The 57,671-nt window shown below is 64.6% G+C and carries 46 protein-coding genes (1 of these 46 running past the window's edge); 28 read left to right on the top strand and 18 right to left on the bottom strand.

Annotated elements, in window-relative coordinates; translation table 11 throughout:
- Together mutL and miaA are read left to right on the top strand one after the other, a co-directional pair.
- Positions 1-1,846, top strand: partial view of a DNA mismatch repair endonuclease MutL gene (mutL, locus tag BN2475_RS17755; RefSeq protein WP_094780906.1) — the 3' portion only. 221 nt of this gene lie to the left of the window's left edge; the window shows 1,846 of its 2,067 coding nt (coding positions 222-2,067); its start codon lies beyond the left edge, outside the window; it ends in the stop codon at positions 1,844-1,846.
- A 43-nt stretch (positions 1,847-1,889) separates the two neighbouring features.
- Complete coding sequence (miaA, locus tag BN2475_RS17750; protein WP_094780816.1) at positions 1,890-2,849, top strand: tRNA (adenosine(37)-N6)-dimethylallyltransferase MiaA; 960 nt, start codon at positions 1,890-1,892, stop codon at positions 2,847-2,849.
- A gap of 94 nt (positions 2,850-2,943) precedes the next feature.
- Here miaA and purM read toward each other — a convergent pair whose 3' ends face one another.
- Entirely contained in the window at positions 2,944-3,999 is a 1,056-nt protein-coding gene (gene purM / locus BN2475_RS17745) for a phosphoribosylformylglycinamidine cyclo-ligase (RefSeq protein ID WP_094780815.1), read from the bottom strand.
- A 94-nt stretch (positions 4,000-4,093) separates the two neighbouring features.
- Between purM and BN2475_RS17740 the strand changes: the two genes are divergently transcribed.
- The 7 genes from BN2475_RS17740 to panB all read left to right on the top strand — a co-directional run bounded on the left by BN2475_RS17740 (position 4,094) and on the right by panB (position 10,430).
- Entirely contained in the window at positions 4,094-5,170 is a 1,077-nt protein-coding gene (locus BN2475_RS17740; RefSeq protein WP_094780905.1) for an AI-2E family transporter, read from the top strand.
- Between the two features lie 74 nt (positions 5,171-5,244).
- On the top strand, positions 5,245-6,036 hold the full coding sequence (hda, locus tag BN2475_RS17735) for a DnaA regulatory inactivator Hda (RefSeq protein WP_094780814.1): 792 nt from the start codon (positions 5,245-5,247) through the stop codon (positions 6,034-6,036).
- Complete coding sequence (locus tag BN2475_RS17730; protein WP_094780813.1) at positions 6,029-6,715, top strand: histidinol-phosphatase; 687 nt, start codon at positions 6,029-6,031, stop codon at positions 6,713-6,715. Before hda ends, BN2475_RS17730 begins: the two co-directional genes overlap by 8 nt.
- Positions 6,712-8,304 (top strand): polynucleotide adenylyltransferase PcnB, encoded by a 1,593-nt coding sequence (gene pcnB / locus BN2475_RS17725; protein WP_094780812.1) that lies wholly within the window; start codon positions 6,712-6,714, stop codon positions 8,302-8,304. Before BN2475_RS17730 ends, pcnB begins: the two co-directional genes overlap by 4 nt.
- Positions 8,305-8,353: 49 nt before the next feature.
- A complete protein-coding gene (gene folK / locus BN2475_RS17720; protein WP_094780811.1) occupies positions 8,354-8,902 on the top strand; it encodes a 2-amino-4-hydroxy-6-hydroxymethyldihydropteridine diphosphokinase in 549 nt (182 codons plus the stop codon).
- Positions 8,899-9,579: a deoxynucleoside kinase gene (locus BN2475_RS17715; RefSeq protein ID WP_094780810.1), complete on the top strand. Its 681-nt coding sequence runs from the start codon at positions 8,899-8,901 to the stop codon at positions 9,577-9,579. The genes folK and BN2475_RS17715 overlap by 4 nt, the downstream gene beginning before the upstream one ends.
- Before the next feature lie 35 nt (positions 9,580-9,614).
- Positions 9,615-10,430, top strand: a complete 816-nt coding sequence (panB, locus tag BN2475_RS17710) for a 3-methyl-2-oxobutanoate hydroxymethyltransferase (RefSeq protein ID WP_094780809.1) — start codon at positions 9,615-9,617, stop codon at positions 10,428-10,430.
- A gap of 91 nt (positions 10,431-10,521) precedes the next feature.
- Here panB and BN2475_RS17705 read toward each other — a convergent pair whose 3' ends face one another.
- From BN2475_RS17705 to hrcA, 8 genes are all read right to left on the bottom strand, one after another.
- Positions 10,522-12,477, bottom strand: a complete 1,956-nt coding sequence (locus tag BN2475_RS17705; protein WP_094780904.1) for a chorismate-binding protein — start codon at positions 12,475-12,477, stop codon at positions 10,522-10,524.
- Between the two features lie 25 nt (positions 12,478-12,502).
- Positions 12,503-13,642, bottom strand: a complete 1,140-nt coding sequence (gene dnaJ / locus BN2475_RS17700) for a molecular chaperone DnaJ (RefSeq protein ID WP_094780808.1) — start codon at positions 13,640-13,642, stop codon at positions 12,503-12,505.
- Between the two features lie 267 nt (positions 13,643-13,909).
- On the bottom strand, positions 13,910-15,862 hold the full coding sequence (dnaK, locus tag BN2475_RS17695) for a molecular chaperone DnaK (protein WP_094780807.1): 1,953 nt from the start codon (positions 15,860-15,862) through the stop codon (positions 13,910-13,912).
- Positions 15,863-16,015: 153 nt separating this feature from the next.
- Positions 16,016-16,444 (bottom strand): thioredoxin family protein, encoded by a 429-nt coding sequence (locus BN2475_RS17690; RefSeq protein WP_094780806.1) that lies wholly within the window; start codon positions 16,442-16,444, stop codon positions 16,016-16,018.
- Positions 16,445-16,489: 45 nt separating this feature from the next.
- The gene (grpE, locus tag BN2475_RS17685) at positions 16,490-17,074 is read right to left on the bottom strand and encodes a nucleotide exchange factor GrpE (RefSeq protein ID WP_094780805.1); all 585 of its coding nucleotides are present in this window, start codon (positions 17,072-17,074) and stop codon (positions 16,490-16,492) included.
- A 515-nt stretch (positions 17,075-17,589) separates the two neighbouring features.
- Positions 17,590-17,997 carry an RNA-binding S4 domain-containing protein gene (locus tag BN2475_RS17680; protein ID WP_094780804.1) on the bottom strand — a complete coding sequence of 136 codons (408 nt, stop codon included), beginning with the start codon at positions 17,995-17,997 and terminating at the stop codon, positions 17,590-17,592.
- 7 nt (positions 17,998-18,004) lie between these two features.
- A complete protein-coding gene (gene hemH / locus BN2475_RS17675) occupies positions 18,005-19,075 on the bottom strand; it encodes a ferrochelatase (protein ID WP_094780803.1) in 1,071 nt (356 codons plus the stop codon).
- Positions 19,076-19,286: 211 nt separating this feature from the next.
- Positions 19,287-20,306 (bottom strand): heat-inducible transcriptional repressor HrcA, encoded by a 1,020-nt coding sequence (gene hrcA, locus BN2475_RS17670; protein WP_094780802.1) that lies wholly within the window; start codon positions 20,304-20,306, stop codon positions 19,287-19,289.
- A gap of 426 nt (positions 20,307-20,732) precedes the next feature.
- Between hrcA and BN2475_RS17665 the strand changes: the two genes are divergently transcribed.
- Entirely contained in the window at positions 20,733-21,635 is a 903-nt protein-coding gene (locus BN2475_RS17665) for an NAD kinase (protein WP_094780801.1), read from the top strand.
- A gap of 73 nt (positions 21,636-21,708) precedes the next feature.
- On the top strand, positions 21,709-23,379 hold the full coding sequence (gene recN / locus BN2475_RS17660) for a DNA repair protein RecN (protein ID WP_094780800.1): 1,671 nt from the start codon (positions 21,709-21,711) through the stop codon (positions 23,377-23,379).
- Positions 23,380-23,607: 228 nt separating this feature from the next.
- Here the strand turns inward: recN and glnE are convergent, their stop codons facing one another.
- Positions 23,608-26,457, bottom strand: a complete 2,850-nt coding sequence (gene glnE, locus BN2475_RS17655) for a bifunctional [glutamate--ammonia ligase]-adenylyl-L-tyrosine phosphorylase/[glutamate--ammonia-ligase] adenylyltransferase (RefSeq protein ID WP_094780799.1) — start codon at positions 26,455-26,457, stop codon at positions 23,608-23,610.
- Positions 26,458-26,589: 132 nt separating this feature from the next.
- Between glnE and BN2475_RS17650 the strand changes: the two genes are divergently transcribed.
- From BN2475_RS17650 to BN2475_RS17625, 6 genes are all read left to right on the top strand, one after another.
- A complete protein-coding gene (locus BN2475_RS17650; protein WP_094780798.1) occupies positions 26,590-30,774 on the top strand; it encodes a YhdP family protein in 4,185 nt (1,394 codons plus the stop codon).
- Positions 30,775-30,900: 126 nt separating this feature from the next.
- Positions 30,901-31,764 (top strand): carbon-nitrogen hydrolase family protein, encoded by an 864-nt coding sequence (locus tag BN2475_RS17645; RefSeq protein ID WP_094780797.1) that lies wholly within the window; start codon positions 30,901-30,903, stop codon positions 31,762-31,764.
- An 89-nt stretch (positions 31,765-31,853) separates the two neighbouring features.
- Entirely contained in the window at positions 31,854-33,320 is a 1,467-nt protein-coding gene (tldD, locus tag BN2475_RS17640; RefSeq protein WP_094780796.1) for a metalloprotease TldD, read from the top strand.
- Between the two features lie 416 nt (positions 33,321-33,736).
- Positions 33,737-34,810: a 3-deoxy-7-phosphoheptulonate synthase AroG gene (aroG, locus tag BN2475_RS17635; RefSeq protein ID WP_094780795.1), complete on the top strand. Its 1,074-nt coding sequence runs from the start codon at positions 33,737-33,739 to the stop codon at positions 34,808-34,810.
- A 186-nt stretch (positions 34,811-34,996) separates the two neighbouring features.
- Positions 34,997-35,335, top strand: a complete 339-nt coding sequence (locus tag BN2475_RS17630; protein WP_094780794.1) for a type II toxin-antitoxin system RelE/ParE family toxin — start codon at positions 34,997-34,999, stop codon at positions 35,333-35,335.
- A 3-nt stretch (positions 35,336-35,338) separates the two neighbouring features.
- Entirely contained in the window at positions 35,339-35,671 is a 333-nt protein-coding gene (locus BN2475_RS17625) for a helix-turn-helix domain-containing protein (protein ID WP_094780793.1), read from the top strand.
- Positions 35,672-35,821: 150 nt separating this feature from the next.
- Here BN2475_RS17625 and BN2475_RS17620 read toward each other — a convergent pair whose 3' ends face one another.
- Positions 35,822-36,376 carry a cob(I)yrinic acid a,c-diamide adenosyltransferase gene (locus BN2475_RS17620; RefSeq protein WP_094780903.1) on the bottom strand — a complete coding sequence of 185 codons (555 nt, stop codon included), beginning with the start codon at positions 36,374-36,376 and terminating at the stop codon, positions 35,822-35,824.
- A 214-nt stretch (positions 36,377-36,590) separates the two neighbouring features.
- Between BN2475_RS17620 and BN2475_RS17615 the strand changes: the two genes are divergently transcribed.
- The 6 genes from BN2475_RS17615 (at position 36,591) to proC (ending at position 43,661) form a co-directional block, all read left to right on the top strand.
- Positions 36,591-38,006 carry an FAD-linked oxidase C-terminal domain-containing protein gene (locus BN2475_RS17615; RefSeq protein WP_094780792.1) on the top strand — a complete coding sequence of 472 codons (1,416 nt, stop codon included), beginning with the start codon at positions 36,591-36,593 and terminating at the stop codon, positions 38,004-38,006.
- 93 nt (positions 38,007-38,099) lie between these two features.
- On the top strand, positions 38,100-39,593 hold the full coding sequence (locus BN2475_RS17610; RefSeq protein WP_094780902.1) for an FAD-linked oxidase C-terminal domain-containing protein: 1,494 nt from the start codon (positions 38,100-38,102) through the stop codon (positions 39,591-39,593).
- Positions 39,594-39,736: 143 nt separating this feature from the next.
- On the top strand, positions 39,737-40,825 hold the full coding sequence (gene glcE / locus BN2475_RS17605) for a glycolate oxidase subunit GlcE (protein WP_094780791.1): 1,089 nt from the start codon (positions 39,737-39,739) through the stop codon (positions 40,823-40,825).
- 8 nt (positions 40,826-40,833) lie between these two features.
- Positions 40,834-42,060, top strand: coding sequence for a glycolate oxidase subunit GlcF (glcF, locus tag BN2475_RS17600; RefSeq protein WP_094780790.1), 1,227 nt, complete (start codon positions 40,834-40,836; stop codon positions 42,058-42,060).
- 38 nt (positions 42,061-42,098) lie between these two features.
- Positions 42,099-42,797, top strand: a complete 699-nt coding sequence (locus BN2475_RS17595) for a YggS family pyridoxal phosphate-dependent enzyme (RefSeq protein WP_094780789.1) — start codon at positions 42,099-42,101, stop codon at positions 42,795-42,797.
- A gap of 48 nt (positions 42,798-42,845) precedes the next feature.
- Entirely contained in the window at positions 42,846-43,661 is an 816-nt protein-coding gene (gene proC / locus BN2475_RS17590; RefSeq protein WP_094780788.1) for a pyrroline-5-carboxylate reductase, read from the top strand.
- A 247-nt stretch (positions 43,662-43,908) separates the two neighbouring features.
- Here the strand turns inward: proC and ubiA are convergent, their stop codons facing one another.
- From ubiA to recG, 7 genes are all read right to left on the bottom strand, one after another.
- On the bottom strand, positions 43,909-44,772 hold the full coding sequence (gene ubiA / locus BN2475_RS17585) for a 4-hydroxybenzoate octaprenyltransferase (protein ID WP_094780787.1): 864 nt from the start codon (positions 44,770-44,772) through the stop codon (positions 43,909-43,911).
- Positions 44,773-44,995: 223 nt separating this feature from the next.
- Positions 44,996-45,490 carry a Dps family protein gene (locus BN2475_RS17580; RefSeq protein ID WP_094780786.1) on the bottom strand — a complete coding sequence of 165 codons (495 nt, stop codon included), beginning with the start codon at positions 45,488-45,490 and terminating at the stop codon, positions 44,996-44,998.
- Between the two features lie 152 nt (positions 45,491-45,642).
- Entirely contained in the window at positions 45,643-45,804 is a 162-nt protein-coding gene (locus BN2475_RS34670) for a hypothetical protein (protein ID WP_162844485.1), read from the bottom strand.
- A gap of 125 nt (positions 45,805-45,929) precedes the next feature.
- Positions 45,930-47,384, bottom strand: coding sequence for a catalase (locus BN2475_RS17575; protein WP_094780785.1), 1,455 nt, complete (start codon positions 47,382-47,384; stop codon positions 45,930-45,932).
- Positions 47,385-47,458: 74 nt separating this feature from the next.
- The gene (locus BN2475_RS34665) at positions 47,459-47,599 is read right to left on the bottom strand and encodes a hypothetical protein (protein ID WP_162844484.1); all 141 of its coding nucleotides are present in this window, start codon (positions 47,597-47,599) and stop codon (positions 47,459-47,461) included.
- A gap of 207 nt (positions 47,600-47,806) precedes the next feature.
- The gene (locus tag BN2475_RS17570) at positions 47,807-48,766 is read right to left on the bottom strand and encodes a LysR substrate-binding domain-containing protein (RefSeq protein ID WP_094780784.1); all 960 of its coding nucleotides are present in this window, start codon (positions 48,764-48,766) and stop codon (positions 47,807-47,809) included.
- Positions 48,767-48,881: 115 nt separating this feature from the next.
- Positions 48,882-51,308 carry an ATP-dependent DNA helicase RecG gene (gene recG / locus BN2475_RS17565; protein WP_094780783.1) on the bottom strand — a complete coding sequence of 809 codons (2,427 nt, stop codon included), beginning with the start codon at positions 51,306-51,308 and terminating at the stop codon, positions 48,882-48,884.
- Between the two features lie 149 nt (positions 51,309-51,457).
- Between recG and queA the strand changes: the two genes are divergently transcribed.
- The 5 genes from queA (at position 51,458) to secF (ending at position 57,547) form a co-directional block, all read left to right on the top strand.
- Entirely contained in the window at positions 51,458-52,513 is a 1,056-nt protein-coding gene (queA, locus tag BN2475_RS17560; RefSeq protein WP_094780782.1) for a tRNA preQ1(34) S-adenosylmethionine ribosyltransferase-isomerase QueA, read from the top strand.
- A 140-nt stretch (positions 52,514-52,653) separates the two neighbouring features.
- Positions 52,654-53,844, top strand: coding sequence for a tRNA guanosine(34) transglycosylase Tgt (tgt, locus tag BN2475_RS17555; RefSeq protein ID WP_094780781.1), 1,191 nt, complete (start codon positions 52,654-52,656; stop codon positions 53,842-53,844).
- A gap of 240 nt (positions 53,845-54,084) precedes the next feature.
- The gene (yajC, locus tag BN2475_RS17550) at positions 54,085-54,414 is read left to right on the top strand and encodes a preprotein translocase subunit YajC (RefSeq protein ID WP_094780780.1); all 330 of its coding nucleotides are present in this window, start codon (positions 54,085-54,087) and stop codon (positions 54,412-54,414) included.
- Between the two features lie 118 nt (positions 54,415-54,532).
- Positions 54,533-56,578 (top strand): protein translocase subunit SecD, encoded by a 2,046-nt coding sequence (gene secD, locus BN2475_RS17545; protein ID WP_094780779.1) that lies wholly within the window; start codon positions 54,533-54,535, stop codon positions 56,576-56,578.
- 18 nt (positions 56,579-56,596) lie between these two features.
- Positions 56,597-57,547 (top strand): protein translocase subunit SecF, encoded by a 951-nt coding sequence (secF, locus tag BN2475_RS17540; RefSeq protein WP_094780778.1) that lies wholly within the window; start codon positions 56,597-56,599, stop codon positions 57,545-57,547.
- Positions 57,548-57,671: the final 124 nt, after the last annotated feature.

The following is a 57,671-nucleotide window of genomic DNA, read 5'->3' as shown; positions in this document are numbered from 1 at the left end:
AGGTGGCGTCAAACGCATCTCGATCACCGACGACGGCTGCGGCATCCCCGAGAACGAACTGGTGCTCGCGCTGATGCGCCATGCGACCAGCAAGATCCGCTCACTGGCCGAACTGGAAGCGGTCGCGACCCTGGGATTCCGCGGCGAGGCGTTGGCCTCGATCGCGTCCGTCGCGCAAATGACCATCACGAGCCGCACCGTCGATGCGCCGCATGCCGTGCGCGTCGATGCGCAGACCGGTGTGCTGAGCCCCGCGGCCGGCACGCAGGGCACGACGATCGAAGTCCGCGAGCTGTACTTCAACACGCCCGCGCGGCGCAAATTTCTCAAAAGCGAACAGACCGAACTGGGCCACTGCCTCGAACAGATCCGTCGGGTGGCATTGGCCCGGCCGGATGTCGCAATCTCGGTGCTGCATAACGGCAAGGCGGTTGAGCACTGGAACGCTAGCGAACCGCCAGTGCGGGTCGCAAAGATCCTCGGCGACACCTTTGCAACCGCTCATCTGCCGCTCGACGAATCGGCCGGACCGCTCGCCGTCTATGGCTGCGCCGGTCTGCCGACGGCGAGCCGCGGGCGTGCCGATCAGCAGTATTTCTTCGTCAATGGCCGCTTCGTGCGCGACAAGCTGCTCACGCACGCGGTGCGCGCCGCTTATGAAGACGTGCTGCATGGCGACCGCTATCCGTCTTACGTGCTGTTCCTCGATCTGCCGCCCGAAGGGGTCGATGTGAACGTGCATCCGTCGAAGATCGAGGTGCGGTTTCGTGATTCGCGCTCGATTCACCAGTTCGTGTTTCATGCGGTGCAGCGCGCGCTGGCCCGGCATGCGGGCGCGTCGCCGGAAACGACGGCGGGCGGGCATGCCGCACATCTGGAACCGGCGGCCGGCGCACCGGCTTCGTTTGGCGCGACGCCGCTGGGTGGTGTCGGCGCGGGTGGCGCGGATGGCGGGGCCTTCGGCTCAGGCTTCGGCGGTGGAGGCCTCGGCGGCAGCCAGGGCGGCGGAAGTGGATCAGGTGGCGGGTTCGGCTCGTCGCAGCCGGGCAATACCTGGATGCGCCAGGCGCGCATGACGCAAGGCACTCTGCCGGTGGCCCAGCCGCTGGCGTTTTACGATGCACTGTTCGGCCGCAAGGACACCCATGCCGGCACATCGGCAGGCGCCACGCTTTTCGAAGCGCGTGACTCGGCCGCCGAAACGCCATCGCCGTACAACGCATCGGCGCCGCACCCCGCGCCCGCTTTCAACGCCGCCGACGAACAACCGCTCGGCTTCGCGCTCGGTCAGATTCACGGCATCTACGTGCTCGCGCAGAATGCGCACGGGCTCGTGATCGTGGACATGCACGCCGCGCATGAGCGCATTCTGTACGAACAGTTCAAGAACGCGCTGGCCGATCATGCGGTCGCCGTGCAGCCGCTCCTGATCCCGCAGACGATGCAAGCCGATCCGGTCGAAATCGGCACCGTCGAGGAAGAACGCGACACGCTCGACGCGCTCGGCTTCGACCTCGCCGTGCTGTCGCCAACCACGCTGGCGATCCGCGCGGTGCCCGCGCTGCTGAAAGACGCGGATCTGCCGACGCTGGCGCGCGCCGTCCTGTCCGACCTGCACGCGTTCGGCGGCTCGCGCGTGTTGACCGAGCGCCAGCACGAACTGCTCGGCACGCTCGCGTGCCATCACGCGGTGCGCGCGAACCGGCGTCTGACGCTCGATGAAATGAACGCACTGCTGCGCCAGATGGAGGCGACCGAGCGCGCCGACCAATGCAACCACGGACGTCCCACGTGGTATCAGCTGACGCTGTCCGATCTCGATCGGCTGTTCATGCGCGGACAATGACGGTGCGCTCGATGACCTCGCTTCGACGCGTACCGGTTTGCCGATGAGGTCCCACCCGTCGCACCCTTCCCCCACGCCGATCCCCTGCCTGCTCGGCCCGACCGCATCCGGCAAGACGGCCGCCGCGCTCGCACTCGCCGCAACGCGGCCGGTGGAGATCATCAGTGTCGATTCAGCGCTGGTGTATCGCGAGATGGATATCGGCACCGCGAAGCCGACAGCCGCAGAGCGGGCGGTCGCGCCGCATCATCTGATCGATATCGTCGATCCGGCCGACGCTTATTCGGCCGCGCAATTTCGCGCCGACACGTTGCGGCTCATCGGGGAGATCCACGCCCGCGGTCGGCTGCCGCTGCTGGTCGGCGGCACCATGCTGTACTACAAGGCGCTCACGCAAGGGCTCAACGATCTGCCTGCCGCCGACGCGAACCTGCGCGCCTCGCTCGATGCCGACGCCGCACGCGAGGGCTGGCCGGCCATGCATGCGCGGCTTGCCGCGGTCGATCCGGTGACGGCCGCGCGCCTCGCGCCGAACGACTCGCAGCGGATTCAGCGCGCGCTCGAAGTTTTCATGCTGACCGGACAAGCGATGTCGGCGTTGCTGGCCGCCCCCACGCGGCAGGACGCCGCCGCCGCGGCCTGGCGCTTCGTGCCGATCGCGCTCGAGCCTTCCGATCGCGGCGTGCTGCATGCGCGCATCGAGCAGCGGTTCGATGCGATGCTGGCCAGCGGTTTCGTCGATGAAGTGGTGAAGCTGCGCGAACGTGGCGATCTATCGCCAGAGATGCCGTCGATGCGTTGTGTCGGCTATCGGCAAGTCTGGGAATATCTGGATGGCGCGGTCGACTATCCGACCATGCGCGACAAGGGCATCTTTGCGACGCGACAGTTGTGCAAGCGGCAGCTCACGTGGCTGCGCAGCATGACGGAGCGGGTGGTGGTGGACTGCTGCGATCCGCACGCGAGCGCGCGGGTGCTTGATCAGGTCGAAGCGTTGATTTGAAGATGTGCCGCGTCGAGGTGAAGCGTTGCAATGAAGCTGAGGGATCGAGCCCGCGCGGCGTTTGCCATCGGCACGCCGCACGGGTCAGTCGCAGTTAGATCACGACCGTCTGGGCCTCACCGGCCGCGCTTTCGCGAATCACGCCGATCTTCCAGACCTGTTCGCCGGCCGCCGACAGCAGACCGGTCGCCACGTCGGCATCGGCTGCGGACACGATTACCGCCATGCCGATCCCGCAGTTGAACACACGATGCATTTCCGCATCCGCGACGCCACCGTGCTTTTGCAGCCACGAGAACAGCGGCGGCAGCGGCCACGCGCGATGATCCAGCTCGGCCGTCAGACCTTCACGCAACACGCGCGGAATGTTCTCGACGAGGCCGCCGCCGGTGATGTGCGCCATGCCCTTGACGGCGGCCTGCTCCATCAGCGACAGCAACGGCTTCACGTAGATATGCGTCGGCGCCATCAACGCGTCGGCGAGCGTTCGGCCGTCGAAGTCCGCATTCAGATCGGGCTGCGCGCGCTCGATGATCTTGCGCACCAGCGAAAAACCGTTCGAATGAATGCCGCTCGACGCCAGACCCAGCACCACGTCGCCCGCAGCGATCGTGCTGCCGTCGATGATCTTGCTCTTTTCCACCGCGCCGACCGCAAAACCGGCCAGATCGTACTCGCCGTCCGGATACATGCCCGGCATTTCGGCGGTTTCCCCGCCGATCAGCGCGCAACCCGCCAGTTCGCAGCCATGCGCAATGCCCTTGACGACGGTGGCCGCCGTGTCGACGTCCAGCTTGCCGCACGCGAAGTAGTCGAGGAAGAACAGCGGCTCGGCGCCCTGCACGAGAATGTCGTTCACGCTCATCGCCACCAGATCCTGGCCGACGGTGTCGTGCTTGTTCAGCTGAAAAGCGAGACGCAGCTTGGTGCCGACGCCGTCGGTACCGGACACGAGCACCGGCTCGCGGTATCGCTTCGGCACCTCGAACAGCGCGCCGAATCCGCCGATGCCGCCCAGCACGCCGTCGCGCAGCGTCTTTTTGGCAAAGGGCTTGATCGCGTCGACAAGGGCGTCGCCCGCATCGATGTCCACGCCGGCGTCGCGATACGACAAACCTTGGGCGTCAGGGGCGGATTTCGGTTGATTCATGGGGAAGAGCGAGAAGGTCGGTAAAATGCGATTTTACCCGATGCTGGCCGGTTGGCTGGAATTCACGCGTTCCGACGACACCTGGGAAACGACTTTGCAACAAAACACCTCGATCCTGACACCCGTGCAGCGCCGCGCCTCCATCTGGCTGGCTATCGCGCTGGGCGTCGGGATCCTGCTCTGGCTACTCAGTCCGGTCCTCACACCGTTTCTGCTCGGCGCGATTCTCGCGTACATTCTGCAACCGGGTGTCGCGTGGATGGTGCGCCGGCGCGTGCCGCGCGCTTTGGCAGCCTTGCTGATGATCCTGTTTTTCACGCTGCTGATGACCATGCTGGTGCTGCTGGTACTCGCCGTGATCCAGAAGGAAGGGCCGCAGTTGCGACACCAGGTGCCCGCGATGCTCGCCCATGTGAGTGCGTGGCTGCAACCCAAGCTGGCCATGCTGGGTCTCGCCGACTCGCTCGATTTCGCGAGCATTCGTGACCTCATCATGGGGCAACTGGAAGGCAGCGCGCAAACCGTCGCGCGGTACGCGTGGACCTCGATTCGCACGAGCGGCAACGTGATGATCACGATCGTCGGTAACCTCGTGCTGGTGCCGCTCGTGCTGTTCTATCTGCTGTTCGACTGGAACCGCATGCTGGCGCGTCTACAGATCGTCGTGCCGCGCCGCTGGCTCGACAAGACGCTGCAACTTGCGCGCGACATGGACCAGATGCTGTCGCAATACCTGCGCGGCCAGTTGCTGGTCATGGCGGTGCTGGCGGCGTACTACTCGATTGCGCTGAGCATCGCCGGTTTCGAGATAGCGTTGCCGGTCGGTATTTTTACGGGGCTGGCGGTGTTCATCCCGTACGTCGGTTTCGCAACCGGTCTGGCGTTGGCGCTGCTCGCGGCGCTGCTACAGTTCGGCAACTGGTACGGCTTCGGTATGGTCGCGCTGATTTACGGCTTCGCGCAGATCGTCGAGAGCTTTTATCTCACGCCGCGTCTGGTGGGCGAACGGATCGGCCTGCATCCGCTCGCGGTCATCTTCGCGTTGCTGGCGTTCGGTCAATTGTTCGGCTTTTTCGGCGTGCTGCTCGCGCTGCCGGTCAGCGCGATCCTGTCGGTCGCGACGCGCGAGTTGCGGCAAAGCTATCTGGCCAGCACGCTTTACAACAATTGACTGCTTACTCACATTTAAGGCCCGAGGGCCATGGCCACTTGCAGCCTGGTCCTCATTTTCGGCATTCACCTACTGTGCTTCGTCAACTGACGCTCGATCTCGGCACCCCGCCGCCATCGACATTCGATAACTTCTTCGCCGGCGCCAACGCGGAGCTGGTCACGCGGCTGCGTGAGCTCGACAGCGTGCTCGCCGCCGGGCCCGTCGCCGATCGCACCTTCTACATCTGGGGCGAGTCCGGCAGCGGCCGCACGCATCTGTTGCAGGCACTGGTGCACGACGCGCCGCCGGGTCACGCGCGCTACGCCGGCCCGCAAAGCAGCCTCGCCGCATTCAGCTTCGATCCGCGCGTCGCGCTGTATGCGATCGACGATTGCGACGCGCTGTCGGCCGCGCAGCAGATCGCCGTGTTCAACCTGTTCAACGAGGTGCGCGCGCATCCCACCAGCGCGCTGGTCGCCGCGGGCAACGCGGCGCCGATCGGCATGACGGTGCGCGAGGATTTACGCACGCGCCTCGGCTGGGGTCTCGTGTTTCATCTCGCGCCGCTGCCGGACGAAGGCAAGGCAGCGGTGCTGAAACATGCGGCGCGCGAGCGCGGCATCATGCTCGCCGACGACGTGCCCGCCTACCTGCTCACGCACTTTCGCCGCGACATGCCGAGCCTGATGGCGCTGCTCGACGCGCTCGACCGCTTCTCGCTCGAACAGAAACGCGCGGTCACGCTGCCGCTGCTGCGTACCATGCTGGCTTCACCCGATGCCGATGAACGGCGCGGCTCGCCGGCGTCGTCCGGCTCGTCGGGCAGCCACGCGGGTTCACGCGACGCGTCTCCCGCTTCAAGTAAAATAGGCCCCCATGGCTAATCTCGCACTCTTCGATCTCGATCACACGCTCATTCCCACCGACAGCGACCACGAATGGGGCCGCTTCATGGTGAAACAAGGCATGGTCGACGCCGAAAATTTCGCCCGTGAAAACGACCGCTTTTTCGCCGACTACAAGGCCGGCAAGCTCGACATTCACGCTTATCTGATCGCCATGCTCACGCCGCTCGCGAAGTACACGCGTGCGCAGCTCGCCGACTTTCACGCGCAGTACATGCATGAAGTCATCACGCCGGCGATCTTCCCGGTCGCGCAGGAACTGGTGAAGCGGCATCGCGAAGCCGGCGACCTCTGCTGCGTGGTCACCGCCACCAACGAATTCATCACGCGCCCGATCGCGCAGGCCTTCGGTGTCGATACGCTGATCGCCTGCGAAGCGGAAACCGTTAATGACGATCCGCATGCGCCGTACACCGGCCGCCCCACCGGCACGCCGAGCTACAAGGAAGGCAAGATCGTCCGCACCGAAGCGTGGCTCGCCTCGCTCGGCAAGACCTGGAGCGACTTCGAGCACAGCTATTTCTATAGCGATTCGCACAACGACATTCCGTTGCTCGAGAAAGTCACCGACCCCATCGCGACCAATCCGGACGACACATTGCGCGCCCATGCGCAAGCCAAAGGCTGGCGCATCCTCGAACTCTTTCAAGTCTCGTGATCAAAAAACTCATCCGCAAGCTATTCGGCCAGGACGCGGCACCCGCTAACGACACGCTATCCGCCGAAGCCGAAGCAGACGACACCGGCCGCGCACCCGTGCGCACGAAGTCCGCCACGGCAGGCGCCAGCAAGACGCGCCGCAAACCCGCTGGCGCGGCCGCGAAAGTCGTGCGCGACCCGGACGTGCCGGTCATCATTCCGCACGACGTGCATGGCATCGATCCCGCGCTGATCTCGAGAAACGCGATCCGCGTGACCGAAGGTCTGCAGCAGGCCGGCCACCGTGCGTTCATCGTCGGCGGCGCGGTGCGCGATCTGCTGCTCGGCATCAAGCCGAAAGACTTCGACGTCGCCACCGACGCCACGCCCGAGCAGGTGCAGAAGCTGTTCCGCCGAGCGCGCATCATCGGTCGCCGGTTTCAGATCGTGCATGTGCAGTTCGGTCAGGAGATCATCGAAACCTCGACGTTCCGCGCGCTGGTCGATCCGCCTGCGGCCGACGCCGCGCCGCCACGGCGCCTGAAGCGCGACGAGCTCGACCGCCGCACCCACGCGGTGGATGCGAGCGGCCGCGTGCTGCGCGACAACGTGTGGGGCGAGCAGCACGAAGACGCCACGCGGCGCGACTTCACGATCAACGCGATGTACTACGATCCGGCCACGCAAACCGTGCTGGATTATCACAACGGCATCGCCGACATGCGCGCACGTCTGCTGCGCATGATCGGCGACCCGGCCACGCGGTATCGTGAAGACCCGGTACGCATGTTGCGCGTGGTGCGCTTCGCCGCGAAGCTCGATTTCGAAATCGAAGACAGCACCCGCGCACCGATCGGCAAAATGGCCGATCTGATCAACAACGTGCCCGCCGCGCGTCTGTTCGACGAGACGCTCAAGCTCATGCTGTCGGGCCACGCGCTCGCCTGCCTGAAGCGCTTGCGCCGGGAAGGGCTGCATCACGGCCTGCTGCCGCTGCTCGACGTGGTGCTGGAGCAGCCGACCGGCGAAAAATTCATCACGCTGGCGCTGAACAACACGGACGCTCGCGTGCGCGCCGGCAAGCCGGTATCGCCGGGCTTCCTGTTCGCCACGCTGCTGTGGCACGACGTCCAGCAGCGTTGGCAGAAATTTGAAGCGAACGGCGAATATCCGGTGCCCGCGCTGCATCGCGCGATGGACGAAGTGCTCGACACGCAAACCGAGAAACTCGCGATCCACAAGCGCTTCTCGTCGGACATGCGCGAGATCTGGGGTCTGCAGTTGCGCCTCGAGAAACGCTCGGGAAGAAGCGCGCTGAAGCTGCTGGAACACCAAAGATTTAGAGCGGGGTATGATTTCCTCCTGTTGCGCTGCGAATCGGGCGAACTCGATGAGTCGGTCGGTGCGTGGTGGACGGAGTTCATCGAAGGAGACGCCGCGGCGCGTGAGACATTGCTCGCGCAAGGCGGGAAGGACCGAAGCCCCAGAAAACGACGGCGGCGCAGCAGCGGCGCCCGGAACCGCAAATCGGGCGACGGAATGGAGGGCGGCACGCCAGCCGAACGCACAGACAACGACGCGGGCCACGATGGCGCGCACGACGACTGACACGGCGTTCGTCTGAAGCCGTCGAACGATAGTTGCAGGAAGTTATGCCATGACGGTTGCTTATCTTGGCCTCGGCGCGAATCTCGGGGACGCGCGCCAGACCCTGAAAGACGCAGTGGTGTGCCTCGCTCAACAGCACACCATCTCCGTGCTCGCCAAATCGAGCCTGTATCGCACTGCCCCGATCGACGCGGGCGGTGACGATTACTTCAACTGCGTCGTGAAGGTCGATACGACACTCCCCGTGCGGCATCTGCTGGCGCTGTGCCACAAGATCGAGCATCAGTTCGGCCGCGAGCGGCCGTTTCGCAACGCACCGCGCACGCTCGACCTCGACATCCTGCTGTATGGCGACCAATCGATCGACGAAGCCGATCTGATCGTGCCGCATCCCCGTCTGATCGAACGCGCGTTCGCTCTGGTGCCGCTCGTCGAAATCGACGCGGCGCTGGTCATCCCACAGCACGGACGCGCCGCCGCGCTGCTCGGCGGCGTCAGCAATCAACGCATCGAGAAGGTCAAATCGCCCTGTCAGTGTCCAATGCTCAACGCACTGACGGCCGGCACTGGCGCCGCCGACAAGGGCCGCTGCGAATGAGTTCGCCGCCGCTCACGGTCACCGCGCCGCAACTGCGGCCACCGTTCGGTTATCTCGCGATCGAAGGTCCGATCGGCGTCGGCAAGACGTCGCTCGCGCAACGCCTCGCGCAGCGCTGGTCGATGCGGGAACTGTTCGAGCGGCCCCAGGACAATCCTTTTCTCGAACGTTTTTATCGCGACACCGCCCGTTACGCGCTGCCCGCGCAATTGCACTTCGCGTTGCAACGCGCGCAGCAGGCGCAGGAAGTGAACGTCGCGCAGGGATTGGGCACGCAGTTGATCACGGATTTCATCACGCAGAAGAACGAGATCTTCGCGCGTCTGACGTTGCAGGACGACGAGTGGCAGTTGTATCGCGCGCTCGCCGCGCGGCTCGAGGTCAGCGCGCCGGCGCCGGATTTCGTGGTCTATCTGCAGGCCAGTCCCGAGGTCCTGTTCGCGCGCATCCAGAAGCGCGCCGTGCCGATGGAGCTGCAGATTTCCGACGCGTATCTGCGCGCGCTGTGCGACGCGTACAACGAGTTCTTCTATCACTACGACGGCGCGCCCGTGCTGACGGTCAACGCCGAACACCTGAATCCGCTCGACTCGGACGCGGACCTTGCGCTACTCGCCGAACGCATCGAAACCATGCGCGGCCGCAAGGAATTCTTTGTCAAAGGCACGTCGCTCTGAGCGGTGCGGCCACCTTTTTTCCACTGGATTGACCCATGACTTATTTGCAGGAAGCGAGCCGGAGCGCTATCACCGTGCCGAAACTGCAGGCGATGCGCGACGCCGGCGAAAGAATCGCGATGCTCACCTGTTACGACGCTAGCTTTGCCGCGCTGCTGGATCGCGCGGGCGTTGACGTGCTGTTGATCGGCGACTCGCTCGGCAACGTGCTGCAAGGCCAGACGACCACGCTGCCCGTGTCGCTCGCCGACATCGCGTATCACACCGCTAGCGTCGCGCGCGCGCGGCCCTCGGCGCTCGTCATGGCCGATCTGCCGTTCGGCACTTATGGCACACCGGAAGACGCGTTCAGAAGTTCGGTGGAATTGATGCGTGCCGGCGCGCAAATGGTCAAGCTAGAGGGCGGCGAATGGCTCGCGGACACGGTGCGCTTTCTGGTCGAGCGGTCGGTTCCGGTATGCGCGCACGTCGGCCTCACGCCGCAATCCGTGCATGCGTTCGGCGGCTTCAAAGTGCAAGGCAAGACCGAGGCCGGTGCGAGTCAGTTGCTGCGCGACTCGCTCGCGATGCAGGCGGCCGGCGCGCAATCGCTCTTGATGGAAGCGATTCCGGCGCAGCTCGCGAGCGAAGTCACGAAGCAGTTGCGCATTCCGACCATCGGGATCGGCGCGGGCCTCGATTGCTCCGGCCAGGTGCTGGTGCTGCACGACATGCTGGGGATTTTCCCCGGCAAGCGCCCGCGCTTCGTGAAGGATTTCATGCAGGGACAGACGAGCATCCTGGCTGCCGTTCAAGCGTACGTGCGCGCGGTGAAGGATGCTTCATTCCCCGGACCGGAGCATACGTTCTAATGAGTTGCCGCGCCCCGGTGCCGAACCGGGCGCGGGCTGATTTCGCGCACGCGGACGGCTTTGCCCATGCGTGCGGCACCTCTTTGGCGTTCTAGCGGACGATGCGCGCCGGCAACGCACCACGCAGCGCGTTGCACACCAGCAGCGCTTCGGCGTTCAATACGTCGGTTTGCGTCAGCACCTTTTCCGCCGCTTGCAGGCCCGACGTGTCTTCAAGCAACACGCTTCGCATCACACCAGGCAGCACGCCCGACGCGAGCGGCGGCGTCCACCATCGTCCTGCCAGCTTCACGAATACATTCGAGCGGCCGCCTTCGGTCAATTCGCCTCGTTCGTTGAAGAACAGCGTATCGAATGCACCCTTGGTTTCGGCTTCACGCCAGCCGCGGTCGAAGTCGGCGCGGCGGGTCGTTTTGTGACGCAGCAGCGGGTCGCTGGCATGCATGGCGGCAAAGTCCTGCTCCGGTCCGAGCAGGACACCAACAGGCGACTCAGCCAACGGCGTCAGCACCGCGGCGGTGAGTTGTACCGCGCCGCTCATGCCCAGCGCGAGCCGCAGGCGGTGCGGAGTTTGCGCTGGCAGCGACGCGCACTTCGCCGCGAGCTGCTCGCGGATGCTTGCCTCGTCGATTCTGAAGCCGAGCGTCGCGGCGCTGGACAAGAGCCGCTGCAGATGGCGCGATAGGTGCCGTACGCCGTCTTCCCGCGTCGCGTACATCGTTTCGAAAAGCTCAAAGCCCGGCTCGGCGGCGGTCAGAAAACGGGCTTTCAATTGGCACTCCGCATATTCGTCGGCGGCCACGCTATCGAGGACGATCCCCGCGCCGACACCCATCTTGCCTTGCAGCGCGCCAGTTTGCGCCGACCGTTTCAATGTCAATGTGCGAATAGCGACGCAGAGGCAGAAATCGCCGCAATCAGAGGGCTGTATCGGGGCCGCCGCAGCAATCTGTGACGCGCCGGCGGCATCTTCTGCGCGCCTGTCTTCAGTGCCGGCATGCGTGGTTGGCGAAGGTGCGTCGAGCCAGCCGATTGCGCCGGTATAAAGACCGCGCGGCGTGCTTTCAAGCTGGTCGATCAACTGCATCGTGCGATGCTTCGGCGCGCCGGTGATCGAGCCGCACGGAAACAGCGCGCGCAGGATACCGGCGAACGACGTGCCGGGTCGCAACGTCGCGTGCACTGTCGACGTCATCTGCCAGACCGACGCATACGGTTCGACCGAAAACAGCGCTGGCACCTTGACCGAACCCGTCTGCGCGACCCGCGACAGATCGTTGCGCAACAGATCGACGATCATTACGTTCTCGGCGCGATTTTTCGGATCGTTACCGAGGAACTCGGCAGTGCGCCGATCGACGACCGGATCGTCCGAGCGCGGCGCCGTGCCTTTCATCGGCCGAGCGCGCAACAGCCTGTCCTGCTTTTCGACGAAGAGCTCCGGCGAGCACGACAACACCCAAGTGTCATCGGGCAACGCGATGAGCGCGCCGAACCGAACCGGCTGACGCGCCCTGAGCCGCCGATAGAGCGCGGTGGGCGAGCCGAACACATCGAAGGCGAGCCGGTACGTGTAGTTGACCTGATAGGAATCGCCGGCCCGCAAGGCGGCGTGAATCGCATCGATTGCCGCGTTGAATTGCGCGGGGTCGACACTCGCGCTCAGGTTGGCCGTGCCTGCCACCGTCGGCTGCAGCGCACCGCCGTCGCGGCCTGCGAGCCACGCGTCGACCTCTTCGCGCGAACGCTTTTCGCAGCGCTCGAACAATAAAAAACGCAGCGTGGCGTCGCCAGGCTGCGTTTTCAGAGACCAGTGCGCACGTGCGTCGACGAGCGCCCGGCCAAACTCATAATCGGCCAGCACGACGGCATGCAAACCCGCCCGCGTGTCCGCAACCACGCGCTGACACACGGCCTCGAGTTGCGCGGCGTCCGCGCACACCCGTTCATGCACGAATCCTGTGTACAGACGACTCGAACGGCGCGCCGCCGTCGCGTCGCAATCGTCGAGCAGTGCGAATACTGCGCCGCCCTCATCTGCCGTCATGCTTGCCGCCAGCTTCAAACAACCGTTAATCGAAGAAGCTCTTCACCCGATCGAACCAACTCTTGCTTTGCGGGCTATGCCGCGCGCCGCCTTCCACCAGCGCTTTCTCGAACTGCTTGAGCAAATCGCGCTGCGACTCGGTGAGCTTGACCGGCGTTTCGACCTGCACGTGCACATACAGATCGCCGGCGATGCTCGAACGCAACCCCTTGATGCCCTTGCTGCGCAGACGGAACGTTTTGCCCGACTGCGTGCCTTCAGGCACGGTGAAGCTGGCGCGGCCCGCGAGCGTCGGCACTTCGATTTCGCCGCCGAGTGCCGCCGTGGTGAACGGAATCGGCATCTGGCAATGCAGGTCGTCGCCATCGCGCTCGAATACCGAGTGCTGCTTGATGTGAATCTCGACGTACAGATCGCCCGACGGACCGCCGTTGATACCCGGCTCACCGTTGCCGGCGGAGCGGATGCGCATGCCATCGTCGATACCGGCCGGGATTTTTACCTCCAGCGTCTTGGTTTCCTTCACCTTGCCCGCGCCGTGGCAGTGACCGCACGGCTCAGGAATGTAGGTACCGGTGCCGTGGCACTTCGGGCAGGTCTGCTGAATGCTGAAAAAGCCTTGCGACATCCGCACCGAACCCGAGCCGCTGCAGGTCGGGCAGGTTTCGGGCTTGGTGCCGGGCTTCGCGCCCGAACCGTGACAGACTTCGCACGAGACCCAGCTCGGCACGCGAATCTGCGTGTCGTAGCCGTGAGCGGCCTGCTCCAGCGTGATTTCCATGCTGTAGCGCAGATCGGCGCCGCGATACACCTGCGGGCCAGCGCGTCCGCCGCCGCGTGCGCCACCGCCGGCCGCCTGACCGAAGATGTCGCCGAAAATATCGCCGAACGCATCGGCAAAGCCGCCGAAGCCTTGCGCGCCGGCTGCGCCCATGTTCGGATCGACACCCGCGTGGCCGTACTGATCGTACGCGGCACGCTTTTGCGAGTCCGACAGCATTTCATAGGCTTCCTTGACCTCTTTGAAATGCTCTTCCGCGTCCTTGTTGCCCGGGTTGCGGTCGGGGTGGTGCTTCATCGCGAGCTTGCGATAAGCCTTCTTGATTTCGTCGTCGCCCGCGTTCTTCGCGACGCCCAGAACCTCGTAGTAATCCCGTTTCGCCATATCGGTTCAACGCCACTCGCGCAATGCGACGCGGTGGCTCCTCTTGAATGCTGGAGTCTCACGACTCGTCCGGCCGCTGTTTCCACCCGCTTTGACGCGGTTCAAAACAACGCCCTCCATAAAACAAATGTGCCCGGAGAGCCCAAAAAGGCTCGCCAGGCGTGATAACCGCTCTTGCACGTTTGCCACCCGAATGGGCGCTTTGCTTGTGCAGCCGGGCCGCGCACATCGCTATGCGCGGCTTTACGGTCGAAATCCGACCTGGCTTTAGTCTTTCTTCACTTCCTTGAACTCGGCGTCGACCACGTCGTCCTGCTGCTGGCTCGCGCCGCCCGCCGATGCACTCGCACCCGCCGCGCCTGCTGCCGCTGCTTCGGCACCCTGCGCAGCCTGCATGTCGGCGTACATCTTCTCGCCCATCTTCTGCGAGGCGGTTGCCACTACCTCGATCTTCGCTTCGATCGTGGCCTTGTCGCTCGAACCGCTCTTCAGCGTTTCTTCGAGATCCTTCAGCGCAGCTTCGATCTTTTCCTTCTCGCCCGCGTCCAGCTTGTCGCCGTATTCGGTGAGCGCCTTCTTCGTGCTGTGCACCAGCGCGTCGCCCTGGTTGCGGGCATCGGCCAGCTCACGCAGCTTGTGATCTTCTTCCGCGTTCGCTTCGGCGTCCTTCACCATCTTTTCGATTTCGGCTTCGGACAGACCCGAATTCGCCTTGATCGTAATGCGGTTTTCCTTGCCGGTCGCCTTGTCCTTCGCGCCGACGTGCAGAATGCCGTTCGCGTCGATGTCGAAGCTCACTTCGATCTGCGGCGTGCCGCGCGGTGCCGGCGGAATGCCTTCGAGGTTGAACTCGCCCAGCAGCTTGTTGCCCGCTGCCATTTCGCGTTCGCCCTGGAACACCTTGATCGTCACGGCGCTCTGATTGTCGTCAGCCGTCGAGTAGACCTGTGCGTGCTTGGTCGGGATCGTGGTGTTCTTGTTGATCATCTTCGTCATCACGCCGCCGAGCGTTTCAATGCCGAGCGACAGCGGAGTCACGTCGAGCAGCAGCACGTCCTTGCGGTCGCCCGACAGAACCTGGCCTTGAATCGCGGCCCCCACGGCCACGGCTTCGTCCGGGTTCACGTCACGGCGCGGGTCCTTGCCGAAGAACTCCTTGACCTTTTCCTGCACCTTCGGCATACGCGTCATGCCGCCGACCAGAATCACGTCGTCGATTTCGCCGACCTTCACGCCCGCGTCCTTGATCGCCACGCGGCACGGCTCGATGGTGCGTTCGATCAGCTCTTCAACCAGCGCTTCCAGCTTCGCACGCGTAATTTTCAGGTTCAAGTGCTTCGGACCCGATGCGTCGGCCGTGATGTACGGCAGGTTGATTTCGGTTTGCTGGCTCGACGACAGCTCGATCTTGGCTTTTTCAGCCGATTCCTTCAGGCGCTGCAGCGCGAGCACGTCTTTCGACAGATCGACGCCTTGCTCCTTCTTGAACTCGCCGATGATGTAATCGATGATGCGCTGGTCGAAGTCTTCACCGCCCAGGAACGTATCGCCGTTCGTGGACAGCACCTCGAACTGCATTTCGCCGTCGACGTCGGCGATTTCGATGATCGAGATGTCGAACGTACCGCCACCGAGGTCGAACACGGCAATCTTGCGGTCGCCCTTTTCAGCCTTATCCAGGCCGAACGCCAGAGCGGCTGCGGTCGGTTCGTTGATGATCCGCTTTACTTCCAGACCGGCGATGCGGCCTGCATCTTTGGTCGCCTGACGCTGGCTGTCGTTGAAGTACGCGGGAACCGTAATCACGGCTTCGGTGACCGTCTCGCCGAGGTAGTCCTCAGCGGTCTTCTTCATCTTGCGCAGCACTTCCGCGGAGATCTGCGGCGGCGCCAGCTTCTGACTACGCACCTCGACCCATGCGTCGCCGTTGTCGGCCTTCATGATCTTGTACGGCATCAGGCCGATGTCTTTCTGCACTTCTTTTTCTTCGAAGCGGCGGCCGATCAGACGCTTGACCGCGTACAACGTGTTCTTCGGGTTCGTGACCGACTGACGCTTCGCAGGCGCGCCAACCAGAATCTCGTTGTCTTCCATGTAAGCGATGATCGACGGCGTGGTGCGCGCACCTTCCGAGTTCTCGATCACCTTGACCGAGTTGCCTTCCATGATCGCCACACACGAGTTGGTCGTGCCGAGGTCGATGCCGATGATTTTGCCCATTTTTACTAATCTCCTGACTTTGATCGCTGCGGAAATCGCCCTGTTTGCCCATCTGGCGGTCAGGCGAACCGCTCTCAATTCATACCTGCACTCAACATAAGTGCGTCCGCATCGTTTTCAAGACCTCTTTTACGATGCGGTCTTTAATTTTTTTCAATCAGCCGGACTTTTGCCCGAAGCCGCTCCATCAGCGTGCGCACTGCCGGTCCGCACCTTTTCGCGTGCGGCCGCAACCGCCGCCTCGAACTGCCTGAGACCATGCCAGCCGGTTGCCCGACCGAGCCGCTTGCCGCGGTAAAAGAAGAACCACGTCGGTACGCCGTGCAGCATGAAGCGGCGGCTCAACTCGCGATGCTCGTAGACGTTGCTGTGAAACCATCTGAGGCCTAGCGCGCGGATCGCATCCGGCTGCGCCAGCATCGCCTTCTTGGCGATCTCGCAATTGAAGCAGTCGAGACCCCAGAAAAACACCACAGCCAGCTCGTCCCCGGCCGCGGCGAGCCCGGCGTCGAACGATTCGGCGCTGAGCTCCTGCATGTCGAAGACGGCAAACGCGGTAGCGTCGACGGGAATGTCGGCCATGGCGGTGCCTGCCAGACGAAGCGGCTTACCAGAGGCCTCTGCCGCTTACTTCGGCGCCGCGACGGTCACGAGCGCGGGGCGCAGCACGCGATCGGCGATCACGAAGCCTTTTTGCAGCACAGCCACGACGGTGTTCGGCTCCTGATCGGCCGGCACCATCGAAATGGCCTGGTGGCGATGCGGATCGAACTTCTCGCCAACCGGGTTCACTGCGACGACGCGGCCTTTCTCCAGCGCGCCCGTCAACTGTCGCAGCGTGAGTTCGACGCCTTCGCGCACCTTCTGGAGATCGTCGGACGAGTGCGCGACGGCCGCTTCGAGACTGTCGACCACCGGCAGAAGATGTTCGGCGAAATTTTCGATCGCAAACTTATGCGCCTTGGCGACGTCTTCCTGAGCGCGGCGGCGCACGTTTTCTGTCTCGGCCTTCGCGCGCAGGAAGCTTTCCTGCAATTCGGCGATCTTTGCCTGAGCTTCGGCCAGCGCGGCCTGCTCACCAGCCGCCGGCGCTTCCGCGGCGGCGGCCGCAGCCGCGTCCTGCTGGGATGCCGCGGCCTCGGCGGCCTGGCGCGCGGTTTCGTCGGCGGGCGTGGGATTCTGGCTCGTCGGGTTCTCTTGCGTGTTTTCCATGTCGCTGAAAGTCGTTAAAAAATAAAGGCAAGTGTGGCGCAAGCGTGCCCGATGTGCCGTGATTTGTGCGTTGCAAAATCGCGACACCCGTCTCGGCGCGCAGCTACATATGCAACGGCAGATGGGGCCGGAAAGACCCATTTCAAGCGGGTCCTTCACGGGCTTTTCGCACCCCGGACGGCTAGGCGAAATACGCCGTTACAACCATTAATGCGTCGGAATCAGATTGAGATTGAGTGCCGTCGACAAGTGGCCTATCCTCCAATAAAGCATCGGAAAAGGCACGTTAACCCTAATCTGACGTAAGCCTTTCCGACATTTTGCAATTCCACCTGCTTCGCCCGTTCTCGTTCTTATACCGATCTGTTCCAAGGGGAGTACCGTGAAACTGACCTTTGCAATCGGGGTGGTCGCACTGGTACTGGTTGCGGGCACTACCACCATCTGCATGTCCGGAGCGGTCAACGATCGCACTACCGAATATGGCGGTGTGCACGCGACCATGGAGCAATTGTTCAACCCCGAGATGAAAATTTGTCGATAGTGCGCCGGTCGCGCTTGGTCGGCCGGCCGTGCAAAGCGGCGGCCGGTTCGCGATACGTCTTGCGTCGCTCCTGCTCAACCTGGCGCTTTACCTTGCTCTGCTCCGTTTCAGCATAGAGCGTCTGTGCAACGCTCGCGGGACCGCGCACGTCGCACACGCCCAACACCTCCACTTGCCACACGATCTGCTCGATCTCGATCTCGACCAGGTCGCCGACCCGCACGTCTTTGGCCGGCTTGACGCCGACTCCGCCGATGCGCACGCGCCCTTTGTCGACCGCGTCCGCCGCGAGCGAGCGCGTTTTGAAAAAGCGCGCCGCCCACAGCCATTTGTCGATGCGCAGTTTCGCGCCCGCTTCGGTTGAAATCCTGTAGTTCATGAACTGCTCACACCCCTGTCGTGTGCGGCACCGGCACCGCCTGCACGGGCCAGCCCTGCAGATTCTGCGCGATGATTTCGCCGAGCGCGGCAACCCACGGCTGCGCGGCGTTCATGCAGGCAATCCGGTGAAACTCCTTGCCGCCTGCACGCAGGAACTCGTCGCGCACTTCCATGCCGATCTCTTCGATCGTTTCAAGGCAGTCAGCGGTAAAGCCCGGACAGAACACATCGGCACGCCGCACGCCCGCCGCGCCCAATTCCTTCAGCGTGGGCGCGGTGTACGGCTGCAGCCATTCGGCCTTGCCGAAGCGCGACTGGAAAGTAATGCGGCATTCCACCGGCGTCAGTTCCAGCGCCTGCATCAGCAGCGCGCCGGTCAACTGGCATTGCTCGTGATACGGGTCGCCCAGGTCCAGCGTGCGCTTGGGCACGCCATGAAAACTCAGCACCAGCTTGTCGCCCGCCGCGAAGTCGGGCCGGCCGTGCTGATGCCAATATTGATGCACCCGCGCGGCAAGCGCGGCAATGTACGCCGGATGGTCGGCGTACTGGCGCACCGTGCGGATTTCCAGTTGATTGCGCATGCGCCTCAGGGCCGCAAAGGCGTCGTCGAAAGCCGTGGCCGTGGTCGAGGATGAGTATTGCGGGTACATCGGCACCAGCAGCACGCGCTCGGCGCCCGCCAGCTTCAGCTGGTTCAGCATGGCCGGGATGCCCGGTGTGCCGTAGCGCATCGCGTAGTCGACCAGCACCGTGTAGTCGTTCAATTGCAGCAGATGGCGCAAACCTTCCACCTGTTTTTCCGTGTACACGCGCAGCGGCGAGCCTTCGGGCATCCAGACCGCGGCGTACTTCCTGGCTGAGCTACGGCCGCGGAACGGCAAAATCAGCAGACGCAGAATGATCTGCCAGAGCAGCGCCGGAATTTCGACCACCCGTGGATCGGACAGGAACTGCGCGAGATAACGGCGGACAGCGCGCGGCGTCGGCGCGTCGGGCGTGCCGAGATTGATCAGCAGCACGGCGACACGATGTGACGTGGCGTTCTGTGAAGGCCGCTCGAGGTCGAAGCGCATAGGCAGCAGAAGTAACCGCAGAAGTAAGCGCGGAAGTAACCGCGGAAGTAACCGCTTCCCGCGGGGAGTCGATTCAGTGGAGTTTCATTATAGCGGCGCGGTCCATGGCCAGGTCCGCCAGGCACCCCTGGCCGTTCGGCCGATTGGCAAGCCGCGCTGCCTCGCGCATCATTCACAGCACGGTGTGTGCCGCGGCCGCCGTGACGGGTCGCTACTGCTGGCTCAGCGTCAACGACAGCAGCCGCGCGGTGATATCGACGATCGGAATCACGCGGTTGTATGCCATGCGGGTCGGCCCGATTACGCCGAGCGTGCCGACGATCTTGCCGTTCACCTCGTACGGCGCGGTGACGACGCTCATTTCCTCGATCGGCACGAGATTCGACTCGCCGCCAATGAAGATCTGCACGCCCGCCGCGTGACTCGACACGTCGAGCAATTGAAGGAGGCTGGTCTTTTGGTCAAACACATCGAACAGCTTGCGCAAGCGCGCCATGTCCGACGACAGGTCGGCCACTTCGAGCAGGTTGCGCTCGCCCGAAATCAACACGGTCTCGCCGGTGTCGGATTCGTCCGTGCTGGCCGTGACGGCTGCATGCATCAGCGAGGTCATGTCGCCACGCAGCTCGTCGATTTCTTCGCGCAGGCGCCGGCGCACTTCGTCGAACGAAAGACCCGCGAAGTGCGCGTTGATGTAATTGGAGGCTTCGACCAGTTGCGACGGCGAAAAGTCGCGCTGGGTCGCGAGGATCCGGTTCTGCACGTCGCCTTCCGGCGTCACGATGATCAGCAGGATGCGCTTGTCGGACAAGCGCATGAACTCGATCTGCTTGAACACGTGGCTGCGCCGCGGCGTGAGCACCACGCCGGCGAACTGCGACAGATTGGACAGCACGCTGGCCGCCGCGGCCACGATTTTCTGCGGCTCGCCCGCCTGCAGCGTGGTCTTGACGGTGCGCGTCACGGCTTCTTCGTCCGCGGCCGATTCGACCGTCAGCATCGTGTCCACGAACAGCCGGTAGCCGCGCGGCGTGGGAATGCGGCCGGCGGAAGTATGCGGGCTGATCACGAGCCCCATGTCCTCGAGGTCGGACATCACGTTGCGGATCGTTGCCGGGCTCAACTCGAGGCCCGAATAACGTGACAACGTGCGCGAGCCGACCGGCTGACCTTCGGCGATGTAGCGCTCGATCAGCGTTTTGAGCAGGGTTTGTGCGCGAGGATCTAGCATGACGGAAAATTTTAGCCCAATGAAGCCACTACCGCGAGCGCTAACGGTGCCTGGCCGCGACGATTGCGCACCCGCCAGGCGGGACGCCGCCCGGTCCGTGGTCGGGCGCGCCGCCCGGCGTTCGCCCGCACGTTCCGCCGGCCATCGCTCATGCCACCGTTTGTGCCACCGCTTGTGCCGCCGCTGGTACCACCTTCTTCGCCGACTCTTGTGCCACCTTCTGCGTCACCGTTCAGCCCATCCCGCAGGCCACGGCCCCGGCGCGCCAACCCGCAACACGCCGCTACATCTTGACCGACGCAGATGTCATCACTGCTTCACCATTCTAACGATAATCGCGGGATGCACTGACGACCCGTATGCGCCGGCTCGCTACCGGGTCGGTCTGCGGTTCTTTTCAGGCCCCACCTATGGTGTAATGCCGGCATGCAAGTGACCAGCCAGTTCAAGACCGTCGCGCTCGTCGGGCGCAGCAATACGCCAGGCATCGGCGAGCCGCTGACCGCGCTCGCCTCGTGCATCGCAAAGCGCGGCTTCGAGGTCGTGTTCGAATCCGAGACCGCCGCCGAAATCGGCGTCACCGACTATCCGGCGCTGCGTCCAGCCGAGATCGGTGCGCGCGCCGACGTCGCCGTGGTGCTAGGCGGGGACGGCACGATGCTCGGCATCGGCCGCCAGTTGGCACCCTACCGCACGCCGCTCATCGGTATCAATCATGGGCGGCTCGGTTTCATTACGGATATCCCGATCTCCGACATGAGCGAGATCGTGCCGCAAATGCTTTCCGGCCACTTCGAGCGCGAAGAACGCATGCTGCTCGAGGCGCGCATCATGCGCGGCGGCAACCCGATCTATCATGCACTCGCCTTCAACGACGTGGTGGTCAACCGCAGCGGCGTCTCGGGCATGGCGGAACTGCGTGTGTCGGTGGACGGGCGTTTCATGTACAACCAGCGCTCGGACGGCCTCATCGTCGCCACGCCGACCGGCTCGACCGCTTATGCATTGTCGTCGCAAGGACCGATTCTGCATCCGCAGCTGCAGGGCATGGTGCTGGTGCCGATCGCGCCGCATGCGTTGTCGAACCGGCCGATCGTGCTGCCGGACGAGTCCAAGGTGAGCATCCAGATCGTGTCTGGGCGCGAAGTGAACGTCAATTTCGACATGCAGTCGTTCACATCGCTGGAGTTGAGCGACACGATCGAAGTGCGCCGCTCGCGCCATACCGTGCCGATTCTGCATCCGGTCGGCTACAGCTACTACACGACGTTGCGCAAGAAACTGCATTGGCACGAATACCCGTCGCACGAAGAAGAGAGCGGGCCCTGACTGGCGAAGCAACGCCGGAACGCGCACGCCGCCGCGGCCGAAAACTGAATTTCAAGCTCATCAGACGACCTCCATGCTGCGCCATCTCTCGATTCGCGACTTCGTCATCGTCGCCGCGCTCGACCTCGAATTCGACAGCGGCTTTACTGTTTTCTCAGGCGAAACCGGCGCCGGCAAGTCGATCCTGATCGATGCGCTGGCGCTCGCGCTTGGCGCACGCGCCGATGCAAGCGTCGTGCGCACCGGCGAGAGCCGTGCCGACATCACCGCCGAGTTCGAGACGCACGCTCAGGTCGAGCGATGGCTCGACGAGCAGGCGCTCGGCGCCACCGCCGGTGACGGCGATCAAGGCGGCACTGTGATGCTGCGGCGCGTGGTGGACGCCAGCGGCCGTTCGCGGGCCTTCATCAATGGCACCGCGGCGACGCTCGCGCAGTTGCGTGAGGTCGGCGAAATGCTGGTGGATATTCACGGCCAGCACGCGCACCAGTTACTGATGCGCCCGGACGCGCAGCGCGAACTGTTCGATACCCACGCAGGCCTCGCCGACACCGCGGCCACCGTCACGCGGACGTGGCGTATCTGGCGCGAGAAGATTCAGGCAGTCGAGCACGCGCAGACGCGCGACCGCGAACTGCAACTGGAACGCGAGCGCCTTGCCTGGCAGCTCGCCGAACTCGACAAGCTCGCGCCGCAACCCGGCGAGTGGGAAGAGATCAACACCGAACACCGGCGGCTGTCGCATTCGGCCAATCTGATCGACGGCGTGCAGGGCGCGCTTGGCGCACTGTCCGAATCGGATGAGGCGATGATCACGCATCTGGCTTCGATCGTCTCGAAGGTGCGTGATCTCGCGGAGATCGACCCGGCGCTGAACGACGTGCTCGCCGCGCTCGAACCGGCGGAGATCCAGTTGCAGGAAGCGGCGTATTCGCTGAGTCATTACGCACAGAAGCTCGAACTCGATCCGGACCGGCTGGCGCAGGTCGAGAGGCGCCTCGACGCATTGCACTCGGCCGCCCGCAAATTCCGCCTGCAGCCGGAAACACTGCCGGAGGAACACGAGGCACGGCGCGCGCAACTGGCCGCGCTCGACGCCGCCGCCGATCTCGACAGCCTGCACGCAGCGCAAGCCCGGGCCAAAGAAGATTTCCTGAGCGAAGCAAAAAAACTCTCGAAGGCGCGTGCGAAGGCCGGCAAGACGCTGGGCACGGCGGTTACCACCGGCATGCAGGAACTGTCGATGAAAGGCGGCAGCTTCGAAGTCGCGCTGGTGCCGCTGCCCGAAGGCGGCGCGCATGGGCTCGAACAGATCGAGTTCCGCGTCGCCGGTCATGCCGGCGTGCCGCTGCGGCCGCTCGCCAAGGTCGCCTCGGGCGGCGAGCTGGCGCGGATCAGCCTCGCGCTGGCGGTGATCGCGAGCGCCGCGAGCCCCACTCCCACGCTGATCTTCGACGAAGTGGACACGGGGATCGGCGGTGGCGTCGCCGAAGTGGTCGGACGCCTGTTGCATCAGCTCGGCAAGGCGCGCCAGGTGCTGTGCGTGACCCATCTGCCGCAAGTCGCCGCACGCGGCGATCACCATTTCCAGGTGGCGAAAGCGGGCAACGGCCAGGGCGGCACGGTCAGCAGCGTGATCTCGCTCGACAAGGCGAGCCGCGTCGAGGAAGTCGCGCGGATGCTCGGCGGACTGGAAATCACCGCGACCACCCGCAAGCACGCGAAGGAAATGCTGGCCGCGTAGTGTGACCTAACGCGGCTTAACTCGGCTTAGAGCGGCTTACTAGTGCCGCTTCGAGCGTCTCAGCGCGAGGCGGCCGGGACATCGTTCATCCCGGGCCGCTTTACAACCCCCACCCCGCAGCAACCCCGGCACATCACACGACAATGCGAGGCGGCAATACGCGCCTTGCGCCGCACGGCAGCGCGGGCGCCACCCCAAACGCCACCCAACGCCACCCCTCGCCCCTCCTCACGCGAACACCCGCGTCCACAGCGCCAGTACCGCCTCGCGCTCGGTTTCAACCAGCGCCGGATCGACCCGCGCCTTTTCCATCCCGTCCAGCCGCAGCGTGTGTTGCAATTTGCGGTACGTGCGATACGCCGCACCAACCGTCTCCGCCTCCGCTTCGCTCATCAGGCCGAAGCGCGACACTTCTCGCAGCAACGCGATATTGCCGGTATTGCGAATCAGCTCGGGATCGCTCGCGGCGTGCAACAGCACCCAGTACTGCACGGTGAATTCGATATCGACCATGCCGCCGCGGTCGTGCTTCAGGTCAAACAACGCTGGCGTATGGTTCGGATGCCCCGCCTCGACGCGCTCGCGCATCTTGACGATCTCCTCGGCAAGCTGCGCCGCATCGCGCGGCGTGGTCAGCACCTGTTCGCGGATCGCCTCGAATTTCGCGCCGATTTCCGCGTCGCCCGCACAGTAACGTGCGCGGCTCAGCGCCTGGTGCTCCCAGACCCACGCGGTATTGGCCGCGTCGCCCTCGCGCAACTGGTAGCGGCGAAACGCGTCGAGATCGGTGACGAGCAGTCCCGACTCGCCGTTCGGCCGCAACCGCAAGTCGATGTCGAACAGCGTGCCGGCGCCGGTTGCGGTGGTGAGCCATGTGATCAGCCGGCGGGCGTAGGTCGCATAGACGTCGGCGGCGGCTTCGTCGGGATCGTCGTACAGGAAGATCACGTCGAGGTCGGACGCGTAACCCAGTTCCTTGCCGCCCAGCTTGCCGTAGGCGATCACCGCAAAACGCGGCACCTCGCGGTGGCGCTTCGGCAGTTGCTTCCAGACGGCTTCGAGCGTGACGTCCAGCACTGCATCGGCGAGCTCGGACAGGCGGTCGCTCACATGCTCGACGCTCAGCTTGCCGGCGAGATCGATCAGCAGAATGCGGAATACCTCGGCCTGGTGCGCATGGCGCAGCAGATCCATCTGCTGCTCGACGCCGTCGGCGGCGGCCAGCCGCAAGCGCAGCGTGCGCTTGAACTCGGGCCAGTCGAACGGACTGTTGATCGCTTCATCGTCCAGCAGTTCGTCGAGCAGTTGCGGATGGCGAATCAGATAGCCGGCCGCCCAACGCGATGCGCCCAGCACCGACAGCACCTGATGCAGCGCCTGCGGATATTCGGTCAGCAGCGCGAGGTAGGCGCCGCGCCGGCTCACCGCTTCGAGCAGGTCGAAAAACCGCGCGACGGTATTGCCGCGCCGCGCCGCCGGCTCGAGCGTGCGTGCGGCGTCCAGCGCTCGCTGTGCGACGATGTCGAAACGTTGCCGGCTGCGCTCGGCGAGCCCCGCGTAGCGCGATGACTGCCACACCGCCCGCAGCCGCGCGAGCAGCTCGCCCGGCTCGGCCATGCCGAGTTCGATCAGACGGGCGCGCAGTGCGTCGTCGGCGCTGTCGTCGGCCAGCGCGCTGCTCCAGACCCATGCGGCGGCGCCGTCTTCCGGCGCGCCGCAGCCGTCGCGCCCGCTCACCTTGTCGGCGAAAATCTGGTCGAACTGCTGCTCGACGAATTCGCGATGCGCATCGAGCTTCACCATCAATGCCGCGTAGTCGTCGCAACCCATTGCGCGGGCAAGCGCCGCGCGGTCGTCGGGATCGACCGGCATCGCGTGCGTTTGCGCATCGTTGCGGTATTGCAGACGATGCTCGAGTTCGCGCAGAAACCCGTAGGCCCGCGAGAGCCGCGCGCACACGGACGGGTCCAGCAACCCGTGCGCGGCTGCGTGCCGCAACACCGCGAGTGTCGGCCGTACGCGAAAGCCCGCATCCTGGCCGCCGCGGATCAGCTGGAACACCTGCGCGCTGAATTCGATTTCGCGAATGCCGCCGCGGCCCAGCTTGATGTCGTCGGCCTTGTCGGGCCGCATCGACGCGCGCCGCTGCGCTTCCTGGCGAATCTGCAAATGCAGCGCGCGAATCGCGCTGATCACGCCGAAGTCGAGATAGCGGCGGTAGACGAACGGCGTGACGATCGCGTCGAGTTGCTTGCGCAGCCGCTGCGCCGCGGCGCTTTCGCCTTCCGACACGAGCCGCCCCTTGATCCACGCATAGCGCTCCCACTCGCGGCCCTGCACGTAAAAATATTCTTCGAGCATGCCGAGACTGCACACGAGCGGACCGGAGTCGCCGTTCGGCCGCAAGCGCATATCGACCCGAAACACGTAGCCGTCCGCGGTGACTTCCGCGAGCGCGCCGATCACGCGCCTGCCCAAGCGCGTGAAGAACTCCTGCGTCGCGATTGGCGAACGTTGGCCGCCTGCGGTCTCGCCGTCCTCTTCGTAGACGAAGATCAGGTCGATGTCCGACGACACGTTCAGCTCACGCCCGCCCAGCTTGCCCATGCCGACCACGCCGAGCGCGAGCCGCTCACCTTCCGGGCCGCGCGGCTCGCCGTAAAGCGTTTCGAGTTCGGCGGACAGCACCGCGAGCGCACGCTGGATCGTCGTCTCCGCGAGATCGGTCAGCGCCCCGGTGACTTCGGCGACGTCGGCCTTGCCCGCCAGATCGCGCTCCATCGCCGCGCAAAATACCTCGGTGCGCAATTGGCGCAATGCCCGTTTGAGCGCATGCTCGCTCAATGGGCCGCCGGCCGCGCCGGCCGCCTCCGCGCACAACGCGTCGAAGCGCTGGTCGATGCGCTCGCGGGTAAGCGGCGCGGACGCCAGCGCCGCCACGTGCGCCGCGAGTTGCGGTCGAGCTGCCGCGGCGCGTGCGGCGTAGTGTGAATAGCTGGAACTCAGGAGGGTGGCGTCAGTCATCAAAAGTCTGGCTCGCTCGTTGCTTGATAGGCATTGTTCAGTTCGCTGCAGCACACGCAAGCAATGGCCCGATGCACGCCGCGAGGCGTTGTGCGGACAGGGTTTGCAGGAAGTCCGCTGAGCCTTTGCCGTGTGTTACATTTCGTCGTTAACTCGCAAAACTACCATACGCCCACCCGCCGCAGCATGTCCGAGCGAAACGAACCCGCCGACCAGCATGAAACCGGGCAGGTGCGACCCGTGAGCCAAAGCGACCACATCGTGCTGCGTCGGACCTTGCATGTGGTCCTGGCGCTCGCGCTCGTCCTCTACTTCATCGCGACGGGTCTGTTTCTCGGGTTGCGCTATGTGGTGCTGCCGCGCATCGACTCGTTGCGGCCGCGCATCGAGGCGATGGTCTCCGACAAGCTGCGCACGCAATTCACCATCGGCAAGCTGGCGCCGCATTGGAGCGGCTTTCAACCGGGCGTCGACGTCACCAACCTCGTCATCCGCGATCACGAAGGCAAAGCCGCGCTGACGATTCCGCGCGCCACCGCCACACTCTCGTGGAAATCAGTCTGGCAGTTTCATCTGGCGCTCTCCAGCCTGATCGTCGAGCAGCCCGATGTGCTGGTCTCGCGCAACGACGACGGCGTGCTGGCTGTGGCGGGCGTGCCGGTGCCGACCCGCCACACCGGCAACGACACGCTGTCCACCTGGCTGTTGCGCCAGCAGGCGATCATCGTGCGCGGCGGCGTGCTGCGCTGGCGCGATGCGTTGCACGACGCACCGGAACTGGCGCTGCGCGACATCCGGATCGCGATTCTGAACGATGGCTACGATCACCGGCTGGCCTTGCAGGCCCCTCCCGACGGTCGGGTGCTGCACGGCCCGATCGACTTCCGCACGTATTTCAGACACGCGCCGCTCTCCGCGATCGGCAAGCCGATCAACTGGACGGGCGAGGTGTATGTGTCGACGGGTCCGGTCGATCTGCCGACGCTTTCGCGCTACATCAACTTTCCGATCGAAACCTTCGCCGGCCGCGTCGACAACGCGATCTGGGCCGACTTCAACGAAGGCCGCATGACGGCGGCGAGCGGGCAGCTGAGCGGTTTTGACGTCGCGCTGCGGGTGCGTCCGACGCAGCCGAAGCTGCTCCTGCCGATCGCCGATTTTTCGTGGCATCTCGATATCGGACAGGGCGACTACCGGCTGCAACTGTCCGACATGCGCGCCGAACTCGGCCAACCGCCGCTCGAAGACGGCACGCCCCTGACCCGCACGCTGACGTTCCACACGCTGGACAGCCGCTACCGGACGACATCGCAGCAGCATGGGCAACTTGTGAGCGTCAGCGGCGATCGTGTCGACCTTGGCATCCTCGCCGAATTCAGCCGTGCGCTGCCGCTGCCGCGGCCTCTGCTGAACAACCTCGTGCGCTACAACCCGCGCGGCCTGGTGGCCAACTATGTGATCGAGGTCGAGCGCGCCAGGCCGGAGTCCGGCGAAGCGGGCAGCGACCACCGGCCGGCCGGCGGAGAACCGATCGAACACTATCGGTTCAAGGGTGATCTTCAAGGTATCAGCATCGCCGCCCAGGAGCCGCCACCGGGACTCACGGCACGCAATCACCCGCGCGCCGGCATACCCGGCATCGAAAACCTGTGGGGCCGCGTCGATGCCGACGAAACCCACGGCACCGCGATGCTCGACACATCCAACGTGGCGCTCACGCTGCCTGGCGTATTCGACGATCCGCGCCTGAAACTCGATCGTCTGTATGGCCGCGCCGACTGGACCATGGGGCCGAAGGCGCCGGGCGATAAACATCCGGCCTTCAAAGTGAAGCTGGCCGATTTCGGCGTCTCGAACGCGGACGTCGCGGCCTCCGCCAGCGCCGACTACAGCAACCCCGGCCACGGCCGCGGCTCGCTCGACCTGAAAGCCGATTTCCAGCGCGCGCAGGTGACGCGCATCGTCCGCTATCTGCCGACCAGCATCAGCGAAAAGCTGCGCATCTATCTGGGCCACGGGTTGCAGGCCGGGATGTCGCGCGGCGCGACGATCGAGGTGCACGGCGACCTGACCAAATTCCCTTATGCGCGCGATCCCGACGCCGGCATCTTCCGCGTCGTCGCACCGATCAAGGGCGGCAAATTCGATCCTTCGCCGTACCCGCCGCGCAACATGAGGAATGGCACGCCGAACGTATGGCCGCCGCTCGATGGCATCGACGGCGTGTTCGAAATCCGCCAGAACCTGCTGCACTTCGATATCGACCGCGCACATTACAAGCAGGTCGCGCTGACCGGCGTCAACGGCAGGATCGACGACCTCGGCACCAGGGAGTCGCACCTCGTCATCCAGGGCGACGGCCGCGGGCCGCTCGCCGACATGCTCGACTACGTGAACCGCAGTTCGCTCGGCATCATGGCCAGGCACCAGACCGAGCGGATTCGCGCCGAGGGGCCGGCGTCGCTCGCGCTCAAGCTGACGGTGCCGCGCACGCCCAGACCGCATATCGGCGTGGAAGGTGCGGTCGGCTTCCTGAACAACCGCCTGTCCGTCGCCAACGCGCCGCCGCTGTCGCAACTGAACGGCCGGGTGCGCTTCACCGAGCGTACGGCCCAGGTGGACCGGCTCTCGGGGCAGTTCCTCGGTGGCGACGTGCACGCGAATGGCGGGCTGAGGCAGGACGGCACGTACGCGCTTGCGCTCGACGGCCATCTCGCCGTCGACGCCGCGCGTGGCCTCGCTCTGCATGGGCCGGCCGCGCAGGTGCTGACGCACATGAGCGGTAGCGCGCCGTATGCGCTGAATGTGCGCGGCGCCCGCGGACGATTGCCGCAAGTCTCCGCGAACTCCGATCTGACCGGTCTCGCGCTCGACTTCCCTGCGCCGTTCAACAAGCCGGCCGGCGCGCCGATGCCGCTGCACTTCGCCGTCAGCCCGTCCGCGGCGCCGGGCGAAACCGGCCTGGAGCGCGCTGACCTGACCTTCGGGCCAGTCGCCGCGGCCTACCTGTTGCGCTATCGGCCGAAGGCGCCGCCCACGGTCGTACGTGGCGCGATCGGCGTCAACCGGCCCGCCGACCTGCCATCCGAGGGGGTGGTCGCCGCGATCGACGTGCCGGCGTTCGACGCCGACGCATGGCGTGCGCTCGTCACACAGATGCGCAGCAGGGACGCCGCGGCGGCGACGCCGCCGGCGGTCCCGAATGCGACCGTCGCGCAGTTCCTGCCGAACCGCTTCGCGCTGCACATCGAAGCGCTGACGCTGCTCAAGCGCCACTGGGACAACGTGATCGTCGGCGCGTCGCATACGGACGGCCAATGGCAGGCGAACATCGCGTCCAACCAGGTGTCCGGCCACGTTTCATGGCTGCCGGGCCCGACCCGCGGGTCGCCGGGCACGCTGCAGGCGCGCTTTGCGCGTGTCGTGATTCCGTCGCTCGCGGACAAGGATCTGCTCGGCCCGGCGATGTCGGCACCCGCGCAGAACATGCCGTCGATCGATCTGGTGGTCAACGAGTTGATCGTGCGCGATCACAACGTCGGCCGCCTCGAAGTCGACGCGCACAACTTCGACGAAGACGGCGTGCCTGTCTGGCAACTCGACAAGCTCGACATCACGAACCCCGCCGCCACGTTGACCGCCACCGCGAACTGGCGCACCTCGACGACACTGGGCAGCAGCGCCGACGAAACCACGCCGCGCCGCACCGTGTTCGATTTCAAGCTCGACGTCAAGGACGCCGGCGGGCTGCTCGAACGCTTCGGTCTGCCGCGCACGCTCAAGGGCGGCAGCGGTTCGCTGACGGGCAAGGTGGTGTGGCGCGGCGGCCCTGCCACGATCGACTATCCGACGCTCAACGGCAATCTGGCTGCGGAGCTGCGCCATGGCCAGATCCTCAAGGTCGATCCGGGCGTCGCCACGCTGCTGGGCGTGCTCAGCCTGCAAAGCCTCGCGCGTATCGCCACGCTGGATTTCCGCGACGTGATCGGCGAAGGTCTGCCGTTCTCGAGCGTCACCGCCACCGCCGAGATCCGCAACGGCATCGGCCGCACGGACAACTTCAGGATGGTGACAGCGCCGGCGCGCGTCGACATGACGGGCTCGGTCGACCTCGCGCAGAAGACCCAGGACATGCACCTCCACGTCACGCCGACGGTCAGCGCCGGCGCCGCGGTGATCGCCGCGGCAATCATCAACCCGCTGCTCGGCCTGGGCGCGCTGGCGGCCGACTTCGCGCTCAGCCACTCGCTCTCGCACGTGCTCGCACGCGAGTACGCGATCACCGGGACGTGGGCGAAACCGCACGTCGAGCGGGTGACGGGTGATCGCGGTAAGATTGACGTTCCGGCCTCGGCCGTGGAAGCGCACTGAGCCTGATCCGGCGTCTGTCTGCCCGGAACGGCGCGGTGCAGACGGCGGCCCTGGGCCAGCCCTGAACGACGTAAGCGGCGCCAGCAGTTCGCGCCACCGCCCTGCCGGGAGTTTTCCGAAACGCTCATGAGCGACACACACGTCTCTTCCTCTCCGTCCGCCGCGGCAAACAGCGGTTCATTGGCAAGCACATTCCGGGTCGCCGCGCTGCAGATGGTGAGCACGCCGGATCGCGACCGCAATCTGGCGCAAGCGCAGCGCCTGATCGCCGAAGCCGCCGCCGACGGCGCGCAACTCGTGCTGCTGCCCGAATACTTCTGCTTCATGGGTTTCAAGGACACGGACAAGCTGGCCGTGCGCGAAACCTATCAGGACGGTCCGATCCAACGTTTTCTCGCCGATGCCGCCCGCCGCCACCGGCTCTGGGTGATCGGCGGCACGCTGCCGATCGCGGCACCCGAGGCATCACGCGTGCTGAACACCACGTTGGTGTTCGACCCGGCGGGCAACGAAGCCGCTCGCTACGACAAGATTCACCTGTTCAACTTCGAGAAGGGCGAAGAATCGTTCGACGAGGCGCGCACCATCCGCCCCGGCGGCGAGGTCTGCAGCTTCGAGGCGCCGTTTGGGCGCGTCGGACTGTCGGTCTGCTACGATCTGCGCTTTCCGGAGCTGTACCGCCGCATGGGCGACTGCGCGCTGATGGTGGTGCCGTCCGCTTTCACCTACACCACCGGCCGTGCGCATTGGGAGATGCTGCTGCGCGCCCGCGCGGTCGAAAACCAGTGTTATGTGCTGGCCGCGGCGCAAGGCGGCAAACATGAAAACGGCCGCCGGACCTGGGGCCACAGCATGCTGGTCGACCCGTGGGGCGAAATCGTCGCGATGCGCGACGAAGGCGCGGGCGTGGTCGCCGGCAATCTCGAGCGTGCGCGCATCGACGAAGTGCGGCAGAGCCTGCCCGCCTGGCGTCATCGTGTGCTCAGCTGAAACCGACATTGAAACTGCGGCGCCCCTCACTCATATAAAGTGATCCCGGCGTCAACCGACTCCTTCGTATCGAGCAGAACATACTTCGCATGAACATCATCGAACCCGGTATCCGTAATCTCGCCACCGCCAAGGACATCCTCCTGACGCCCTACGGTCTCGACGAATCCCTGCTCACCCGCACGCTCGCTGAAATCTTCACGCACCGCGTCGACTACGCGGACCTGTACTTCCAGGCGACCCGCAGTGAAGCGTGGAGTCTCGAAGAAGGCATCGTGAAGTCGGGCAGCTTCAGCATCGACCAGGGCGTCGGCGTGCGCGCCGTGTCGGGCGAGCGCACCGCGTTCGCCTACTCGGACGATCTGTCGCCCGAGGCGATCCGCCAGGCGGCCATCGCCACCCGCGCGATCGCCAAGGCGGGCGGCGGCAAGCAGAAGATCAAGGTGGCGTCGTCGCTGACCGGCATTACCGGGCGCGATCTGTACCTGCCCGCCGACCCGCTCCACTCGCTCGACGCCACCGCCAAGGTCAAGCTGCTCGAGCGCATCGAACAGATGGCGCGCGGCCGCGACCCGCGCATCCAACAGGTGATGGCGGGCCTCGCCGGCGAATACGACGTCGTGCTGGTGGCGCGCAGCGACGGCGGCTTCGCGGCCGACATCCGGCCGCTGGTGCGCGTGTCGGTCACGGTGATCGCCGAGCAGAACGGCCGCCGCGAAATCGGCAGCGGCGGCGGTGGCGGCCGCTTCGACTACGCCTATTTCACCGACGAAGTGCTGTCGCGCTATGTCGACGACGCCGTTCACGCGGCGCTGGTGAACCTCGAAGCCCGTCCGGCCCCGGCCGGCGCAATGACCGTGGTGCTCGGTCCAGGCTGGCCTGGCGTGCTGCTGCACGAAGCGATCGGCCACGGTCTGGAAGGCGACTTCAACCGCAAGGGCTCGTCGGCCTTCGCGGGACGGATCGGCGAACGGGTGGCCGCGAGAGGCGTCACGGTGGTCGACGACGGCACGCTGCCAAACCGCCGCGGCTCGCTCAATATCGACGACGAAGGCAACCCGACCCAGTGCACGACCCTGATCGAGGATGGCATTCTGAAGGGCTACATCCAGGACTCGCTGAACGCGCGGCTCATGAAGATGCCGGTCACCGGCAACGCGCGCCGCGAGTCGTATGCAGCGCTGCCGATGCCGCGTATGACCAACACGTACATGCTCAACGGCGACAAGGACCCGCAGGAAATTCTCGCGTCCGTGAAGAACGGTTTGTACGCGGTGAACTTCGGCGGCGGCCAGGTCGACATCACGAACGGCAAATTCGTGTTTTCGGCCTCTGAGGCGTACATGATCGAAAACGGCAAGATCACGTATCCGGTCAAGGGCGCGACGCTGATCGGCAGCGGCCCGGAATCGCTCAAGTACGTCACGATGATCGGCAACGACATGAAGCTCGATTCGGGCGTCGGCGTGTGCGGCAAGGAAGGTCAGAGCGTGCCGGTCGGCGTCGGCCAGCCGACCCTGCGCATCGAGAAAATGACGGTCGGCGGTACTGCCTGATTGTGCAGCAAACGCATACTTCGTGCACGCAATGCGCGAAGTATGCGGACTTCCCGCATTTTCACGAATTGCGGCTTGTCAGCCGAGCCTGCGCGGGTTATAAAGTCACTCACCCTTTTTGACCAGCGACCCATTTCGCCATGTCCGCCAAGTTTTATTTTTACTTTTTTTGGTATCTCAGACCGCTGGCGGATCGAGAGGGGTGTTAGTGCACGCAGAACACCGAGAATTCCCGAAAAACCGCCAGCTAGCCTGGCGGTTTTTTTTCGCCTCACGCGTCTGGCTCACGCCTTAGAAATTGCCTTTGAAGTTTTGTCGTTGAAACCTTTTTGATTGTCGTCCGCTTTGGCATCGCTGCTTCATCGCAACCTTCGTTGCCCACGCGAACACGCTACGAACCGCTTCAGGAGAACCACATGCCCCCGCACAACACCGACGATGTCCGCATCCGCGAATTGAAAGAACTCACGCCGCCCGCTCACCTGATCCGCGAATTCGCCTGCGATGAAACGGTGTCCGACGTGATCTACAACTCGCGCAACGCGATGCATCGGATTCTGCACGGCATGGAAGACCGTCTGATCGTCATCATCGGGCCGTGCTCGATCCACGATCCGAAAGCGGCGATGGAATACGCGGGCCGCCTGATCGAACAGCGCAAGCGCTTTGCCGGCGAACTCGAAATCGTGATGCGCGTGTACTTCGAAAAGCCGCGCACGACGGTCGGCTGGAAGGGTCTCATCAACGACCCGCACATGGACAACAGCTTCAAGATCAACGAAGGCCTGCGCACCGCCCGCGAGTTGCTGTTGCACATCAACGAACTCGGTCTGCCGGCCGGCACCGAATACCTCGACATGATCAGCCCGCAATACATCGCCGATCTGATCTCGTGGGGGGCGATCGGCGCGCGCACCACCGAGTCCCAGGTGCACCGCGAACTCGCATCGGGACTGTCGTGCCCGGTCGGCTTCAAGAACGGCACTGACGGCAACGTCAAGATCGCCGTCGACGCGATCAAGGCCGCGTCGCAACCGCATCATTTCCTGTCGGTCACCAAGGGCGGCCACTCGGCGATCGTGTCGACCGCCGGCAATGAGGACTGCCACATCATCCTGCGCGGCGGCAAGACGCCGAACTACGACGCCGACAGCGTCAACGCCGCGTGCGCGGATATCGGCAAGGCCGGTCTCGCTGCGCGCCTGATGATCGACGCGAGCCACGCGAACAGTTCGAAGAAGCACGAGAACCAGATTCCGGTGTGCGCGGACATCGGTCGCCAGATTGCTTCGGGCGACGAACGGATTGTCGGCGTGATGGTGGAATCGCACCTGGTGGCGGGCCGTCAGGACCTGCAGCAAGGCTGCGCATTGACGTACGGCCAGAGCATCACCGATGCATGCATCGGCTGGGACGAAAGCGTGGCGGTGCTGGAAGGTCTCGCCGATGCGGTCAGGCAACGACGTATCGCCCGCGGTAGCGGCAACTGAGCGCTGCCCGGCTGCGTCATCAGTGGTCCGTAGACAACCCGGCTCGTCGAGCCGGGTTTTTTATTGGCCGAACGGACGAATGGTGCTCCATGAGCCGCCTCTGTACCGTAACAACTCATCGCCCGGTTGCGTATGACTTGACTGGGTGGAACGTTACGTATAAGATTTTGTACACGAAGGGCGGCTATGCAACAGGAAAAAGAAATCCGCTGGTTAGGTTCCAGCTATCACGATTTGCTCGCCTTTCCCGAAGAACCGCGTCGTAGCGCAGGGTTTCAGCTGGGCAAAATTCAGGCTGGACTCGACCCTGACGACTGGAAACCGTTCGACTCGATCGGTGCGGGAACGCGTGAAATTCGCGTGAGGGAAGCCGACGGCATTTTTCGCGTGATGTATGTGACGAAGTTTGTCGAAGCGCTGTATGTACTGCATTGCTTCCAGAAGAAGACGCAAAGGCTGACGCCGCACGACCGGAAGATCGCCGAGACGCGCTACCGCGCCATCATTAACGATAGGAACCCTTAACAAATGACGATCGACACCAAAATTCGTCACGTGACCAGGCCCGGGACGAATCTGTTTCTCGAACTTGGCTTTTCCGCCGAAGAGGCGAAGCGCCTGCACGCCGCCTCGCAAAAGCAGATCAATGACACGCGACTACTCAAAGAGCAACTGATGACCGAGCTCTCCGGCTGGATCGAACAGCATCATCTGAAGCAGGCCGAGGCTGCCGAAATTCTGATGGTGTCGCGCCCGCGGGTATCCGACGTGGTCAACAAGAAGACCAGCAAGTTCACGATCGATACGCTGGTCGAAATGATGAGCCGGATCGGCAAACCGGTCACGCTGGCTGTTGGGTAATGCCGACGTGATTCATCCTTGCGCGCGCCGCCACCTCGCCCACCTCGCGCGGTCCTTTCACACGCGTTCAAACGTACCGTCGAACGCGTATTGCCCAGATTCAGCAGGCATGGCAACCGCGGCGTTCAAGCGGCCGATCCGGGCCGCGTTCTAGCTCGCATTGCGCTCGCGCTGCCACAGCACATCGGTGCCACCGTCCGCGCGATTGAGCACGCGCGCCAGCACGAATAGCAAGTCGGACAGCCGGTTCACGTACTGACGCGGCGCCGCGTTGACCTGCTCGTGTTCGCCCAACGCAACGATCGCCCGTTCAGCGCGCCGGCACACGGTACGGCACACGTGCGCAAGCGATGCCGCCCGCGAGCCCCCCGGCAGGATGAATTCCTTCAACGGTGGCAATGCCGCGTTGTAATCGGCGAGCCAGTTGTCGAGCTGGGCAAGATGACTGTCGGTAATCATCGTGTGGCCAGGGATGCACAGTTCGCCGCCGAGGTCGAACAGATCGTGCTGGATTGCAACCAGCGCCGCGCGCACGTTGTCGGGCAGCGTTTCGCACAAGAGCACGCCGAGGTTCGAATTGAGTTCGTCGACATCGCCGATTGCGGCAATGCGCGCGCTGTCCTTGCGCACGCGGCGGCCGTCACCGAGCCCGGTGCTGCCGTCGTCGCCCGTGCGCGTGGCGATCTTGCTCAAGCGGTTGCCCATGATCTCTCCTGTAATCCCGCACACGGCGCGGCACACCGCGCGGACCGACGCGAAACCCGCCACTGACCCACCGTGTTTTTGCATATTGCGCGCATCGTGAAGTCGCCGCCATTATAGGAGTGATGGCCGGCCTCACGCACCGGCCCACAGGCGAACGGCGTAAAATGAAACATCTGCTGCAAACCAGCTGAGCCCCAAATACCAGGAGACAAGCGTGAATCATCCCGTGCTCCCGGCCCCGCTGCGCCGGCCGTTTCCCGCCGAATTGCTGAGCGCGCTCAAAGCCGCGTTCGGCGAGCGCGTGTCGGTCGCTGAAGCAGTGCGTGCCCATCACGGCCGCGACGAATCACCGTTCGATCCCCAACTGCCCGACGCCGTCGTCTTTGCACGCAATACCGAAGACGTACAAGCCGTCGTCAAGCTGTGCGGCCAGTACAACGTGCCGATCATCCCTTACGGCAACGGTTCGTCGCTCGAAGGACACCTGCTGGCTGTGCAAGGCGGTGTGTCGATCGATCTGTCGGAAATGAACCGTGTCCTGTCGATCAACGCCGAAGACCTCACCGTCAGCGTCGAGCCCGGCATCTCGCGCAAGCAGCTGAACGAAGCGCTGCGCGACACGGGGCTCTTTTTCCCGATCGACCCCGGCGCGGACGCGAGCATCGGCGGCATGTCGGCCACCCGCGCATCGGGCACCAACGCCGTGCGCTACGGCACGATGCGCGAGAACGTGCTCGGCCTGACTGTCGTGCTGGCCGACGGCCGCGTAATCAAAACCGGCACGCGGGCCCGCAAGTCGTCGGCGGGTTACGACCTCACGCGTCTGTTCGTCGGCTCGGAAGGCACGCTTGGCGTCATCACCGAAATCACCGTGCGTCTGTATCCGCAACCGGAAGCGGTGTCGGCGGCGGTATGCGCGTTTGCGTCGATGGGCGATGCGGTGCGCGCGGTCATCGAAACGATCCAGATCGGCGTGCCCGTTGCACGCGTGGAGTTCGTCGACTCGCTCGCGATCCGCGCCATCAATCGCCATTCGAATCTGACGCTACGCGAAGCGCCCACGCTGTTCTTCGAATTCCACGGCACCGAAGCCGGCGTGAAAGAGCAGGCTGAACTGGTCCAGCAGATCGCCGCACAGAATGCGGGCGAAGGCTTCGAATGGGCGACCCGGCCGGAAGACCGCAGCCGCCTGTGGAACGCACGTCACAACGCTTATTTCGCGATGCTGCAACTGAAGCCAGGCAGCCGTGCCGTCACGACCGACGTCTGCGTGCCGATCTCGCGCCTCGCCGAATGCGTGGTGGAAACCGAACAGGACCTGAAAGCATCGCCGCTGCCCTGCCCGATCGTCGGCCACGTCGGCGACGGCAACTTCCACGTCGCAATCCTGATCGACCCGAACAAGCCTGAGGAACTCGCCGAAGCCGAGCGTCTGAACCATCGCATCGTGCAACGCGCGCTGCGCATGGACGGCACCTGCACGGGCGAGCATGGCATCGGCCTGCACAAGATGGGCTTCCTGCTCGAGGAACACGGTGAAGTCGCCGTAGATACGATGCGCTCGATCAAGCACGCGCTCGATCCGCGCAATCTGATGAACCCGGGCAAGATCTTCGCCTGGGCGGTTTGAACCGGATTCAGGCGCGCGGCTGCATTGCGGCGGTAGCCGCGCCGGTTTCGAAACAGAGTCTGGATGAGCGAAAGGCACGAGGAGACAAGTCACATGAACGCACCCGCTGAACTGACGGCTGAAGTACTCGCCCAGCGCCAGCGCGAAGTCGTGCAGGCGCTGATGGCCGTATTGCCAACCCACTGCTTGCTGTATCGCGAGGAAGACACCGTCGCCTACGATTGCGACGGCCTCGCCGCATACCGGCGTTTGCCGCTCGCGGTCACGCTGCCGGAGACGGAATCGCAGGTGCAGCGCATCGTGCAGATCTGCCACCGTCTCGACGTGCCGATCGTGCCGCGCGGCGCGGGCACCGGTTTGTCCGGCGGCGCGATGCCGATCCGCCACGGCGTGGTGCTGTCGCTTGCGCGCTTCAGGAAAATCGTCGAAGTCGATTCATATGCGCGAACCGCCACGGTGCAGCCGGGCGTGCGCAATCTGGCGATTTCCGAAGCCGCCGCGCCGTATGGTCTCTACTACGCACCGGACCCGTCGTCGCAGATCGCCTGCACGATCGGCGGCAACGTCTCGGAGAACTCCGGCGGCGTGCATTGCCTCAAGTACGGCCTCACCGTGCACAACGTGCTGCGGGTGCGCGCCGTGACGATGGAAGGCGAGATCGTCGAATTCGGCTCGCTCGCGCCCGACGCGCCGGGTCTCGATCTGCTCGCGGTGCTGATCGGCAGCGAAGGCATGTTTGCGATCGTCACCGAAGTCACCGTCAAGCTGATCCCGAAGCCGCAAACCGCGCAGGTCATCATGGCCAGTTTCGACGACGTCGTGAAAGGCGGTGAGGCGGTGGCCGGCATCATCGCCGCGGGCATCATTCCGGCGGGTCTCGAGATGATGGACAAACCGGCGACGCGCGCCGTCGAGGAATTCGTCAACGCCGGCTACGACCTCGACGCGGCGGCGATCCTGCTGTGCGAATCGGACGGCACGCCCGAAGAAGTCGCCGACGAAATCGTGCGCATGACCGCGGTGCTGCGCGAATGCGGCGCCACACGCATCCAGATTTCCCGCTCGGAAGCCGAACGGCTGCGCTTCTGGTCCGGGCGCAAGAATGCGTTTCCGGCGGCCGGGCGCATTTCTCCAGACTACTACTGCATGGACGGCACGGTGCCGCGTCGCAGTATCGGACCGCTGCTCGCGCGCATCGAGACGATGGAGAAAACCTACGGCCTGCGCTGCATCAACGTGTTCCATGCGGGCGACGGCAACATGCACCCGCTGATCCTGTTCAACGGCAACGACCAGGACGAGTGGCATCGGGCCGAAGCGTTCGGGAGCGATATCCTCGAAACGTGCGTCGAACTGGGCGGCACGGTAACGGGCGAGCATGGCGTCGGCATCGAGAAGATCAACTCGATGTGCGTGCAGTTTTCGCCCGAGGAGCGCGACACGTTCCACGCGGTCAAGCGCGCCTTCGACGCGCCCGGCCTGCTCAACCCCGACAAGGGCATTCCCACCCGAGCGCGCTGCGCCGAATACGGCAAGATGCACGTGCGCGGCGGGTTGCTGCCGCACCCCGAGCTGCCGCGCTTCTAGCGCGCATACGCAAGGCGCATAAGCCGCCCGCATCGGCGGGCTTTCCGGTCCCTGCACCCCGGCTATCCGATGCGGGTCCGCTCCTGGTTGCCAGCGAGCGAGCGCCCGGTACAATCAATCGAACTACAACGAAGCAGGACACCATGGAAGAGGACGACATCGTCGCCGTGTGGTCGGAACGCGTGCGTTCGGCCAGCGCCGAAGGACGCGCGTTGCGCATCCGCGGCGGCGGCACCAAAGACTGGTATGGTCAGACGCTGGAAGGTGACATCCTCGACACGCGCGCTTATCGCGGCATCATTGAGTACGATCCGGCGGAGCTGGTCATCACCGCGCGTGCAGGCACACCGCTGCTCGAAATCGAAGCCGCGCTCGCCGAGCACGATCAGATGCTTGCCTTCGAGCCGCCGCACTTCGGGCCGCAGGCCACCTTCGGCGGCTGCATCGCCGCCGGCATCGCCGGGCCACGCCGGGCCGCCGCCGGCGCGGCGCGCGACTTCGTGCTCGGCGCCGTCATCATGAACGGCCACGGCCAGAAGCTGCATTTCGGCGGCCAGGTCGTGAAGAACGTGGCCGGTTACGATGTTTCGCGCCTGATGGCCGGTTCGCTCGGCACGCTTGGACTGATCCTCGAATTGTCGATCAAGGTGCTGCCGCTGCCGCAGGCCGAAGCCACCCTCAAGTTCGATATGAACGGCACCGACGCGGTTCGCAAGCTCAACGAATGGGGCGGCCGGCCACTGCCGATCACCGCCAGCGCGTGGCGTCACGGCACGCTCGCGGTGCGGCTGGGCGGCGCCGAAGCCGCGGTCAAGGCGGCGCGGACGTCGCTCGGCGGCGAGGTCGTCGATGCGGTCGAGGCGGAGCGCTTCTGGGCCGGCTTGCGCGAGCAGACCGACTCGTTCTTCGCGACCATCCCGCCGATGTCCGCGCTCTGGCGTCTGGCGCTGCCATCGATCACGGAGCCGCTGCAACTGCCCGGCGCGCAACTGATGGAATGGGGCGGCGGCCAGCGCTGGTGGATCACCGACACCGACGCGCAAACCGTGCGCATCAGCGCGAAGCAGGCTGGCGGCCATGCCACCATCTTCCGCACCGGTTACGGCTACGACCGCAGCGCCGGCGTGTTTACTCCGCTACCCGCGCCGCTGATGAAAATTCATCGTGGCCTGAAAAACGCCTTCGACCCGGCCCGCATCTTCAATCGCGGCCGTCTCTACCCTGACTTCTGAGCGACGCGATGCAAACCAACCTCGCGGACTTCATTCGCAATACGCCCGATGGCGACGAAGCCGACGCCATTCTGCATAAATGCGTGCACTGCGGCTTCTGCACGGCCACCTGCCCAACCTACCAGTTGCTCGGCGACGAATTGGACGGCCCACGCGGGCGTATCTATCTGATCAAGCAGATGGTCGAAGGCGCGCCGGTTACGCGCAGCACCCAGCTCCACCTCGATCGCTGCCTGACCTGCCGCAACTGCGAGACGACCTGTCCGTCCGGCGTGCAATATGGCCGGCTGGTCGAAATCGGCCGCAAGCTCACCGAAGAAAAAGTCGCGCGCCCGCCCGGCCAGCGGCTGCTGCGCCGCCTGCTCGCGAGCGCCGTGCCGAATAGCGCGATCTTCACGCCGACCATGCGCCTCGCCCAGCATTTCCGCAGGGTTCTGCCGAAGAAGCTGCGCGACAAGGTGCCCGCGCGGCAACGCCCACTCGAATGGCCGACCGCGAAACATACGCGCAAGATGCTGATGCTGGCCGGCTGCGTGCAACCGTCGATGATGCCGAACGTCAACATCGCCACCGCGCGGGTACTCGATGCGCTCGGCGTGGAAACCGTGATCGCCGCCGATGCCGGCTGCTGCGGCGCGATCCGTCTGCATCTGGGCTACAACGATGAAGCGCTCGACGACATGCGCGCCAACATCGACGCATGGTGGCCATACGTCGAACAGGGCGTCGAGGCGATCGTGATGAACGCGTCCGGCTGCGGCGCGACGGTCAAGGAATACGCGCACCTGTTGCGCCACGATCCGGTGTACGCGGAGAAGGCACACCGCATCGTCGAATTGACGCGTGACATCGCGGAGATCCTGCCGGACTTCGAAGAAGCGCTGACCGCGGTCACGCGCCGCCGCTCGGTGCACACGGTCGCGTTTCATCCGCCCTGCACGCTGCAGCATGGCCAGCAGGTGCGCGGCAAGGTCGAGCAACTGCTGAGCGCGCTCGGCGTCGAAGTGCGCCTGCCCGCCGATAGTCATCTTTGCTGCGGCTCGGCCGGTACCTACTCGCTGACGCAGCCGAGGCTCTCGTACGCGCTGCGCGACCAGAAGCTCGATCGGCTGCAGGCGCAGGAGCCGCAGGTGATCGTGTCAGCGAACGTCGGCTGCATTGCGCATCTGCAAAGCGGCACGTCGACGCCGGTCGCGCACTGGATCGAATTGGTCGAGCACATGCTGTCCGTATAATCCGGTCATCGCCTTACGCTGATTACCGGTTCCGTTCCATGCCCGATCTGATTCACAACCTCGAAGCGGTGCGGCAACGCATCGCCGCGGCCGCGCACGTGGCCGGGCGCGACGCGCGCTCGGTCATGCTGCTCGCGGTCTCGAAGACCTTTCCGGCCGAAGACGTGCGCGCCGCCCACAGCGCCGGCCAGCGCGCGTTCGGCGAGAACTACGTGCAGGAAGCGCTCACCAAGATCGAGGCACTGGCCGATTTGCGCGCGGCGCTCGAATGGCATTTCATCGGCCCGTTGCAATCGAACAAGACGCGGCCGGTCGCCGAGCATTTCGACTGGGTGCACTCGGTCGATCGACTGAAAATCGCGCAGCGGCTGTCGGAACAGCGCCCCGACCATCTCCCGCCGTTGAACGTGTGCCTGCAGGTGAACATCAGCGGCGAGGCATCCAAGAGCGGTGTCAGCATTCCCGAGGCGGTCGAGGTCGCGCAGCAGATCGCCGCGCTGCCGAAACTGACGCTGCGCGGATTGATGTCGATACCCGAACCAGCCGGCGACATCGATGCGCAACGTGTGCCGCATCGCCAGTTGCGCGAATTGCTCGAGCGCCTGTGCGACGACGGACTGGCACTCGACACGCTGTCGATGGGCATGTCGGCCGACCTCGAAGCGGCTGTGCTGGAAGGCGCGACGATCGTACGCGTCGGCAGTGCGATCTTCGGCGCACGCGATTACTCTCACTGACCTTTGCGGGCCTTGGCGGGCTCCTCACCGGACCACATTCGGAACATCATGAAAATTGCTTTTATCGGCGGTGGCAATATGGCCGCGGCGTTGATCGGCGGCCTCATCAAGCGTGGCGTCGCGGCCGCAGACCTGTACGCGATCGACCCCGACGAAAACGCACGCAAGCGCAACGAGCAGCAATTCGGCATCCGCACCGGTGCGGCCGCCGACGGCACGCTCGCCGCGTACGACGCGGTCGTGCTGGCGGTGAAGCCGCAGATCCTGAAGAGCGTCGCGCAAGCGCTGGCGCCGCATTTGCAGGCGTCGCAACTGGCGATCAGCATCGTCGCGGGAATCCGCATGGGCGACATGTCGCGCTGGCTGAACGGCCACAGCCGCATCGTGCGCGTGATGCCGAATACACCGGCGCTGATCGGCATGGGCGTGACGGGTCTCGTCGCGACCGGCACTGTCGACGAAGCGGGGCGTACGCTCGCGTCGCAGGTGCTCGGCGCGGTCGGCGACACGGTCTGGTTCGACGACGAAGCGAAGATCGATGCCGTCACCGCGATCTCGGGCAGCGGGCCGGCTTACGTGTTCTATTTCATCGAAGCGCTGCAGGCAGCCGCGCGCCAGCTCGGCATGGATGAAGCGCAGGGCCGGGCGCTCGCGGTTGCGACCTTCACCGGCGCGGCCCAATTGGCGGCGAATTCCGACGAGCCGCCGAGCGTGCTGCGCGAACGCGTGACATCGAAAGGCGGCACGACCGCCGCGGCGCTCGCATCGTTCGACGCGAGCGGCATCAAGGACGCAATCGTGCGCGGTGCGCTCGCCGCCGATGCGCGCGCACGGGAAATGGGCGACGAATTCGGCAAGCAGTAAGCGCGTCGGGATGCAACGGCGAGCGCAGGACAGTAGTTGGGAAAAGAAGCGCGCAGAGGGACGCAGCGCCCTGCTTCGAATTTCGGCGCCAACTCTGTGTCAACGCCGCGCAAATATCAGGTGCGAATACGGCACGTGAAGCGACCGCCTGTGAAGCAACTACGCGTGAAGCAATTACACGTGAAGCAAACTACGCGTGAAGCGTGACGTGAAGCACGGAAAGCAGCGCCCGAGCGGCGCTGCGCCATTAAAACGAAGCCACCGCGTAATGCGCGGCAATCCCCGCAAACAGCGCGCCGCCCAGCCAGTTGTTATGCCGGAACGCCGCGAAGCAGGCCATCCGTTCGCGGTTGCGGATCAGCGTGTAGTGATAGATCGCGCAGCCCACTGCCACCGCCCATCCCAGCCAGTACAGCACGCCAAAACCGAGCATCACGCCGATGCCGACGTAAATGCCCAGCGTCACCGCATAGCACAGCATGATCGCGGCCACGTCGAAGCGGCCGAACGTCAGCGCCGAGGTGCGGATGCCGATCTTGATGTCGTCGTCGCGATCGACCATCGCGTATTCGGTGTCGTATGCGACCGACCAGAACACGTTGGCGAGCAGCATCACCCATCCAAGCATCGGCACGTGGTTCTGGACCGCGGCGAACGCCATCGGAATGCCGAAGCCGAACGCAATGCCGAGATAGGCCTGAGGAATCGCGAAGAACCGCTTGGTAAACGGATACGATCCGGCGACGAACAACGCCGCCACCGACAGTTCCTTGGTTAGCGTATTCAGCGGCAGGATCAGCAAAAAGGCGAGCAACGACAGACCGGCCGCCAGCGCCACCGCTTCCCACGCCTTGATCTTGCCCGATGTGATCGGACGATTTTCGGTGCGCTTCACGTAGCGGTCGAAATCGCGATCCGCATAGTCGTTGATCGCGCAGCCCGCCGAGCGCATCAGCACCGTGCCCACCGTGAAGATCACCAGCAGCGGCCACGACGGATGACCGTCGGACGCGATCCACAGTGCGTTGAGCGTCGGCCACAGCAGCAGCAGGCTGCCGATCGGCTTGTCCATGCGAACGAGGCGCAGATACAGGGGAAGTCGGGCGAACATGGGCGGATTCGGTGCAGTGCGAAGACGGTGCCGCTATTTTACGGGATGCGGGCGGCCGGCAGTTCCGGCGTGGCCGATGCCGGTGGCGACGTCAGCCTTGCGTGCGCATCCCAGGCCGGTGCCAGAAAAAACACAGCCTCCCGCGCGGGGAGGCTGTGTTCTGTATCACCACAACGTTGGCGTCTGAGCGAAGCGAAGCGAATCGCTCGCCAAGGTACAACGCTCAAGCCAGCATCGAGCGCAGCATCCACGCGGTCTTTTCGTGCGTTTGCATGCGTTGCGTCAGCAGGTCGGCGGTCGGCTCGTCGTTGGCGGCTTCCGTCGACGGGAAAATCGCGCGTGCGGTACGCACCACGGCTTCCTGGCCTTCGACCAGCTGGCGGATCATTTCTTCCGCGGCCGGCACGCCGTCCGCTTCGGGGATCGACGACAGCTTCGCGAAATCCTTGTAGCTGCCCGGCGCATGCACGCCCAGCGCGCGAATACGTTCAGCGATCGAATCGACCGCCAGCGCCAGTTCGTTGTATTGCGTTTCGAACATCAGGTGCAGCGTATTGAACATCGGACCCGTCACGTTCCAGTGAAAGTTGTGGGTCTTCAGGTACAGCGTATAGGTGTCGGCAAGCAGACGCGACAGACCTTCTGCGATTTTCTTGCGATCCTTGTCGCTGATTCCGATATTGACGTGCTGTACGGTTGCGGCTTCTTTCTTGGCCATGATGACTCCTTTGAAGAGTGATACGAACCGATCTGAAAATGACGGCCTGCGCATCGCAGACTCGAAACATGGGGCGCTCGTCAGTTTAGCCTGGAAATCTGCAACGCTCGCGCGGTGCGCGGTCACTCGCAGCATCGACGGCCGCGCCGTTCTTAGCCGCCCACCATGGGTTGCAACGCCTGCGCGACGATCACCGCGAACCCGCTCGCGACGATCGCGAAACCGATCGTCTTGCGCAGCATGAATGTCCGTTGCCGTTGCGTGCCGCGCACGGCACGCGGGCCGTGCATCGTAGCCATCATCATCGGGATCACGATCGTACTCCTGCGATTGATATCGACATCAACGGGGCGCAGAAGCGCCCCGCTTTGCGACTGCGCCTGAACCGCGCGCTGCCCGTTTTTCGCTGCTCATTTTCTCGCTGCTTATTTCCTGCTGCTCACTTCCTGCCGCCTTCGGCCAGTTCGGCCAGAGCGGCGAGCACACCTTCCGCGTAAGCCGGATCGGCGCGGCGCAAATGCTCGATCTGCCGGGCGACGATATCCTGCGGCACACCGTTGATGTGCCGCGCGATATTGCCGAACAGCCGCTGTCGCTGGGCCGTGTCGAACAGCGCGAACAACATGCCTGGCTGCGTGTAGTAGTCCTCGTCCGCGCGATGATCGTAGCGATCCACCGCACCTGCCGCGAGCGACGGCTCCGACGCGTTCGGGTCCTGCGCGTAGTCGCCGAAGCGGTTGGGCTCATAGTTCACGTTGCCACCGAGATTGCCGTCCGTGCGCATCGCGCCGTCGCGATGGAACGAATGCGGATTCGGCACGCGCGACGCATTCACCGGAATCTGATGGTGATTGATGCCGAGCCGGTAACGCTGGGTGTCGCCGTACGAAAAGAGGCGTCCTTGCAGCAGACGGTCCGGCGAAAAACCGATGCCCGGCACCACATTGGCCGGCGTGAACGCCGCCTGCTCGACGTCCGCGAAATAGTTCGCGGCGTTGCGGTTCAGCTCGATCGTGCCGACGTCGATCAACGGATAGTCCTTCTGCGACCACACCTTCGTGATGTCGAACGGGTTGAAACGATAGGTCGCCGCGTCCGCTTCCGGCATCACCTGAATCGCGAAGCGCCATTTCGGCAAGTTGCCCGCATCGATGCTGGCGACCAGATCGCGTTGCGCACTTTCGCGGTCCTGCGCGATCACTTGCGCGGCCTCGGCATCGGTGTAGTTTTCGATGCCTTGCATCGACTTGAAGTGGAACTTCACCCAGAAGCGCTCGTTGTCCGCGTTGATGAACGAATACGTGTGCGAACCGAAACCGTGCATCTGCCGGTAGTTCTTCGGAATGCCGCGGTCGCTCATCAGAATCGTCACCTGATGCAGCGACTCCGGATGACGCGACCAGAAATCCCACGCCGCGATGTTGCTGCGCAGATTGGTGTACGGATCACGCTTTTGCGTGTGGATGAAGTCCGGAAACTTCAGCGGGTCGCGGATGAAGAACACCGGCGTGTTGTTGCCGACCACGTCCCAGTTGCCCTCTTCCGTGTAGAACTTGATCGAGAAGCCACGCACGTCGCGTTCCGCGTCGGCCGCGCCGCGCTCGCCGGCCACCGTCGAAAAGCGCATGAAGAGCGGCGTTTCCTTGCCGACTTGTGCGAACACCTTTGCCTTCGTGTAGCGCGAGATGTCGTGCGTGACCTTCAGCGTGCCGAATGCGCCCGAGCCTTTGGCATGCACGCGCCGCTCGGGAATCACTTCGCGATCGAAGTGGGCGAGCTTTTCGAACAGCCAGACGTCTTGCAGCATGACCGGGCCGCGCGCACCGGCGGTGATCGAATTCTGGTTGTCGGCGATGGGTGCGCCGGCGGCATTGGTGAGCTTACGTTCGGACATGCGTAACTCCTGCGTGGTTTTTATCGAAACAGAATGGGAGAGAGGCGCGGCGCGCTGATATCAGAGACGAGGCGTCACGCGGACAGTGCTCGATCGACCAGCAGGGACAACGCGACAGTGCGCACACCGGGTGTCGGCGCGACGACAGCGCTGGCGGCAGCGCCGAGCGATTGGGCGGCGAGCGCCTGGGTAGGTTGCGAGTCCGCTTGCATCATGATTCCTCCTGGCCTTGTGAAGTAGGGGATCGGCGATCCATGGAGGAGACTATAACAACCCTATTGAATTATAGTGTTTGATTAATTTTATCTATTCAATAGGTATTGCGACGATAGGGCTTGCGGCCCTTCCGGCGCGGCGCACGAGCGCGCGGCCGGCTCCCGACGGCGTCCGTCGAGCCGGCCCGAAAGCGGCAGATGGAATGGTTAGTTGACGGCGACCGGCAGATCGAGCTTCTTGACACCCGGCAGATCGCAGGCGCTGATCGCGTCGCAGATGGCGTCGATCGCGGGCATGCGCGTGAAGCTCTTGCGCCACGCCAGCACGACGCGGCGATCGGGCACGGGTTCGTCGAACGGGACGTAGCTGAGCAGGCCCGGGTCGATGCCGCCCGCGTGCGGCTTCACTTCATGCACCGACATGCGCGGCAGCACGGTAATCCCGACACCGCTCGCGACCATATGACGAATGGTCTCCAGCGACGACCCTTCGAAGGTCTTCTGGATACCGTCCGCGTTCTGCGAAAAGCGCATCAGCTCCGGGCACACGCCGAGCACGTGGTCGCGAAAGCAATGGCCGCTGCCGAGCAGCAGCATGGTTTCCTGCTTCAGGTCGTCGGCGTCGATCTTCGGGCGGTTTTCCCACGCGTGGCCGGCCGGCAGCGCGACCACGAACGGCTCGTCGTACAGCGGGCGCTGCATCAGCCCGGTCTCGGGAAAAGGCAGCGCCATGATCGCGACGTCGATCTCGCCCTGCTTGAGCAGCTCGATCAGCTTGAGCGTGTAATTTTCCTGCAGCATCAACGGCATCTGCGGGACGCGCTGGATCATCTGCTTGACGAGCGTGGGCAACAGATACGGCCCGATCGTATAGATCACGCCAAGGCGCAACGGCCCGACCAGCGGATCTTTGCCCTGCTTGGCGATTTCCTTGATGGCGAGCGTCTGTTCGAGCACGCGCTGGGCTTGCGTGACGATCTGTTCGCCGATCGGCGTGACGCTGACTTCGCTGGTGCCGCGCTCGAAGATCTGCACGTTCAGCTCGTCCTCGAGCTTCTTGATCGCCACCGACAGCGTCGGCTGGCTAACGAAACATGCTTCGGCGGCCCGGCCGAAGTGCCGCTCGCGGGCGACCGCAACGATGTATTTCAATTCGGTGAGCGTCATTCGGGGACCAATCAGTGCGATGAGTTCGATAGGTTCTAGTTATACACCGATAGGGTCGGTTCGCCAACCTCTGGTTTTCAAGCCGTGGCCCATCCAGGTCAACCTCGAACCAGATTCACGCCTTCAGGTAATGCTCCCGCGCGCCGAGCCAGCGCGCCAGATGCTGCATCACCACCTCCGGATACTGTTCGAGCAAGGTTGCGGCCGCCTCACGCGCGGGCTCGATCAGCCACTGGTCATTCTGGAGATCGGCGAACCTCAGCATCTCCGCGCCCGACTGACGGGCGCCCAGAAACTCGCCCGGTCCGCGAATCTCGAGGTCGCGCCGGGCAATCTCGAAGCCATCGGTCGTTTCGCGCATGGTCTGCAAGCGCGCTCGCGCCGTGATCGACAACGGCCCCGTGTACAGCAAAACGCACACCGACGCCGCGCTGCCGCGCCCCACCCGGCCGCGCAACTGATGCAGTTGCGCAAGGCCGAAGCGCTCGGCGTGCTCGATCACCATCAGCGACGCATTCGGCACGTCGACCCCCACTTCGATCACCGTCGTCGCGACCAGCAACTGCACCTCGTTGCGCGTGAAGGCGTCCATCACGGCCGCCTTCTCGGTGGGCGCGAGCCGTCCATGCACGAGCCCGACGTTCAGCTCGGGCAATGCGGCCACCAGCGTCTCGTAGGTCTCGACCGCGGTCTGCAGCTGCAAGGTCTCGCTTTCCTCGATCAGCGGACACACCCAGTACACCTGACGCCCGGTCAGCGCCGCTTCGCGCACGCGGGCGATCACCTCGTCGCGCCGCGCGTCGGACACGAGTTTCGTCAGGATCGGCGTGCGGCCGGGCGGCAACTCGTCGATGGTCGAGACATCGAGGTCGGCGTAGTAGGTCATCGCGAGCGTGCGCGGAATCGGCGTCGCGGACATCATCAGCTGATGCGGCTGGAAATCGGGCGCGTCGCCGGCGGCGTTGCGTCCCGCAGGCAGTCCCCCTGGAGGATTCGCCTTGGCGCGCAGCGCGAGCCGTTGCGCGACGCCGAACCGGTGCTGTTCGTCGACGATCACGAGCCCGAGGCGGGCGAATTCCACTGCGTCCTGAATGATCGCGTGCGTGCCGATCACGAGTTGCGCGGTGCCGAGCGCGGCGGCTTCGAGCGCGGCGCGCTTTTCCTTGGTCTTCAGACTGCCCGCCAGCCACGCGACGCTCACGCCGAGCGGCTCCAGCCAGCCGCGCAACTTGCGCGCATGCTGTTCGGCGAGGATTTCCGTCGGCGCCATCAGCGCGGCCTGGTAGCCGGCGTCGATGGCCTGCGCGGCGGCGAGCGCGGCGACGATCGTCTTGCCGCTGCCGACGTCGCCTTGCAAGAGGCGCTGCATCGGATGCGGCTGGGTCAGATCGAGTGCGATTTCGCCGCCGACGCGCTCCTGCGCCGCCGTCAGCGAAAACGGCAGCGCCTTCAGCAAGCGCGCCACCAGCGCCGACTCGTCGCCCAGCTTGCGGCGCGGCATGGCCGGCGCGGCGCGCGTGCGGCGCTCTTCGTGCGCGCGCTTGAGCGACATCTGCTGCGCGAGCAGCTCCTCGAACTTGATGCGCACCCACGCCGGATGCGTGCCGTCGATCAACGCGGTTTCATCGGACTGCACGCCCGGATGATGCAATGTGCGCACCGCGTCCATCAGCGACGGCACGCCGAGCGGCTGCAAAAAGGCGCGTGCGACCGGCTCGGGCAGCAGTTCCGGCAACGCGGTGCGCGCCAACGCGTTGTCGATCGCCTTGCGCAGATACGCCTGCGTCACGCCCGCGGTGCTCGGATACACCGGCGTCAGCGCCTGCGGCAGCGGCGTGTCTTCGGCGACGACGCGCACTGCCGGGTGCACCATCTCCATGCCGAGGAAACCGCCGCGCACGTCGCCGCGCACCCGCAGCCGCGCGCCGATCGCCATCTGCTTGACCTGCGAGCCGTAGAAGTTCAGAAAGCGCAGCACCAGTTCGTCGCCGGCGTCGTCGTGCAGCTTCACCACCAACTGACGGCGCGGCCGATACGCGATCTCGTTGTCGACCACCACGCCTTCGGTTTGCGCGATGCCGCCCGGCAGCAGGTGCCCGATCGGCGTCAACGAGGTCTCGTCCTCGTAACGCATCGGCAGATGCAGCACGAGGTCGATGTCGCGCGTGAGGCCGAGTTTGGCGAGCTTGTCGGCGGTTCTGACGGGGGGTTTGGCGGCGGGTTTGGCGCTGGATTTGGCGGCGGGTTTGCCGTTGGCGCCGGGTTTGCCGTTGGCGGCGGGTTTGCCGTTGGCGGCGGGTTTGCCGTTGGCGGCGGGTTTGCCGTTGGCGCCGGGTTTGTCGTTGGCGCCGGGTTTGTCGTTCGTGCCGTTGGAATTGCCAGCGGATTCGCCATCCTCCGACGCGGCGCTTGCCAGCGCCGTCGCCGCGCCCGCACCGCGCTCGCTCACCTCGCCCGCCGCATTGCTCCGCGCGACGCGGCGCTTCGGGGCGGCGCTCGCTTCATCGGTAGCGGAGGGCAATCGGCGGTCGGACAAAGGCATGGGCTGCTTCGCAAGTACAATATCGGCTGTCAAAGGTGTCGCGCGCCACACGGCGCGTGGGCGCACGGGCCGCTCTGGCGTCCCGCAATCATAGCCGCCCGGCTCCGGCTTCGGCTCAATTCAGTCTCAATTCGCTTCCAGTCGTTCGCATGTTTACGCTTTCCGATTTCGATTTCGATCTGCCACCGGAGTTGATCGCGCAAGTCGCGCTGTCCGAGCGCAGCGCCAGCCGTCTGCTCGAAGTGGACAACGCGGGCGGCGCCGACGCCGCGCGTCTGATCGACCGCCGCTTCGCCGAACTGCCCGAGTGCATTGCGCCGGGCGATCTGCTGGTGTTCAACGATACCAAAGTCCTGAAGGCGCGCTTTCACGGTCAGAAGGCCAGCGGCGGCAAGATCGAAGTGCTGGTGGAGCGGCTCACCGGCGAGCGCACGGCTCTCGCGCAGATCCGCGCGAGCAAGAGCCCGCAGCCGGGCACCACGATCCGGCTCGCGGACGCGTTCGACGTGACGGTCGGCGAGCGGGTCGAGCCCTTCTATACGCTGCACTTCCCCGGCGACTGCCTGACGCTGATCGAACAGTTCGGCCGCCTGCCGCTGCCGCCGTACATCGAGCACGACCCCGATGCGACCGACGAGACCCGCTATCAAACGGTGTTCGCGCAAAACCCGGGCGCGGTGGCCGCGCCCACCGCCGGCCTGCATTTCGACGACGCGCTGCTGGCGCGGCTCGACGAGCGCGGCGTGGAGCGCGCGACGCTGACGCTGCACGTCGGCGCGGGCACGTTTCAGCCGGTGCGGGTCGAAAACCTCGCCGAGCACAAGATGCACAGCGAGTGGTATCACCTGCCGCAATCGCTCGCCGACAAAATCGCCGCGACCCGGGCGCGCGGCAACCGTGTGATTGCGGTAGGCACGACCTCGATGCGCGCGCTCGAAGCCGCCGCCCGCGACGCCGAAGCTGCCGGCCGACCGCTCGCCGCGGCCAGCACGGAAACCGACATCTTCATCACGCCGGGCTACCGGTTCCGCGTGGTCGACCGGCTGGTGACGAATTTCCATTTGCCGAAGTCGACGTTGCTGATGCTGGTGTCGGCGTTCGCCGGCGTCGAGACGATTCGCGCCGCGTATCGCCACGCGATCGAACAGCGTTACCGCTTTTTCAGCTATGGCGACGCGATGCTGCTCACGCGGCGGGACGCCTGAGCTGTCTGACACGTTGTTTCAACTTTTTTGCAGTTCCCTTGCCGCCGCGGACTCTTCTGGCGTCCCATGCAGAGCTGTCAAACCAAAGACTGTTTCAACATACGCGCCGGACTGTTTTCCGGTAGCACAGGAGTTACCCAATGACCGACGGTCATCCATCGCAACAGACGGCTACCGAGCGCCCCGCCAACGGCCTCAAATTCGAACTGCTCGGCACTGACGGCCAGGCCCGCCGCGGCCGCGTCACGCTCAATCACGGCGTGGTCGAAACGCCGATCTTCATGCCGGTCGGCACCTACGGCACCGTGAAGGCAGTGCAGCCGCGCGAGCTCGACGAAATGCACGCGCAGATCATCCTGGGCAACACCTTCCACCTGTGGCTGCGCCCGGGTCTCGACACCATCGAGGCGCACGGCGGCCTGCACGGCTTCATGGGCTGGAAGAAGCCGATCCTGACGGACTCCGGCGGCTTCCAGGTGTTCTCGCTCGGCGATCTGCGCAAGATCACCGAAGACGGCGTCACGTTCGCATCGCCGATCAACGGCGACAAGCTGTTCCTGTCGCCGGAAGTGTCGATGCAGATCCAGAAAGTGCTGAACTCGGACATCGTCATGCAGTTCGACGAATGCACGCCATACGCGACCAACAACGTGCCGACCTCGCACAAGGACGCGGCCGAGTCGATGCGCATGTCGATGCGCTGGGCCCAACGTTCGATCGACGAATTCAACCGGCTCGGCAATCCGAACGCGCTGTTCGGCATCGTTCAGGGCGGCATGTTCGAGGACCTGCGCGACGAATCGCTGGCAGGCCTCGCGCAGATGGACTTCCACGGCCTCGCGATCGGCGGGCTGTCGGTCGGCGAGCCGAAGGAAGACATGATGCGCGTGCTGAACCACATCGGCCCGAAGCTGCCGGCCGACAAGCCGCACTACCTGATGGGCGTGGGCACGCCGGAAGACCTGGTGGCGGGCGTCGCCGCCGGCGTCGACATGTTCGACTGCGTGATGCCGACCCGCAACGCGCGCAACGGCTGGCTCTTCACGCGTTTCGGCGACATCAAGATCCGCAACGCCACGCACAAAAATTCGCTGCGCCCGCTCGACGAGCAATGCGGCTGCTACACCTGCCGCAATTTCACGCGCGGCTATCTGCATCACCTGCATCGCGTCGGCGAAATCCTCGGCGCGCAACTGAACACGATCCACAACCTGCACTACTACCTCGAACTGATGCAGGAAATGCGCGACGCGATCGACGCGAAAATGTTCGAGCCGTTCCGCAAACGCTTCCACGAGAACCGCGCTCGCGGCGTCGAACCGGCGTCGTAACCGGCCCCGAAGATGGATTCCACGAAGAATCCCTCCGTCGCGCGGCGAAAATCTTACAATCTACTTTCGCGAACGGCAGGCCCGGCTTCAACGCCGCTTCAACCCGGCTTCCGACCAGGCTTCGACCAAGCTTTAAACGGCTGATCGCAAAGCCGATTCGCCGTGCCGACGCGCGTGCGGCCGGTGGTAGAATAACCGGCTGATTTTTTTGATCGTTTGACTGATAACGGAGAGACCAACGTGTCGTTCATTTCCAATGCCTTCGCCCAAGGCACAGCAACAGGTGGCATTGAATCGAACCTGATGAGCTTCCTGCCGCTGATCCTGATGTTCGGCGTGCTGTACTTCATCATGATTCGCCCGCAAATGAAGCGCCAGAAAGAGCATCGCAACATGCTCGCCGCCATGGCCAAGGGCGACGAAGTGGTGACGAATGGCGGCATCGTCGGCAAGGTGACCAAGGTCGGCGAAGCTTATGTCGGCATTGAAATCTCGGAAGGCACCGAAATCACCGTGCAAAAAGCGTCGGTCACGACGATTCTCCCGAAGGGCACGATCAAGTCGCTATAAGGCCTGCTCCCTTGCGTCCGGCGCGGCCTCGCCGGCGATCCACGCCATCGCGCGCTGAATCGCCCGCGCTCATCGCCGGACGCATCGCTTCCAAGCCAACTTTCCCGTTGGACCACTCATGAATCGCTACCCCCTCTGGAAATACGCCGTGATGCTGGTGGCTCTGGTCATCGGCCTCGTGTACACGCTGCCCAATCTGTACGGCGAAGCGCCGGCGGTGCAGGTGTCGAGCGGCAAGGCAACGGTCAGGCTCGACTCGACCACGCTGGCCGCAGTCGAAGCGGCGCTTGCCGCCAATCAGATCAAACCGACCGCCGTCACGTTCGACAACTCGCAGACCAACGCGAACGTTCGCGTGCGCCTGACGGACACCGACACGCAACTACGCGTGAAGGACCTGTTGCAGAAGTCGCTGAACAGCGATCCGACCGATCCGCAGTTCATCGTCGCACTGAACCTGCAAAGCGCGTCGCCGACCTGGCTCTCCGCGCTGCGCGCGCTGCCGATGTACCTCGGTCTCGATCTGCGCGGCGGTGTGCACTTCCTGCTGCAAGTGGACATGGCCGGGGCGCTGAACAAGAAGCTCGACTCGGACGCGTCGGACGTGCGCACGCTGCTGCGTGAGAACAACGTGCGCGACGGCGGCGTGAATCGCGTCGGCCAGTCGGTAGTGGTCAATCTGCCCGATCAGGTCACGGCGGACGCGGCGCTCAAGCTGCTCGGCCGCAGCATCAGCGAACTCCAGTGGGCCTCGCAAGCGGGACAGGACGGTGGCGTGCAACTGGTCGGCACATTTGCGCCGGCCGTGCAGCGCTCCGTGCAGGACGCCGCGCTCAAGCAGAACATCACCACGCTGCATAACCGCGTGAACGAACTCGGCGTGGCCGAGCCGGTGATCCAGCAACAAGGCGCGGACCGCATCGTGGTCGAACTGCCGGGCGTGCAGGACACCGCGAAGGCGAAAGACATCATCGGCCGTACGGCGACGCTCGAAGCGCGTCTCGCCGATCCGGTCAACACGCATCCGAACCCGAACGACCCGGTGCCGCCGGGCGACGAGCTGTTCACGCAGGGCAACCAGGTGCCGGTGCTGCTGCGCAAGCAGGTGATCTTCACCGGCGACCGCATCATCGACGCGTCGGCGGGCTTCGACGAACATCAGCGTCCTTCGGTCAACATCCGTCTCGACTCGGCCGGCGGCCGCGCACTGCGCAGCGTGTCGCGCGACAACATCGGCAAGCCGATGGGGATGGTGCTGTTCGAACGAGGCAAGGGCCAGGTGCTGACGGTGGCGACCATCCAGTCGGAACTGGGCGACCGCTTCGTGATCACCGGCCAGCCCACCCCGCAAGCCGCCGCCGACCTCGCGCTGCTGCTGCGCGCGGGTTCGCTCGCCGCGCCGATGGAAATCATCGAGGAACGCACGATCGGCCCGAGCCTCGGCGCCGACAACATCAAGAAGGGCTTCCACTCGGTGGTGTGGGGCTTCGCGGCGATCGCCGTATTCATGATCGCGTACTACATGCTGTTCGGCGTGATCTCGATGATCGGCCTGTCCGTGAACCTGCTGCTGCTGATCGCGATACTGTCGATGCTGCAGGCCACGCTGACGCTGCCGGGTATCGCGGCTATCGCGCTCGCGCTCGGTATGGCGATCGACGCGAACGTGCTGATCAACGAACGTGTGCGTGAAGAACTGCGCCACGGCGCGCCGCCGCAACTGGCGATCCAGAACGGCTACGCGCACGCATGGGCGACGATTCTCGACTCGAACGTCACCACGCTGATCGCCGGCCTCGCGCTGCTCGCATTCGGCTCCGGCCCGGTGCGCGGCTTCGCGATCGTCCACTGTATCGGCATCCTGACGTCGATGTTCTCGGCGGTGTTCTTCTCGCGCGGAATCGTCAACTTCTGGTACGGCAGCAAGAAGAAGCTGAAGTCGCTGGCCATCGGCCAGGTGTGGCGTCCGGAAACAGCGCTGGCAGGTTCGAGCGCCTATCTAGGCAACGGCAGCAGCGACGCCGCCACCGACACCGCGCAAGCCATCGCCGCGGCCCAGGCAAAGTCGAAGGCCCAGGCTGGCGCGCCGGCACGCACCGGCAAGCCGACCGTGCGCCGTCGCAACGCGTCGAATACGCCGCAGAAACCGGGTTCATCCCGCTGAGTCCCGGAGAACACGACCATGGAATTTTTCCGCTTTCGCAAAGACATCCCGTTCATGCAGCGTGCGTTGATCTTCAACGCAATTTCGCTGCTGACGTTCCTCGCCGCTGTGTTCTTTCTCGCGCACCGCGGGCTGCATCTGTCGGTGGAGTTCACCGGCGGTACGGTCATCGAAGTGCAGTATCCGGGCGCCGCGCCGCTTGATCCGGTGCGCGGCACGCTGGCGAAGCTCGGCTATGCCGACGCGCAGGTGCAGAACTTTGGCACCTCGCGCGATGTGCTGATCCGTCTGCCGCTCAAGCAGGGCTACACGTCGGCGCAACAGAGCGAACAGGTGATGACCGCTCTGAAGGCCGACACCCCGCAGGTGCAGTTGCAGCGCGTCGAGTTCGTCGGCCCGCAGGTCGGCAAGGAACTCGCCACCGACGGCCTGCTCGCGCTCGCGTGCGTGGTGATCGGCATCGTGATCTACCTGTCGTTCCGTTTCGAATGGAAGTACGCGGTGGCCGGCGTGATCGCGAACCTCCACGACGTGGTGATCATTCTCGGCTTCTTCGCGTTCTTCCAATGGGAGTTCTCGCTATCGGTGCTGGCCGCCGTGCTCGCGGTGCTCGGCTATTCGGTGAACGAGTCGGTCGTGATCTTCGACCGGATTCGCGAGACCTTCCGCCGCGAACGCAAGATGACCGTGATCGAAGTGATCAACCACGCGATCACCAGCACGATGTCGCGAACCATCATCACGCACGGCTGTACGCAGATGATGGTGCTGTCGATGTTCCTGTTCGGCGGCCCGACGCTGCACTACTTCGCGCTCGCGCTGACGGTCGGTATTCTGTTCGGTATCTATTCGTCGGTGTTCGTCGCCGCCGCGCTCGCGATGTGGCTCGGCGTGAAGCGCGAAGATCTGCTGAAGGACAAGAAGGAACGCACCGATCCGAACGACCCGAACGCAGGCGCGCAAGTCTGATCCCGTCGTAAGCGCGGACTGCGCGAATCAAAAAAGGCCGGTTCTCTGTGAACCGGCCTCAGACTGCTGACGAACCCCACGTTTTTCGGAGCGTGGGGTTTTGTTTTTTCAGGCGATGCGAGAA

The organism is Paraburkholderia ribeironis (genome assembly GCF_900019265.1).
Lineage (GTDB): Bacteria > Pseudomonadota > Gammaproteobacteria > Burkholderiales > Burkholderiaceae > Paraburkholderia > Paraburkholderia ribeironis.
Note: the sequence above shows the minus strand (reverse complement) of the source record. Positions and strands in the feature narration are given on the sequence as shown.

Coding starts and splice junctions, on each gene's coding strand:
- BN2475_RS34665 (WP_162844484.1), bottom strand. CDS start 47,599: ATGATGCAAGCGGACTCGCAACCTACCCAGGCGCTCGCCGCCCAATCG.
- dnaJ (WP_094780808.1), bottom strand. CDS start 13,642: ATGGCGAAACGGGATTACTACGAGGTTCTGGGCGTCGCGAAGAACGCG.
- BN2475_RS17620 (WP_094780903.1), bottom strand. CDS start 36,376: ATGGGCAACCGCTTGAGCAAGATCGCCACGCGCACGGGCGACGACGGC.
- BN2475_RS17570 (WP_094780784.1), bottom strand. CDS start 48,766: ATGACGCTCACCGAATTGAAATACATCGTTGCGGTCGCCCGCGAGCGG.
- BN2475_RS17575 (WP_094780785.1), bottom strand. CDS start 47,384: ATGTCCGAACGTAAGCTCACCAATGCCGCCGGCGCACCCATCGCCGAC.
- glcF (WP_094780790.1), top strand. CDS start 40,834: ATGCAAACCAACCTCGCGGACTTCATTCGCAATACGCCCGATGGCGAC.
- BN2475_RS17665 (WP_094780801.1), top strand. CDS start 20,733: ATGCAAGTGACCAGCCAGTTCAAGACCGTCGCGCTCGTCGGGCGCAGC.
- tgt (WP_094780781.1), top strand. CDS start 52,654: ATGACCGACGGTCATCCATCGCAACAGACGGCTACCGAGCGCCCCGCC.
- hrcA (WP_094780802.1), bottom strand. CDS start 20,306: ATGCTAGATCCTCGCGCACAAACCCTGCTCAAAACGCTGATCGAGCGC.
- panB (WP_094780809.1), top strand. CDS start 9,615: ATGACTTATTTGCAGGAAGCGAGCCGGAGCGCTATCACCGTGCCGAAA.
- BN2475_RS17705 (WP_094780904.1), bottom strand. CDS start 12,477: ATGACGGCAGATGAGGGCGGCGCAGTATTCGCACTGCTCGACGATTGC.
- secD (WP_094780779.1), top strand. CDS start 54,533: ATGAATCGCTACCCCCTCTGGAAATACGCCGTGATGCTGGTGGCTCTG.
- recG (WP_094780783.1), bottom strand. CDS start 51,308: ATGCCTTTGTCCGACCGCCGATTGCCCTCCGCTACCGATGAAGCGAGC.
- BN2475_RS17690 (WP_094780806.1), bottom strand. CDS start 16,444: ATGGCCGACATTCCCGTCGACGCTACCGCGTTTGCCGTCTTCGACATG.
- aroG (WP_094780795.1), top strand. CDS start 33,737: ATGCCCCCGCACAACACCGACGATGTCCGCATCCGCGAATTGAAAGAA.
- proC (WP_094780788.1), top strand. CDS start 42,846: ATGAAAATTGCTTTTATCGGCGGTGGCAATATGGCCGCGGCGTTGATC.
- BN2475_RS17580 (WP_094780786.1), bottom strand. CDS start 45,490: ATGGCCAAGAAAGAAGCCGCAACCGTACAGCACGTCAATATCGGAATC.
- tldD (WP_094780796.1), top strand. CDS start 31,854: ATGAACATCATCGAACCCGGTATCCGTAATCTCGCCACCGCCAAGGAC.
- secF (WP_094780778.1), top strand. CDS start 56,597: ATGGAATTTTTCCGCTTTCGCAAAGACATCCCGTTCATGCAGCGTGCG.
- ubiA (WP_094780787.1), bottom strand. CDS start 44,772: ATGTTCGCCCGACTTCCCCTGTATCTGCGCCTCGTTCGCATGGACAAG.
- glcE (WP_094780791.1), top strand. CDS start 39,737: ATGGAAGAGGACGACATCGTCGCCGTGTGGTCGGAACGCGTGCGTTCG.
- recN (WP_094780800.1), top strand. CDS start 21,709: ATGCTGCGCCATCTCTCGATTCGCGACTTCGTCATCGTCGCCGCGCTC.
- queA (WP_094780782.1), top strand. CDS start 51,458: ATGTTTACGCTTTCCGATTTCGATTTCGATCTGCCACCGGAGTTGATC.
- BN2475_RS17680 (WP_094780804.1), bottom strand. CDS start 17,997: ATGAACTACAGGATTTCAACCGAAGCGGGCGCGAAACTGCGCATCGAC.
- BN2475_RS17650 (WP_094780798.1), top strand. CDS start 26,590: ATGTCCGAGCGAAACGAACCCGCCGACCAGCATGAAACCGGGCAGGTG.
- grpE (WP_094780805.1), bottom strand. CDS start 17,074: ATGGAAAACACGCAAGAGAACCCGACGAGCCAGAATCCCACGCCCGCC.
- BN2475_RS17715 (WP_094780810.1), top strand. CDS start 8,899: ATGAGTTCGCCGCCGCTCACGGTCACCGCGCCGCAACTGCGGCCACCG.
- purM (WP_094780815.1), bottom strand. CDS start 3,999: ATGAATCAACCGAAATCCGCCCCTGACGCCCAAGGTTTGTCGTATCGC.
- BN2475_RS17645 (WP_094780797.1), top strand. CDS start 30,901: ATGAGCGACACACACGTCTCTTCCTCTCCGTCCGCCGCGGCAAACAGC.
- folK (WP_094780811.1), top strand. CDS start 8,354: ATGACGGTTGCTTATCTTGGCCTCGGCGCGAATCTCGGGGACGCGCGC.
- miaA (WP_094780816.1), top strand. CDS start 1,890: ATGAGGTCCCACCCGTCGCACCCTTCCCCCACGCCGATCCCCTGCCTG.
- dnaK (WP_094780807.1), bottom strand. CDS start 15,862: ATGGGCAAAATCATCGGCATCGACCTCGGCACGACCAACTCGTGTGTG.
- BN2475_RS17625 (WP_094780793.1), top strand. CDS start 35,339: ATGACGATCGACACCAAAATTCGTCACGTGACCAGGCCCGGGACGAAT.
- hemH (WP_094780803.1), bottom strand. CDS start 19,075: ATGCGCTTCGACCTCGAGCGGCCTTCACAGAACGCCACGTCACATCGT.
- BN2475_RS17610 (WP_094780902.1), top strand. CDS start 38,100: ATGAACGCACCCGCTGAACTGACGGCTGAAGTACTCGCCCAGCGCCAG.
- BN2475_RS17595 (WP_094780789.1), top strand. CDS start 42,099: ATGCCCGATCTGATTCACAACCTCGAAGCGGTGCGGCAACGCATCGCC.
- BN2475_RS17630 (WP_094780794.1), top strand. CDS start 34,997: ATGCAACAGGAAAAAGAAATCCGCTGGTTAGGTTCCAGCTATCACGAT.
- BN2475_RS17730 (WP_094780813.1), top strand. CDS start 6,029: ATGGCTAATCTCGCACTCTTCGATCTCGATCACACGCTCATTCCCACC.